Raw genomic sequence first — 56970 nt, forward strand, 5'->3', positions numbered from 1 at the left:
CCGAGGTGCGCGGCGTGGTCAGGCGCGGCACGCGCAGCGCGGGGTCCAGCCCCGTGAGGTAGGCGAAGCCGGGCGCGAACCCCAGCCAGCCCACCACCAGCTCCCTGCCCGTGTGCCTGGCGATCACCTCGGGCACCGTCATCCCCGCCTCGTCGGCGACCGAGGCCAGATCCGCCCCGTCATAGACGACGGGAATCGTCACGAGCTCCTCCGCGAGCGCGGGGGCATCGTCGGCCGCCGACGCCAGATCGGCCAGCGCCGCCAGGTGCGCCCGCAGCCGCGGCCGGTCGCCGCCTCCCGTCACCACCAGCACCGTCTCCGGCCCTGGCACGATCTCCTCGACCCCTGCGGGCCGCTCGGCCCTGAGCAGCGCGTCCAGCCGGTGGGAGGCCGCCAGCGACCCCGTCTCCACCAGCAGTCCGTGCTCTCCCGCGTCCCTGATCACGCTCATGCGAAGGACTGGATGGCCACCCCGGCCTCCAGCAACCCGTCGCGTACGGCGCGGGCCAGCCGTACCGCGTCGGGGGTGTCGCCGTGGACGCACATCGACCTGGCCGCGACGGAGACCCGCGACCCGTCAACCGCGGTCACCGTGCCCTCCACGGCCATGCGCACCGCCCGCGCGGCCACCAGGTCGGGGTCGTGGATGACCGCGCCCTCCTCCCGCCGCGACACCAGCGTCCCCGACGGGGTGTAGGCGCGGTCGGCGAACGCCTCGGTGACCGTGGAGATCCCCGCCTCGGCCGCCGCGGCGTGGACCGCCGAGCCAGGCAGCGTCAGCACGGGCAGCGTGGCGTCGTAGTCGAGCACCGCGTCGATGAGCGCCGCCGCCTGCACGGGGTCGCGCACCACCCGGTTGTACAGGGCGCCGTGCGGCTTGACGTAGGAGACCCTGCCGCCCATCGCCCGCGCGATGCCGTCGACGGCGGCCATCTGGTAGAGCACTTCGGCGCACAGCTCCTCGGGCTCGACGTCCATCTCCCTGCGCCCGAAACCGGCCAGGTCCCTGTAGGACACCTGGGCCCCGATCGTCACGCCCCTGTCGACGGCGGCGGCGCAGGTGCGCCTGATCGTCACGGGGTCGCCCGCGTGGAATCCGCACGCGACGTTGGCGGAGGTGACGATGTCGAGCAGCGCGAGGTCGTCGCCGAGCCGCCAGATCCCGAAGCCTTCTCCGAGGTCAGCGTTGAGGTCGATCACCATAGGTCATGACGCTACAGCCCGTCGGGGATGTCCGCGATGTCATCCAGCGCCGACGCCAGCTCCTCGGGATCGGCGCCGATGCGCTCGACGATCTCGATGAGCACATGGAGCACCTCGTGCCGGTCGTGGCCCAGGTCGAGCAGCCGCTGCGCCGCCTCCCACAGCTGCGGCGGATCGCCCTCCCACAACCTCGTGGCGATCTCCTCGTGCCAGGCCAGGTGCTGCTCGTCGATCTCGCCGACATGGTCGATCTCCAGCAGGATGCGCCGGTCGGCCTCGTCGGCGGGGTTGAGCGTGTCGAGGTCGACGTCGCCGTGCCTGCCCTGCAGGAACGGGAACGCGAACACCCGCCTGGCCAGCGCCGACAGGTCGCCGTCCGGCAGCAGCCGCTCCATCAGCGCCATGTCGAGACCGAAGGAGGCCGGGTCGCGGTAGGCCTCGGGGAAGCGGGCCGTGGCCTCCCACACCCCGTCGAGGGTGGCCGTGATCCCCTGCTCGGGCAACCCGGTACGGCGGGCGGCGAAGCGCACCCACGCCGCCAGCACGTGCGGCATCGCCTCCTGCTCGGCGTGACTCAGCATGACCTTGCGCGGCAGCCACTCGAGCAGGAACGTCTCGCACTTGGTGGGGCTGACCCGCAGCGGCCGGTCGAAGTCCTGCTCGCAGCCGTAGTCGATGATGTGGTCGGCGCACCGCGAGGCCGCCGAGGGATCGGACAGGTGCTCGGCCGCGTCGGAGGAGAGGAACTCGGCGGCCAGCATCGCCCTGCGCTCCCTGCTGTAGGGCGCCTCGCTGTGCAGCGGCGCGGGCCGCTTGCGCCCGGGCGGCAGCGCCTTCAGCCTGGACCTGGCGAAGGCGTGGTAGGCGCTGTAGCTGTCGCTCACGGGCGGCGGGTTCTTCGGCTCGCGGGTGGCCCGCATCGCCGACTCCAGCAGCGCCCTGGCCTGCTGCGGCTCGACCTCCTCGAACAGCAGCATCGGGTTGGCCTCCGCCTCCGCGCGGGCCTCCTCGATCAGCTTGTCGACGTGGGAGGAGACCCAGGCGTCGCGCGCCATGCCCGACATGTTGTAGTCGACCACCATGACCAACGCGTGCCTGTCCTGGGCGCCCGGGGTCGCGGCGTGGGCGCCCTCGGAGCGCTCCTCGCTCCACCGGTAGCCGAAGGTGCAGATCACCGTGTCCTGGTCGCCGTAGGCGTCGCGCGAGACGTAGCAGCCCGTCGGCTTCACCGCGCCGACCCTGTCGGCCCATCCCGGCCTGGCGACGCCCGACTCCATCATCGCCAGCGCCGCGCCCTCCGCCTTGGCGCCCTGGCGGGCGGTGCCCAGATAGGCCAGGCAGATCAGCAGCGTCAGGGAGGCGGGCGTGCCCGCCTTCGCCGCGTAGTCGACCAGCCCCTCGCCCAGGACCTGTTCGACGTCACCGCCTCGCACCCTGCGCCCCCACCAGGCGCCGACCATGTCGGAGACCATCAGCTCGGCGTCGAGGGGACTGCGTACAGCCAGCAGCTCGCGGGCCGCCTGCACCATCTCGGCGAACACGTCGTCCGGCGGAGTGTTCTCCCTTGGGTCTCGTCGGTGTCGGCGCACGCCCTCCACTCTCTCGCATTCCAGGCGGAAACGGTGCGTTTACCAATGAGAAACCGTGCCTGACCGGCCGCCGCCCCGCCAGACGAAGGTGGACCGCTGTCCCGATGTTATCGGGGAGAACGCGGCGGCGGCGCGGAGTTGACGATGGCGAGCAGGTGCTCGCGGGCGATGCGCTCGACGATGTCGGGCGTCGCCTCGATGCCGAGATGCTCGGCGCAGGCGAGGGCGTCGGCCACGCAACGGTCGACGGTCTCGATCGGGATGGTCAGGAATTCGGAGGCCAGGCGTAGGCTCACCGGTTCCCGTATGAGTCGAGTGGCCAGTGCGAGCATAGGAGTGAGATTCCTCTGAAGCCACGGGGCAAAACCCCAAGAACGGTCAAGCTGGGGAGTGCGTTCCCATTCCATCGGTTCTCGGGCAACTGTCAAGCCTCCGAGCCGTCTGTGTTCGCTTCTTGGAAGGGCCATTCGTGCGAAGCTGGTCTCATGCGCATCCAGCTCGCCCAGCGGACGGAGGCCGACGAGCTGCTCGGCCGCAGTCCGCTCGCCCTGCTCGTCGGCATGCTGCTCGATCAGCAGATCCCGATGGAGTGGGCCTTCGCGGGGCCCCAGACCATCTCTGAGAGATTGGGCCATGACCTGACGGCCGAGGAGGTGGCGGCCTATGATCCGGAGGCGTTCGCGGCGTTGCTCGCCGAGAAGCCGGCCGTTCACCGCTACCCCAAGTCCATGGCGGAGCGGGTGCAGCAGCTGGCCGCCTACCTCGTCGAACACCACGACGGCAGGCCCGAGCAGGTGTGGGAGGGCGTCACCGACGGCAGGGAGCTGCTCAGGCGGCTGCAGGACCTGCCTGGGTACGGCAAGCAGAAGGCCCAGATCTTCCTGGCCCTGCTGGGCAAGCAGCTCGGCGTCCAGCCCGATGGATGGCGCGAGGCGGCGGGACCCTACGGTGAGGAGGGGTCGTTCCGCTCCGTGGCCGACGTCGTCGACGCCGAGAGTCTGGAGAAGGTGCGGGCCACCAAACAGGAGGCCAAAAAGGCGGCCAAGGGCAAGTAGCCTGATCTTGCTGCGCACAGTGGAGCGATTTTGACAGGATGCGTTGACCGTATGGCGGCCGGGGCTTCCGTCCGTGCATGCCCATCGCCGATGATGTACAGCAGAATCCGGTCGCCCGGAGCTGCGCTACACCGATACACAGTTATGGAGATGTGCCGCGTGGGAGACCCTGGCACGCGACGGAGGTGCCGACCATGAGCGCCGAGACCTCCGTGCCCCGTCCCCGGGAGTCGGGTGTGGACATCTCAGACTCCGGCCTGTTCAAGGGCCTGATGTCGGAGGCGGAGTTCGCCTTCGCCTTCTTCGACCCCGAGGGTCGCTTCGAGCGGGCCAACGAGGTGTTCAGCGATGTCGTCGGCGTGCCCGCGGACCGGCTGGCCGGCCGTACCCCTGCCGAGACCCTCACCGCGGACCTCAGCCAGCTGATCACGCACGCCGTCCAGGGCGTCGTGGAGAGCGACGGCCCCGTCACCGAGGGCCGCGTGCGGGTGCGCACGACCGAGGGCGACACCAGGCACTGGTCGCTGTCGTTCTCGCCCGTCCACGACGAGCAGGGCGAGCTGTGCGCCGTCGCGCTCGTCGGCGCGGACGTCACCGAGAGCCGTCAGACGGAGGAGGACCTGCGGCGCAGCGAGGAGCGCTACCGCTCGCTCGTCGAGGCGCAGTCGCAGCTGGTGTGGATCACCTCGCCCACGGGCGCGGTCGTCGAGGATGCGCCGCAGTGGCGCGCCATCACCGGCCAGGGCCTGGAGGAGTACCTCGCCCACGGCTGGCTCGAGGCCGTCCACCCCGACGAGCGCCAGCACACCGAGGAGGTGTGGAAGGAGGCGCTGCGCGGGCGCACCATGTTCGAGTGGAACTACCGCGTCCGCACCAGGGCCAGCGGCTTCCGCCACTTCGAGGTGCGGGCAGTGCCGATCATCAGGCACGGGCGCGTGGTCGAGTGGGTCGGCGCCAACACCGACGTCACTCCGCAGCGCGAGGCCGAGGAGATGCGCGGCAGGCTGACCGACCAGCTCGGCGCGGCCGCGCTGCGCACGGCCAGACTCCAGGGCGCCACCGCGATGCTCGCCGAGGCACTGACGGTCGAGCAGGTGGTGCAGGTCATCATCGACGTCGGCCGTACGGCACTGGCCGCCGACCGCTCGGCGGTCGCGCTGCTCGACCTCGACAGGGCCGTGCTCAAGCTGGTCAACGGCGGCGGCGTGCCCGAGGCGCCGGGCGCCACGGGCGAAGAGGTGCCGCTGTCGCACTCCAGCGTCCTCACCATGGCGGTCAACAGCCGCCGCCCCGTCTTCGCCGAGTCGCCCGAGAGCCTCAAGGCCCAGCTGCTCGACGCCGGAGGCGACGAGGACGTGCTGACGGCCTTCCTGGCCCACAGCGACGAGCGGGCCTGGGTGGGGCTGCCCCTGCTGGCCGCTGGGCGCGCGCTCGGCGCGCTGCGCTTCTCCTTCACCAGGCCGCAGAAGATCTCGCAGGAGGACGGCGTCTTCCTGGAGGCACTGGCCGGACAGTGCGCGCTGGCCGTCGAGCGGGCCACCCTCTTCGAGCGCGAGCACCGCACCGCCGAGACGCTCCAGCGCAGCCTGCTGCCCGACCGGCTGCCCGTCGTCAAGGGCCTGGTGCTGGCTCAGCGCTTTCGTTCGGGCAGCCGCCACGTGCAGGTCGGCGGCGACTGGTACGACGCGTTCGTGCTGCAGGACGGCAGGGTCGCCGCGGTCGTCGGCGACGTCATGGGCAAGGGCGTCAAGGCCGCGGCGGGAATGGGCCGCATCCGCAACGCCATGCGCGCCCTCGCGCTGACCAATCCGCCGCCCGCGGCCGTGCTGACGGGACTCGACAGGGTCTTCGACGCCACCGAGGAGGAGGAGCAGGTCACCACGCTGGCGTACATGGTCGTGGAGCCCGGCACCGGCGAGGGCACGCTGGCCCTGGCCGGGCACCCGCCACCCGTGCTCGTCTCGCCGCAGGGCACGGCGATCCTGTGCGACGCCGAGCCCGGCACGCCGCTCGGCTGGCCGACCTCGCGCCGGCAGTTCAGGTTCGTGGTGCCGCCAGGACACACCGCCGTGCTCTACTCCGACGGCATGGTGGAGAACCGCAAGCGGGGGCTGGACGCGGGACTCGCGGAACTTTGCGCGGTTGTGACCGAAGCGCCACCTGAGGTCGTAAACAATCCGCACATGCTCCTAGATTTCCTCGTAGATCGCATGTTGTCCGGTTATGAGCAGGACGATGACGTCACCGCGCTCGCGATTCACGTTCCCGCGGCCACGAAGAGTGACTGAATGAAACAGTCATAAGGGTTGCTTTCGGGTATCAGTGCACCGCTTCCGTACGCACTACTGTTCCGGTCGGCCTAGGGTGGAGGTCAACCGCCGGGAGGTGGCCGTATGGAGTGCCGGGTCGTGCCAGAATGCTGGTTGGTCCGTTTGCGCTCCGCACGGCCGCACAGATCTCCTAGAGAGGCATAGCCCCCCAGCGGGCATCTGGGTCCATTGTCGCCACGCGTTCGTTCGAGAGGTGTTCGTGTCGCCTGCAAGTTCGACTCGCTCGAAGCCATCAGAGCTGAACGAGCCCGTCATTCAGCGACTGCTCGAGCGTGGGCGCTCGCAGGGGTTCCTCGAGTCCGAGGATGTCCGTCAGGCCTTTGAGGAGGCGGACATCCCCATGTCGCAAGCCGCGGGGGTCCTGCGGACGCTCAGCAAAGAGGGCGTCGTCGTCCGGCTGACCGCCGCTGACTCGGCGGCTCCGAAGAAGTCTCGTGGTCCAGCAAAGCGCCGTACCGCTGCCCCCGTCAAGACGAGAACCGCAGCGGCCGCAAAGGAGCAGCAGCCGGAGACCGTAACCGCGGTCGTAGCCGCTGAGGCAGCCTCCGCAGAGGGGCCCGCCGCGAAGAAGGCCGAGCCCGCCAAGAAGGCCGCTCCTGCGGCCAAGAAGGCGGCAGCGCCTGCCAAGAAGGAAGCCAAGCCCGAGTCTCCCGCCAACGGGCCCGCATCGGCCAAGCCGAAGGCGGCCGAGGGCGTCGACGAGGACGACATCGACCTTGAGGGCGATGTCGAGCTCGAGGATCTGGACGACCTGGAAGAGGTCGAGGTCGAGGTCGAGGCGGAAGCCGAGACCGAGACCGAGACCGAGGAGGAGCCCGACGAGGAGCCCAAGCCCGAAGTCGTCGTCACCAGCGACGACGAGGTGCTGATCCTTTCCGACGACGACGATGACGCCCCCGTGGCGCAGGTCGCCGCCGCGGGCGCCACCGCCGACCCGGTCAAGGACTACCTCAAGCAGATCGGCAAGGTCCCCCTGCTCAACGCCGAGCAGGAGGTCGAGCTGGCCAAGCGCATCGAGGCGGGCCTGTTCGCAGAGGAGCAGCTCGGCGGCGGCGAGGTCGACAAGCTGCCCGTCGACGTCAGGGCCGAGCTCGAGTGGATCGCCGAAGACGGGCGCAGGGCCAAGAACCACCTGCTGGAGGCCAACCTCCGACTGGTGGTCTCGCTGGCCAAGCGCTACACCGGGCGCGGCATGCTGTTCCTGGACCTGATCCAGGAGGGCAACCTCGGCCTGATCCGCGCCGTGGAGAAGTTCGACTACACCAAGGGCTACAAGTTCTCCACCTACGCCACGTGGTGGATCCGCCAGGCGATCACCCGCGCCATGGCGGACCAGGCGAGGACCATCCGCATCCCCGTCCACATGGTCGAAGTGATCAACAAGCTGGCCAGGGTTCAGCGGCAGATGCTGCAGGACCTCGGCCGCGAGCCCACGCCCGAGGAGCTGGCCCGCGAGCTGGACATGACGCCCGAGAAGGTCGTCGAGGTCCAGAAGTACGGCCGAGAGCCCATCTCGCTGCACACCCCCCTCGGTGAGGAGGGCGACAGCGAGTTCGGCGACCTCATCGAGGACTCCGAGGCCATCGTTCCGGCCGACGCCGTCAGCTTCACGCTGCTCCAGGAGCAGCTCCACTCCGTTCTCGACACGTTGTCGGAGCGGGAAGCGGGCGTCGTGTCGATGCGGTTCGGCCTCACCGACGGGCAGCCGAAGACGCTGGACGAGATCGGCAAGGTCTACGGGGTGACGCGTGAGCGCATCCGGCAGATCGAGTCGAAGACGATGTCCAAGCTTCGGCACCCGTCACGCTCTCAGGTTCTGCGCGACTACCTCGACTAGGTGTCGCGACGGAACAGGGGTGCGGTCCGCATGGACCGCACCCCTGTTTCTTTGTCCGGGTGACTCTCCGCCGGATCGGACATGGGCAGGCGCTGCTCCCTGCCTCCCTCCGGGGCGTGGGAGGCCTCAGGGGCTCTCAGGTGACGTCCACGTCGATCCGGCCGGGAGCGAGCCGTACGGCGTAGCCCAGGTCGTCCAGGACCTTCACCAGCTCGTCGGGCGTCGCGGGATCGGCGGCGCTCTCCAGCAGCCTTCTGGCGATCTCGCCACGGGTCGCCTTGGCCATGTGGCTGACGACCTTGCCGTCCTTCAGCACCCGCACCGCCACCCCGCGCGCACCCGCCTTCCACGCGCCCGCGTACGTGGACGAGCGCATGTCGACGGCCAGCCCGGGCATCCGGTCCATCTCCTTGGTCACCAGCGGCCGCCAGAACGCCGCCAGACCGCCCAGCGCCGGCAGGTTGACCCCCATGGACAGCCGGTACGGCGGCACGCGGTCGGTGATCCGCAGCACGCCCCACAGCCCCGAGAAGATCACGACGGACTCCTCGGCCCTGGTCCTGGCCTTGTCGTCCAGCGTGGCCAGGCCGAGGTTGTCGTAGAGGACGCCGGTGTAGAGCTCGGCGGCGGGTAGCGTGGCGGCCGTCTTGAGCGCCAGGTTCTTGTCCAGCTCGGCGGACTGGCCCTGGCTGAGGCCGAGCACGTCGAGGGCGTCGCGGCGCTTGGAGGCTCTGACGAGGGCGTTCACCACGCGGGTGCGCGGCCTGGCGAGGGTGGGGAAGGACAGGTCGCCGACGGCCTGACCGGTGCCGTGGGCGGCCTTGCCTTCGGACGGCGGGAGCAGAATGAGCACGGGTACGGGTTTACCACCTGGGCGGCTGACGTGCGACGTTGCGGGGCTCAACCGGAGTCGCGCTGGAATGGCGTGCTTGGACGGGCCGGTGGCGGTGACCACGGGGGGCTCGGCTGTGCGTGCCGTACCGGATGGTCGGAACGCTAGGCTGCACGGATGGATTTCGACCTCCTGGTGGACGAGGCCTGGCCGGCGCTCGAACGCGTCGAGCTGGACGGATGGACGCTTCGCCACGCCGAAGGGGTGACCAAGCGGGCCAACTCGGTGCGGGTCACGGGCGCGCCGGCCGATCTCGGCGGCGCCATCGAGGCAGCGGAGGCGTTCTACGCGGCCAGGGGTCTGCCCGCCGTCTTCTCCCTGGGATCCCGCGCCGCGGCTCTCGACCCCGTGCTGGAGGAGCGCGGCTACCGCCTGGTCGACCCCGTGCTGGCCATGGTGGCGCCCTCGAACCCCGCCCCTGCCGCCCACGAGGTGCGCGTCGAGGACGCGCCCTGGCAGGGCTGGCTGGAGTCGTGGTGGGCGGTCGACGGCCGCTACGGCGACGGCATCGAGGTGGCCGCCAAGATCTGCACCGGCGTGCCCGCCTGGTACGCCGCGGTGGAGGAGGACGGCGTGGCGCTGGCCGTCGGCAGGGGCGTGCCCCAGGGCGACACGCTGGGCATCTACTGCATGGCGACGCTACCGAGGGCGCGCCGCCGCGGCCTGGCGCGCAGCGTCCTGCGAGCGCTGGTCCGGCACGCGGGCCTGGCCTCGGCCTATCTCGTGATGAAGGCCGACGACCCGGCGGCCGCGGAGTTCTACCGCAGTGAGGGGTTCGCCGATGCCGGCGGCTACCACTACCGGGTCGCATGACAACGAAGGCGGCGAACCCGGAACACCGGGCCGCCGCCTGCGCTTCATGCCATATGGGGTTATGTCATCAAGACGAACGCCTCATCAGCGCTCGTCGGTTCGTGCGGTTGAAGGGGTTTCGCTGAGCCGAGCCGACTCGTCCAGGATTTCGGCGCCCTTCTCGCGCAACACGGCCACGTGCTGACGCCCATGGTGGGCGCAGAACAGCAGCTCCCCGCCAACGGGCAGGGTCGCGCGAATGTAGGCCTGGGCGCCGCAACGGTCGCAACGGTCGAGGGCCGTCAGCGGCTTAACGGGGGCGAGAGCTCCAGTCACGTATCGCCTTTCGGGTCACCCCCGCCGAAGCGAGGATCTGGCGTCAGTCACTTGAGACAACATCTAACCGGACCTGGACGTTCCCAATCACCACCTCGCTACGCCCAGAGCGGAATATGGCCGAAGGTAACGCTGGACGCGCCGTTGGTAACGTCAAACGTGACCTGATGGCAAGCTTGTACGCGCGCGGACGGGAAGAACGGTAAGCTACGCACACGTGTTCGATGCTTGACCAGAGGAGCTGGAGTGACGGTAGTGGAGGCGGGTTACACAGCTCGTCACCTGTCGGTGCTTGAGGGCCTCGAGGCGGTCCGCAAGCGCCCCGGGATGTACATCGGGTCCACCGACAGCCGCGGGCTCATGCATTGCCTCTGGGAGATCGTGGACAACGGCGTCGACGAGGCGCTGGCAGGCCACTGCAGCCGCATCGAGGTCGAGCTCCACGCCGACGGCTCGATCGAGGTGCGCGACGACGGCCGTGGCATCCCGGTCGACATCGAGCCCAAGTCCGGCCTGCCGGGCGTGGAGCTCGTCTACACCAAGCTCCACGCGGGCGGAAAGTTCGGCGGCGGCTCCTACGCGGCCTCCGGCGGCCTCCACGGCGTCGGCGCCTCCGTGGTCAACGCGCTGTCCTCCCGCCTCGACGTTGAGGTCGACCGCGACGGCCAGATCCACCTGATCAGCTTCAGGCGCGGCGTGCCCGGCGTGTTCGACGGCGAGGGCCCCACGGCCAAGTTCAAGAAGAAGTCCGGCCTGCGCGACGGCGGCAAGCTGCGCAAGAACGTCACGGGCACCCGCGTCAGGTTCTGGGCCGACAAGCAGATCTTCCTGCCCGACGCCGAGGTCTCGATCGACGAGATCCACGTACGGCTGCGCCAGACGGCCTTCCTCGTGCCTGGGCTGACGCTCGCCCTCATCCACGAGGGCAAGACCGAGGAGTTCCGCTTCGACGGCGGCATCTCCGAGTTCACCGAGTTCCTGGCCCGCGACGAGGCGGTCTGCGAGGTCCTGCGCATGCAGGGCGTCGGCCACTTCCACGAGACCGTGCCCGTCCTCGACGACCAGGGCCACATGACGCCCACGGAGGTGCAGCGCGAGCTCACCGTCGACGTGGCGATCCGCTGGGGCAAGGGCTACGACTCGACCGTCCGCTCCTTCGTCAACGTCATCGCCACCCCCAAGGGCGGCACCCACGTCACGGGGTTCGAGCGCGGCCTGGTCCGCACGCTCAACGAGCTGCTGCGCGAGACCAGGCTGCTGAAGAACGGCGACGATCCCGTCACCAAGGAGGACATCCTCGAGGGCCTGACGGGCGTGGTGACCGTCCGGGTGCCGGAGCCGCAGTTCGAGGGCCAGACCAAGGAGGTCCTCGGCACCTCGGCGGCCACCCGCATCGTCTCCCACGTCGTCTCACGCGAGCTCAGGGAGCTGTTCACCAACCCGCCGCGCGGGTTGAAGCAGCAGCAGCGCGCCGCGCTCGAGAAGATCGTCGCGGCCGCCAAGGCGCGCATCGCGGCCCGCGAGCACCGTGACAACCAGCGGCGCAAGAGCGCGCTGGAGAACTCCGCGCTGCCCGCCAAGCTCGTCGACTGCCGCAGCGACGACGTCGACCGCAGCGAGCTGTTCATCGTCGAGGGAGACTCCGCGCTCGGCACCGCCAAGCTCGCCCGCGACTCGGAGTTCCAGGCGCTGCTGCCGATCAGAGGCAAGATCCTCAACGTACAGAAGGCCTCCGTGGCCGACATGCTGAAGAACGCCGAGTGCGCCGCGATCATCCAGGTGGTGGGCGCGGGCTCGGGGCGCAGCTTCGACATCGACGCGGCCCGCTACGGCAAGATCATCCTGATGGCCGACGCCGACGTCGACGGCGCGCACATCCGCTGCCTGCTGCTGACCCTCTTCCACCGCTACATGCGGCCGATGGTCGAGGCGGGGCGCGTCTTCGCGGCCGTGCCGCCGCTGCACCGCATCGAGCTGACCAACCCCGGGCGGGGGCAGGAGAAGTACATCTACTGCTACTCCGACGCCGAGCTGCACAAGGTGCTGCGGGATCTCGAACGGCGCGGCAAGCGCTGGAAGGACCCGGTGCAGCGCTACAAGGGTCTGGGCGAGATGGACGCCGATCAGCTGGCCGAGACCACGATGGACCCCCGCCACCGCATCCTGCGCCGTGTCCGCATCGAGGACGCCGAGGCGGGCGAGCGCATCTTCGACCTGCTGATGGGCAGCGACGTGGCACCGCGCAGGGAGTTCATCGTGAGCAGCGCGGCCGAGGTCGACCGGGATCACATCGACGCGTAAGGCAGGCTTCCGCCGTAGATGCCCTGACAGAATGAATTCTGTCGTGTACGCGTTGTGAAAAGCGCCCCTGGATCGTTTCGGATGAGCTGTGGGAGCGGGTCGAGCCGTTGATGTCGAAGGGGGATCGCCACTATCGGCACCCCGGGCGCGAGCGGCTCGACGACCGTAGGCTGCTGTGCGGGATACGCATCCGCTGGGAGATCGGCGACGAGATCCATGAAGCCTTCATGGATCTCGCTCTCGCGATCGTCTGCTGGCGACGCCTCCGACCAGCGTGATCCGAGGCGGGCCTCCCTACAGCCGTGCTGCGAGACGTTCCCGGAATGGGGTGTAATCGCAGGCAGGGAACAGTCTGGGGAATACCTCCAGCATGTTACGCAGATTCGTCACGATGTCATGGAAGTAGGGTTTCCCCAGCTCAATGTCGGTGAACAGGAACTCCCAGCCGCGAGTCCCCTTGGTGGCGAGCAGGGCGTCCACGTACTCACCGTAGGTGAGGTCGAGCTTTACGTGGGTGCAGGGGTACGGGTGACTGGGGTACAGCTCGGTGTCGGCATGCTCGTCGTCGAACCAGATCTCGACCGGACTGGCATCTGGCTGCACGCGCAAGTGGGTCAAGTGGCCGTTCCCCGAACCCCGAGAGCCCGCGATGCACCGCAGCTGAGAAAGAAAGCGGCGTTGGAACTCTGTGGTCGGGTAGCGAATGGGTGGACCCTCGCCCTGTTCGACCACGTCCAGTAGGGGAAACACATCGATCTCGCCGTGGACGAGGGGGAGCGGCCCGGTCGTCTTCCATGCGATGAAGAACTCCGAGAACCTGAGCTGGTGAGACACGAGCCCCCCGGCCATGGACACGTTCTCCCATTCGGGGAGGTACTCAGCCAGATCATCACCGATCGCCGGGCGTAGCTGCTCGTCCAGCCCCACGCTGTAGACCTCGAAGTGCTGGCTCCGTCGGATCTCCTCAAAGGAGTCCAAGTGCAATCGCTCGTACGAGGTGAAAGCCTCCATAACCCGCCTCCACTGGTCAAACTGCTGACATGGGCATGATGCCAGCCTGTGGCCCCGAAGATCCCGGATCCACCAGATCAGGAAGAGTTGGCGGGCAGAGGTCATTCTGTTAGGAGCTGTCAAGCGGCTCCGTCCTGCCCGTGGGGGAGCCCTGACTTCCCCACGCTGCGTCGTCGTGCCGGTGGCGCGCAGTCGGCGCGGCTGGACCAACCGCGAGACTCACCGTGGGGTGTCGTGCGTGGAGGGGCTCGGCCTCGGTGAGATGCCACGCGCTACCGGTCCGAGCTAGGCGGGTTCGACTCCCGAGATCCGGTACCTGCTCACCTCGGCGTCGCGGATCTGGGTTGTTCGCTCGCCGGAAGGGCCCTCGCCGCGGAAGCGTTCGAGGTCCTCGTCCGTCTCCCAGCGCTCGTACACGTTGATCCTGTCCGGTTCGAGGAGGTCGGCCGAGAGCGCGAAGTCGAGACAGCCGGTGGCGGCTCTGGCGAGCTTCAGGACCTCCCTGCATCCCGCCAGGTAGGCGTCGCGCGCGTCGGCGTCCACGTAGAGCTTCCCGGAGATGATGATCACACTGGGCTCCTCACCGGATCTGGTGCCTTCCTGGCGGTGGGCGTGGCCTCGATGCTCACCTTGATGCCGTCGCGATCATCACGGGTGGTCGCGACGTGGGCGTTTGCGGAGGATTGGGGGTTGACGGGAGCCGTGGGGGTGCTGTGAGCTCCGCCGTACGGGGGTCAGGGGACTTCGACCGGCATCAGCTTGCCGGTGTGGACGTCGTAGATCGCGCCCCCGATCGGCATGTCGGGCGGCAGGAAGGGGCTCGTCCGAATCCGGGTCAGGTCGTGACGTAGTGCCGCGTCCTGGTCGGGCACCGTGTGGAACTCCAGGCTCCTGGTGTCCACGCCGCGTGCCTGGGTCAGCGCGTGCACGTCGGCGTCGGTGACCTTCGCCATGCCGCAGTCGGTGTGCGGCATGACGAGCACGCGCTCCACGCCCAGCAGGTACACGGCCAGCACGAGTGTCCGCAGGACGTCGTCGGTGACCCTCGCGCCGGCGTTGCGAAGGATCTTGGCGTCACCCGCGCGCAGGCCGAGCAACCCCAGTGGGTCGATACGGGAGTCCATGCACGTCACTACGGCCAGGCCGCGCGCCGCCTTACCGGTGAGGCCGGAGTAGGCGAACGTCCGCGCGTATATCTCGTTGGCGGAGAGCAGGTCGTCGAACGCAGTCATGCCTCGATGATTCCGCATGACCGTTTCATGATGGTTTCCGGGGGCGGGTTGGCGAGCAAGTTTGCGAACGCCCCACCATCCTCGCTCACTTTGCGTGATGATGTTGTAGCCCAACGTGTGTGATCAAAGAGGATGACGTGAGTAGGACCGAATCACTCGGCGCGTACCTGCGCGCTCAGGGGCGCCGCCGGTTGGACCGGGTCGAGGTGTCCGATGACGGGCGCAACGCCCGGTGCGCGCTGGCGTTGCTCGACGCCGCGGCCTACGCCGAGAGCCTCGCCGAGGACGATCCGATCGTCGAGATGCTGGAGCAGGCGGGATGTTTCGGGCCACTCGGGTTCGACGAGTTCTCTCCTGGCGAGGAGGCTGCTCGCTTCATCCGTGAGTGGGTGGGCAGTGAGCCGCACGAGCTCCTTCTCGCCCTTCCCGCCGTCGCGGCGTCCGCCTGACACCCGGGGCTGAGGGTCGCGGTTCACCCCGCACGGGTCGGCACGGGCACCCCTCCTTCACGTCCATGCCGTCCGCCCTCAGCTCCGGGCCTTTCACCGCAGTCCGGAATGCACTCTGCAGCGGGCTGCCCCCGATGGCTCTCCCCTGAGACTGGTCTCGGGAGAGCGGGCGGCCCGCGTGGATGAAGGCCGGTGTTGAGGAAGGGTCTCTGGGCCTTTCCTCGGGCTTGGGTCCGGCTCCGGGTCGTTGGTTGGTCCTGAAAGCCCCTCGCATGACGGTCGTACGCGTGGGAAGGGAAGCGTCATGGCAGGAATCGCGCGGATGCGCTCGACGGTCATTGACTGCGCCGACCCCCAGACCCTGGCCAGGTTCTACGCCGAGCTGGTCGGCTGGGAGATCTCCTCGGACGACGGCGACTGGGTCGTCGTCAGCGACGGCGGACGCTTCCCTCGGCTCGCCTTTCAGCAGGTGGAAGACTACCGGCCGCCGGTATGGCCAAGTGCCGAGATGCCGCAGCAGTTCCATCTCGATGTCACCGTGGACGACATGGACAAGGCCGAGGCCCAGGTCCTCGCACTGGGGGCGACGAAGCACGAGTTCCAGCCGAGCGAGGAGGACGACTTCCGCGTTTTCCTGGACCCGGCCGGGCACACGTTCTGCCTGTGCGTCGGCGAGGACGGCTGACCGACGCCAACCAGGGCCCTGTCATGGCGGGCATTCAGGGCGCTGCTCCCGTTCGAAGCCGGTTGCCGGAGGCACTGGCGCGCGGCTCCATGGACTGACATCTAATCCGCGCGAGCTATCCGATCAAGTCCGCGCATCCAGTGACGTCCCTTCCGCGCTCACAATGTCTCCCGCGAGTGACGGACTGAGGCGTTCCGGCGCCGCACACGGCACGCCAGGAAAGATCCGTCATCGTGCGTCGCGTATCCCGAGAATGTATGTCGCGGTAAGCGCAACGGCACGGTCTTCGTCATGAGACAGATCTGCGAGGGCTCGTGACGCTGTGGTGCCCGGGATGTCCGCGAGCGCCTGTGTCAGCCGTCGACGTGCAGACGATTCAACGGTGCCGTGGGCGAGGCGATCAACGAGCCTGTCAGCGATCTGATCCGCCAACGCGGGACGACTCGCCAGCGCGCTCAGGGCGTCGGCTGCATCGACGTCATTCGTCCCCTCGACGACGATATCGATGAGCGTCGGGATCGCGTCGGCTACTCCACGTGCCCCGAGTGCCAGAGCTGCATACCTGCGGACCACGATGTCGGGGTTCGTGAGGGCGTCCTGCAGCAGTGTGGTCGCCTCACCGTTCGGAATCTCGGCGATGGACTGGACGGCACGTTTGCGCACCTCGGCTACTGGTGAGCCGAGGCCCTCCGCCAGCAGCGCAAATCCGTCATCGCCCGATTGCGCCAAAGCCCATCGAAGGGCTCCGGCGACGTTCGGGTCCGTCTCGCTCAGCGCTGCCTCGACCAGTGCTTCCACTGGCATCGGAGCCTCTTCGACTGAGGACAAGGCCGCGCGCTGGCGCTTATCGGCGCTCTTTGACCCCAACGCCTGCAGGAGTGCGACGATCTGGAGGACGTCCTCCCAGCCGGCGGGTTCCACGGCGTCGATCCGACGCAGTCGCGTGAGCAGCTCCGTCTCAGCCGCAATGCGTTCTCGCGTCTGGCGGATGAGGTCGTCGACGAGCTCTGAGGGCGTGAAGTCGGGATCATCGAGCGCGCGCCTGACTTCACGCAGCGACAGCCCCAATGACCGCAGGCTCTCGATTTGGAAGATCCGCCGGATGTCCTCGCTGGAGTACTCTCGATAGCCTGCGTCGGTACGACCCGTTGGCCGCACCAGGCCGAGCGAGTCGTAATGCCTGAGCATGCGGGCACTGACCCCGGACCGTCGTGCCACATCACCGATCAACACTGCCCATCACTCCTCCTTGCTGGTGCTGCCGAGGGCTACGACGCGCTTGGCCTCCTCGATCGCGAACTCGAATCCGGCATCCGGGTCGCGCAACAGCCGTTCCGTGGCGATCGCGTGGGCGCGCACGCGCGGGTCGAGATCTGTCATCGCAGCGCTCAGCGTGGGCACAATCACCTCACCGAGCGCGATCAGCGCCCGGCTGAGGCTCAGCTGCATCTCACGTTCGCCGCGCCCGAGCTGTGTCGACAACACTGCGGCCAACTCGGGCTCTTCACCTTCGGGCACGAGCACGACCGCTGCCCGCCAAGCGCTCCGCGCCACCTCATCGTCGGCGTCGGACAGAAGCGCCCGTGTGATCGCCGGCCACGCTTGCCGATCCCCGATCTTGGACAGCGTGTGCAGCGCCTGGCTTCGTGCCTGCGCACACTCCGAGCGGAGTTCCTTGAGAAGCTCTGGAACCGTCATGGATGCTGAGTGGCGGGTGAGTGCCCACGTCAGCATATCGCGCACATAGAATTCGGGTTCGATCGCGCATCGTTCGATGAGCTTGTCGATGAACTGCGGGTCAGGGGTCGTACCGACCGCCATCGCCGCCCGCAGCCGCACTGACGAGCGGCTGTCCTCCAGCCCCTGGAAAGCTCGAATCGTATCCACGTCTTGTTTCTGCATGGTCATCGGGACCACCTCCTTGGCAACAGTGAAGACCTTGTCACTGTGTCAAGGTCAAGCGGGATCACGCCGCAAGATCACCAGGCACCCTGGCCCCCACTCGGGTCCACATCACCGAGTGCAAGGTAGCTCTGTGTGGCGGTGATGACGGTGTGTGATTCGCAGAAATGGTCATCGGTCCTGGTAGGCGGACGCGGAAATCCTGGTCGATGGCCACGTATCCTATTGATCTTGCTCGTGTGCCGGAATCGGGTACCAGGATGTCGTCAGAAGGCGCTGAGATCGAGCAGAAGGCGCTGAGATCGAATGGAAGGGTTGGTCGGGAACGGGCAATCACTGGTGTCTACCGTCCCCGGTGAGAGAGACCCCTGCATGACAACGTTCCTCGACGGAGCTGTCGCCGATCCCGAGCGATTCTCCGTCCTCTTCGATGCCCACTACGAGGAGATACGCCGCTATATCGGCCGCCGCCTCGACCTCGACATCGCCGAGGACCTCGCCGCCGAGACCTTCCTGATCGCCTTCCGTCAGCGTGACAACTTCGACGCCGCCAAGGGCGGCATCAGAGCGTGGTTGTACGGCATCGCCACCAACCTCATCGGCAGGCACCGGCGGGCCGAGATGCGGCGATACAGGGCACTGGCCAGATCGGGGCCACCTGCCGACGACGGCCACGACCAGCGGGTGGTGGATCGGGTCGCCGCGCGGGTGACCGTACAGAAACTCTCGGCCGCGCTGGCCGGGCTGTCGCGCGGGGAGCGTGACGTGGTGCTGCTCGTCGCGTACGGCGAGCTGACCTACGACGAGGTGGCCGCGGCGCTCGGCGTCGCCTACGGCACCGTCGCCTCCCGGCTGAGCCGGGCCAGGACCAAGCTGCGTGACGCGTTGGGAGTTGAGGTGTGATGAAGGAGTTCCAGCTCATCGACGAGGTGATGCCGGGTGTGCCGCCCGCCGACCACGCCAGGATGGCGGCGGCCCGCGCCAGGATGCCGGGCGGCGCCCCGCGGCCGCGCCGACCGGCCTGGCCCAAGATGGTGCTCGCAGCGGTGGCGGTCAGCGTGGTGATGGTCGGCGGCTTCGTGGCGGTGCCCCTGCTGCGCGGAACGGGCGTCGAGACGGCCGCGATGCCCGATCCGCGCGCGGTGCTCGACGCGGCGGCCGACCGGCTGGCCGCGCGCCCCCTGGGCACGGGCGCCTGGTGGCGGCGGGAAATGGAGCAGGTGTCGCGGGTCAAAACCCCGGTCTACACCGTCGAGAAGCGGGTCAAGGACGTGCTGTGGGCGAGCCCGGAGCACGGGTACCGGACGCAGCGCGGACCCATCTTCGCCAAACCGCTCACCCCCGCCGACGAGCAGGCATGGAAGAAAGCCGGCTCGCCCGACCTCTGCGATGGCTGCCAGATGGGCAAGACCTACTTCACCCCGCTGAAGCTGACGCACAAGCCCGCGACGGAGCTGCCCACCGATCCCGAGGCGCTCAAGGCCGAGATGCTGCGGGCCAACACCGACGACAACCCGGAGGCGTGGCTCTGGGGCGCGAGCCAATGGCTCCTCCTCGACCTCGAAACCACTCCGGGCACCAGGGCCGCGCTCTACCGCGTGCTCGCCGACCTGCCGGGCGTCCGGGTGGAGGACAACGTCACCGACATCGACGGCCGCACCGGGATCGCACTGACGTACGGCAACGCACCCACACGTCAGGAGATCATCATCGACCGGGCCAGCGGCGAGCTGCTGGCCGTACAAGAGGAGCTGTCTGACAAGGGCAAGGCGTTCGCCGCGTACGTGGTCAAGCGGCTGGGCTGGACCGATGACCCGGCGCCCAAGGAGTCGCGGTTTTCCTAGCGACCCGGCTGGCCCTGGTATTTGGCCGGTTCGCGGGCGAACCGGATGGACACCAGGGCACGATCGACGTCGCGTCCATCAAGATCTGGCTCCGCGATCCCGTCCCATGATCCACGGAACACGGCCTGACGACGAACTACCGGCGCAGGACGCCAGAGGCGTGGGTCTTGGCGGGTGTTTCGTGGCTGGTCCATGCAATGTCGTCAACCGCCAGAAATGGCTCGCCGGCCACGGTCGCGGGGGTGACTCCGGTGAACGCCACGACGTCTCGATGCAGGTGGGACTGGTCGGCGTAGCCGCCGTCGGCCGCGACTCGGGCTGCGTCTTGTCCCGCGACCAGGCGGTGGGCGGCATGGTCGAAGCGGACCAGCTTCACGGCGCGCTTGGGCGGCAGGCCGATCTGCGACCGGAACCGGGACCACAGGCGCTTACGGCTCCATCCGAGTTCGGCCGCCAGTCCGTCGACCCGTACCAGGCCGCGGCTGGCGACGATCCGCTGCCAGGCCCAGGCCACCTCCGGGTCCACCGGCGGCCCCGCCTCATGCCGGCGGGCGAGCAGCGCGTCCGTCAACGCGAAGCGATCCTGCCACGAGGAGACATCGCCCAGTTGCTCACGGATCCGTGACGCCTCCCGGCCCCACAGGTCGCCCAGGGCCACCACGGCGCCGTCGAGGTCGGCGGGGGAGACGCCCAGAACCGCGCGGGCGATCGCCGGGGACAGGCGCACCTGCACGCACTCGACGTTCTCACCCCGCGCCCGGACCGAGCCGCCGGAGCCGAGCCCGAGCCCGGCGACGATACTTCCCCGCTGCTGCCGCCCGGCGGCATAGTCCATGACGGGCGAACCAGCGCCGAACTCCAGGAGCACCGTCACGGCCGGGTGCGGGACCATCCGGAGCGCGTCCAGCTCACGGACCCGGAACCCGGCCATGGTGACACCGGCCACCCGGCTGGGCCGCTGCGGGCATGCCACGCCCCACACAGCCGCGCCGTGCACGAATGTCCGCACCGCCCCATGCTACGCGGGCCGATCGAGGGGAACATTCGTCCAATCCACCGGCGCGCACCGGCGGCGACAGTGGCCTCATGACCATTTCTGACGGCGGACCGCACGTGAACGGCAGCCCCGAGGCCACCGAGAGCTCGACCCTGTCCCTGGACGACGGCACCATCTACGTGTGCCAGGACGGCCCCCGCGACGCTCCCGCACTCCTGCTCATCCACGGGTCCGCCTCCTCGACCCGCTCGTGGGACCCGCTGGTTCCGATGCTGACCAGATCCCATCGCGTCATCCGGATCGACCTGCTCGGGCACGGCCGGTCAGCCAAACCGGCCGACCGCAGCTACGAGATCCCCGACCAGGGAAACCGGGTCGGCGTGGCACTGGACCGGCTCGGCGTCAAGCATGCCATCGTGGTCGGCCATTCCTCCGGCGGCTACAGCGCCACGGCCCTCGCCGAGCAACGACCCGACCTGGTGACCGCGCTCGCGCTCATCAACACCGGACCCAGCCTGGACGCCTTCATCGCATCGGAGTCCGCCGCCATCGGACCCTCGCAGTGGCCGCCGACCGATGAGCAGATCCGCCAGTTCGCGAGCACCGGTTTCAGCCGCGCGGGCTACCAGATCCCCCAAGAGCTCCTGGACGAAGTGCGCAGTATGACCTACCACACGCTCACCATGACCATGAAGGCGTCCCGCGACTACCTGGAGCAGCAGGCGCTCCCGGATCGGCTGACGCCCCTTGGCAAGCCGCTATTGGTGATCTTCGGCGAGGACGACCGCAGATGGCGATCCTCATCCGCCGCCGGCTACCGCACCGTTCCGGGCGCGAAAGTCGAGTTGCTGCCCGGCCTTGGACACTCACCCAACCTCGAGGATCCGCCGCGGACCGCCGCACCTCTCCTGGCCTTCGCCGCGATCCACGCCGCGCAGACGGACTGAACGAGACAACGGGGCCGACCTACCTCGGGGTGCTGGTCAGCGGGTGGCCTGGGTCAGCAGGTCCACCGCCTTCCTGAGGTGCCCCGACGCCAGCTCGTGATCGGCCAGCGCCTGCAGGTCCTTACGGCGGCCGCCGGCCTGAGCCACGTCCCTGGCCACCGACACCACCACGTCGTCCTGCGCGAACGTGTCACTGTTCGACCGTTCGAGCAGCGCCGCCGACACCCCGAGCGCCGTCAGCACCACCCGGGAGTCGCGTACCGTCCCGTCGGCGTTCCAGTTGCGCGAGACCAGCGCCACGCCGAGCGCCGCCGCGGCCGCCCGGGAGACCGGGTCACCCTTGGCCAGCGAGTCACGTGCCGCCTTCAGCCTGGACCTGGACTGCTCGGTGCGCAGTCCCCAGCCGTAGGGGAAGAGCGGGTCGTAGGCGGCGTCACCGACGTTGATCGGCAGCTGCTCCGCCGTACGGAACCAGGTGAAGGGCAGCCTTCCCGTGTACGGCACGGCACCGAAGAGCGGGTCGCTCACGCCCGCCCCCTCGGAGCCCGGCAGCCACGAGGCGACGACCGCGTCCACGCCGGACAGGTCGCCGAGCGAGAGCGGACGTCCCGACACGACGAGCACGACGCACTTGAGCGCCCCGCACACCCTGTCGACGGCCGCGCGGTCGGCGGCTGAGAGGTCGAGCGTGCGGCCCTGGCGGCCGACGTCGCCGAACCCCTCGGCGTATGGGCGCTCGCCCACGACGACCACGCCCACGTCGTGCCCGGCCAGCGGCGCGGACGCGTCGGCGGAGTGGGTGACGGAGGCGGCGCGGGAGCGGATGCCCTGCAGGATCGTGGTGCCCTGGGTGATGGGCCCTGGCGAGCCCTGCCAGCTGATCGTCCAGCCGCCCAGCTGGTTGCCGAGGTCGTCGGCGTTCGAGCCTGCGACGTAGACCTTCGCCGAGGGGCGCAGTGGAAGCAACCCGCCGTCGTTCTTGAGCAGCACCTGCGACTTGGCGGCGGCGGTGCGGGCCACGGCGCGGTGCGCCGCCGAGCCGACGTCGGGCAGGTCGCCCCTGTCGGCGAAGGGGTGCTCGAACAGGCCGAGGGCGAACTTCTGGGTGAGGATGCGCGCGACGGCGTCGTCGATCCGCGACTGCGCCACCCGGCCGGCGCCGACCTCGGCGGTCAGCGCCTCGATGAAGCCCGTGTAGGCGTAGGGCACCATGATCATGTCGAGGCCGGCGTTGATCGAGGTGCGCACGTCGCTCGCGTAGTCGCCGGGGATCTGGTCGATGGCCTGCCAGTCGCTGATCACGAAGCCCTTGAAGCCGAGCCGTTCCTTGAGCACGCCGGTGATCAGCTCCTGGTGGGCGTGCATCTTGGTGTCGCCGACGCTGGAGAAGGACGGCATGACGGTGCCGACGCCGCGCTTGACCGCCTCGACGAACGGCGCGAGGTGGACGGCCTCGAGCTCGGCCCTGTCGCCGGTGAAGACGCCCTGGTCGATGGTGTAGTCGCCGGTGGTCGACGAGCCGTAGGCGGTGCCGCCGTCGGCCACGTAGTGCTTGGCCGTGGCCAGCACGCCGTTCTTCTGCAGGCCGGTCACGATGGTGGCCATGCGCGAGACCAGCGCGGGGTCCTCGCTGAAGGACTCGTAGGCCCTGCCCCAGCGGTCGTCGCGGGAGACGCACAGGCACGGCGCGAAGTCCCATGGGATGCCGGTCGCCTTCACCTCCTTGGCCGTGGTCCTGCCCGCCTGTTCGACGAGCGCGGGGTCACGGGTGGCGCCCAGGCCGACGTTGTGCGGGAAGATCGTCGCGCCGACCACGTTGTTGTGGCCGTGGACGGCGTCGACGCCGTAGATCAGCGGGATCTGCAGCCTGGTCTGCTGGGCGCGCAGTTGGTAGCCGTCGACCATGTCCGCCCAGCCCTTGGGCGTGTTGGCGGCGGGCGCGGAGCCGCCGCCCGACAGCAGCGAGCCGAGCAGGTAGGTGGCGATGTCGTCCTGCTTGGCCAGCGCGCCACGCTCGGCCTGCGTCATCTGGCCGACCTTCTCGGCCGGCGTCATGCGCCCCACCAGGTCGGCGACCCGCTGCTTCACGGGCTTGCCTGCGTCGAGGTACGGCAGGCCGTGCGCGTCGATCACCACGACCGCGTCGTCGGCGGGCGCGGTGACGCCCTCGCCGGACAGCACGATCGGGATGGTCTCGGCGACCTCGGCCTCGGGGTCGCCCTTGGTGGTGACGGTGAAGGTCCTCACCGTCCCGGCGGGCGAGCCGGCGGGAAACACCAGCGTCCCCTCGGCGGGCGTGTAGTCGGAGCCGGCGGTCGCCGTACCCGATCCGGTCGCGTAGTGGACGGTCAGGTCGGCCGGCGGGACGGCGGAGATGGCGACGCCGACCTGGGCGGAGCCCTTCTCCTTGACCGGGTAGACGGGCGCGGTCGTGGTCAGGCGCACGGGCCGGGGTGGCGCGGTGCCGTACACCTGGACATCGTCCCAGAGCAGGGTGCCCGAGGAGCCGGACGGCAGGCGCATCGAGTAGCCCCACATCGTCTCCAGGTCGAGCTGCCCGTCGGTGGGGGCGCCGCCCGGCTGGTAGTCGCCGCGCCTGACGAAGTCGGCGAACTTCACCTCGATCCGCCGCCAGCCCGCCTCGGTGTCGGTGAACGACGACTCGAACAGCTCCGAGCTGCCGGGCCCGCCACCGCCGTCCTTGATCTCGAAGAAGATCTTCTGGCCCGATCCGGTTCCCTTCACCGAGAACGCGAAGCCCTCGTAGGGTGTCCAGTCCTGACCGGCGGGAAGGTCGTGCGACCAGCCGCCCCACTGGCTGACGTTGTAGACCGTCTTCAGCGCGCGGCTGGTGTCGGTCTCGATGGTCAGCGTGGGCGTGGACGCGCCGTCGTTGCCCCAGGCGACGACGCCGGGCGGCAGCGTGTCGCTCTCGAAGTCGGTCACGGTCAGCGGGGCGGCCGCGTGCGCGGCGGGGGCGAGACAGGTGGATAAGAGCAGCGCGATCGCGCTGAGGGCGCCGATGCGTCGGGGGGTCACTGCGCCTCCTGGCCTAAGAGAGCGCTCTCTTGAGCGCACCATCCTGAATTCAAGGGGTGAGGGAACTTCACGTCAAGGCGTTCTTCCGGATCACGTCACGCAACCAGAGCGCGCTCTCCTTCGGGGTACGGCGCTGCGTCGCGTAGTCCACGTGCACGATGCCGAACCTGGGCGCGTAGCCCCACGCCCACTCGAAGTTGTCCAGGAACGACCACACCAGGTAGCCGGTCAGCGGAGCGCCCTGGGCGATCGCCGCGTGCGCGGCGGCCAGGTGGTCGCGCAGGAAGACCAGCCGGTCGGCGTCGTCCTCGAACGCGGCGCCGTTCTCGGTGATCATCAGGGGCGTGCCCGGATAATCGCGGTGCAACCTGACCAGCAGGTCGGTCAGTCCCTCGGGGGCGATCGCCCAGTCCATGGCGGTGCGCGGCAGGTCGGGCTCGGCGAAGCCCACGCCCTCGCTGCCGGGGAAGGCGGGGTTGGGCGGCTGGCCGATCGTGGTGTTCACCCAGGTCGGACGGTAGTAGTTCACGCCGAGCAGGTCGATGGGCGCGGCGATGACGGCGGGGTCGCCCTGCCGTACGTGCTCGAGGCCCGAGAACCTGTCGATCACCGGCAGCAGGTCCTCGGGGTAGGAGCCGCGCAGGATCGGGTCGAGGAACAGCCGGTTGTGCAGGCCGTCGATCCTGCGGGCCGCCTCGCCCTCGCCCACGACGGGCGAGAGGTTGAGCGTGATCGACAGCTCCCTCGCGCCCGCCTCCCGCAGCGCCTGAACGGCGAGGCCGTGCGCCAGCAGCAGGTGGTGCGCGGCCACGAACGCCGCTCCAGGCTCGGTACGGCCGGGCGCGTGCGCGCCGCCGGCGTAGCCGAGGAAGGCCGAGCACCACGGCTCGTTCAGCGTCGTCCACGTCCTGACCCTGTCGCCGAGGCGGGCGTGCACGGCCGAGGCCAGGTCGGCGAAGTGGAAGGCGGTGTCGCGCTGCGTCCAGCCGCCCAGCTCCTCCAGCGTCTGCGGCAGGTCCCAGTGGTAGAGCGTGACCATCGGCTCCACGCCGGAGGCCAGCAGCTCGTCGACGAGCCGGTCGTAGAAGTCCAGGCCGCGCGGGTTGACGGGGCCGCCGCCGTCCGGCTTGATCCGCGGCCACGAGATCGAGAAGCGGTAGGTCGGCAGGCCGAGCTCGGCCATCAGCGCGACGTCCTCGCGGTAGCGGTGGTAGTGGTCGCAGGCGACGTCGCCGGTGTGGCCGAGGCGGACGCGGCCAGGGGTGCGGGCGAAGGCGTCCCAGATGGAGGGGGCGCGGCCGTCCTCCGTGGCGGCTCCCTCGATCTGGTAGGCCGCGGTGGCGGCCCCCCACCGGAAGCCGTCGGGAAAGCGCAGTTCCTGGGTCATCCCTTGAGGGCTCCTTGCATGATTCCTGCGATGATCTGCTTGCCGAACAGCGCCGCCACGATGAGCAGCGGGATCGTGGCGACGGTCGTGGCCGCCAGGGTGAAGGAGTAGTCGACGGAGTAGCCGCTGGAGATCGACGACAGGCTCACCTGGACGGTCGGGTTCTCGGGGGTGAGGACCACCAGGGGCCAGAAGAAGTCGTTCCACGCGTTCATGAAGGTCAACATGCCGAGGACCGCGGCCGCGGGCCGGGCCAGCGGCAGCACGACCCGCCAGAACAGGCCGAACGTCGTGCAGCCGTCCACCCTGCCCGCCTCCAGCAGCTCGGTCGGGATGGCGGCCGACAGGTACTGCGCCATGAAGAACACGCCGAACGCGCTGATCAGGTTGGGCGCGATGACCGCGTACAGGGTGTCGATCCAGCCGACGTTGGCCATGAGCATGTACAGGGGGATGATCCCGAGCTGCGTCGGCACCATCATGGTCGCCACGACCGCCAGGTAGAGCCCGTTGCGTCCGCGGAAGCGCAGCTTGGCGAACGCGAACCCGGCCAGCGTCGACAGCAGCACCACGCTCACCGTGATCGACGAGGCGACGATCGCGGAGTTGAGGAGCGCGGTGGCGAAGGGGACCGTCGTGAAGACCCGCTCGATGTTGGTGATCAGGTTGCCGCCCGGCAGGAACGGCGGAGGCACCTGGCCGAGCGCCGAGTTGTCCAGCGAGCCGACCACCGCGCTGTAGTAGAGCGGGAAGGCGGAGAAGAACGCGATGGCGATCAGCGTCAGATAGGTCAGGCGGCCGGGCCTGGGCAGGCCCCTGCGCTTGACCTGGACGAGGGTCTGGGTGAGTGTCGCCATCAGCTGCTCCGGATCCTGCGGACGAACAGGTAGTTGATCCCGGCCGCGATGACGATCACGATGAACATCAGCCAGGCGGTCGCCGAGGCGTAGCCGAAGTCGAACCTGCCGAACCCCGCCTCGAACAGGTAGAGGGTCAGCGTCTGGAACTGGTGATCGTTGCCGCCTGTCGGCATGCCGCCGCCGAACAGCAACGGCTCGGCAAGCATCTGCATGCCGCCGATCGTCGAGACGATGACGGTGAAGATGATCGTCGACCTGATCGCCGGGATGGTGATCTTCCTGAGGCGCTGCATCGAGGTGGCCCCGTCGATGATCGCCGCCTCGTGCAGCGACTGCGGTACGGCCTGCATCGCCGCCAGGTAGATCAGCGCGTTGTAGCCGGTCCAGCGCCAGATGACCATGGTCGCGATGGCGATGTGCGAGGTCGCGGTCCCGGCGGCCCAGTCGATCTGGCCCACGCCGAACAGGCCGAGGATCCAGTTGACGACGCCGTAGTCACGGCCGAACAGCTGGCCGAAGATGATCGCGACGGCTACCACACTGGTGATGTTGGGCAGCAGCATGCCGACCCGCCAGAACGTCTGGCCGCGCAGCCTGCCGTTCAGCACGTGGGCCAGGACCAGTGCCATGAGCAGCTGCGGCACGGTGGACAGGATGAGGATGGAGACGGTGTTGAACAGCGCGTTCCAGAAGTAGGAGTCGCTGAGGAGGGTGAGGTAGTTCTCGAGGCCGAGGAAGGTGTGCTGGTCCTCCAGCAGGCTCCAGTCGTGCAGCGAGACCCAGCCGGTGTAGAGGATGGGGAAGGCGCCGAGGGCGGCGAAGAGCACGAAGAACGGCAGGATGTAGGCGTAGGGGGACGCCTTGACATCCATCCGGTACAACCACGATCGGATCACGAAATTTCCTCCCAAACTCGGGCGGCCTCACGCGGGCCGCCGTAGTCGGGTGTCTTGCGAGGGGACAGGGCGGAGCCGGGTGTGTCCCCTGACGCGGGACACACCCGTCGGGCGGCGCTAGAGGATCTTCTTGACTTCCACCATCGCCTGGTTCCAGGCGTCGTCGGGCGACTGCTTGCCCTGCTCGACCCGCCCCAGCGCGTTGTTGATCGCCGTGTTGATGTCACCGGCCTTCGGCCCGAGGTACTGCGCCTTCATCGTCGCCACCGACTCGGCGAAGATCTTGCCGACCGGCGCGTTGTTGAAGAACGGGTTCTTGAAGTCGGTGATGACCGGGTCGTTGTAGAGCGCGGTGGTGGAGGGGAAGTTGCCCTTGTTCCTGAAGACCTTCGCCTGCTGCTCGGGCGCGGTCAGCCAGGTCGCCAGCTCGAACGCCTTCTGCTGGTTCTTGCCCTGCTTCGGAAGGGCCAGGAATGACCCGCCCCAGTTGCCGGTGCCGCCGGGGATCTTGGCGATGTCCCACTTGCCCGCGGCGTTCTTGGCCTGCTCCTGGATGAACCCCATCATCCACGACGGGCAGGCGATGGTGGCGAACGAGCCGCGCTGGAAGCCGGCGTTCCAATTGGCCGACCACGCGGCGATCTTCGCGGACAGGCCGGCGTTGATGGCCTCGATCGTCTTGTCGTAGGCGGCCCGCACCGCGGGGTTGGTCTCGACGACCACGGTGTCGTTGGTGTCGTACAGGCCGACGTCGGCCTGGCCGAGGATCGAGCGGTACATCACGACCGGACCGTCGAAGAAGGCGGTCTTGGGCAGCTTGGCCGCGGCGAACTTCTTGCCGGTCTCGATGTAGCCGTCCCATGTCGGCCACAGCGCGGAGACCTCGTCGCGGTCGGTCGGCAGGCCCGCCTGCTTGAACAGGTCGGTGCGGTAGCACATGGCCATGCCGCCCACGTCGGTGCCGAGCCCGATCTGCTTGCCGTCCTTGGAGAGCGAGGTCTGCCACTTCCAGTCGGGCCAGCGGCTCTTGAGCTTGTCGGCGCCCAGGTCGAGGAGGTTGGCGAACTTGTCGGGCTGGGCCTTGAACTGGCCGATCCAGCCCTCCTCGATCGCCTCGATGTCGGCCGCGCCCTTGCCCGTCGCCAGGTTGGTGGCGATGCGCCGGTGGTGGTCCTCGGCCGCGGTGACGCGCTCGACGATGTCGATGTCCGGGTGAAGCTTCTCGTACTCCTGGTACAGGCTCTGGTAGCCGAACTCGCCGAACGTGGCCACCACGAGCTTGGTCTTGGCGGTTCCCTGGCTGGTGGCGGAACCACCACCGCCGCCGCCACAGGCGGCGAGGGTGGCGACGAGCAAGGCGGTGACGGCTGGAGCGATCATTCCACGCATCGCGCAGCACCTCCGAAGTCGGGGGGAAATTGCCCAGACCATACGGCGGCTTAGATCGGACTTCAATATAAGACGTAAAAAAAGTCGAGTAACACTGCTGTAACAACCACCCGGTCGTCAGCGCAGGAAGCTCTCCACCACCAGCGTCGCCGCGCCGAGCGCCACCGCGTCGGGCCCGAGCTCGCCCAGCTCGATCGTGGTCTGCCCGTACGGCAGGGCGAGCGCGTGCCGCCTCGCCGCCTCGCGCAGCGCGGCCAGGTGCCTGCGGCCCAGCAGCAGCCCCGCCCACCCGCCCACGACGATCCGCTCGGGGTTGAACAGGTTGATCAGGTTGCCCAGGCCCGCCCCCAGGAAGGTGACCGTCTCCTCGACCACCCGCCTGGCCGCGGGGGAGTCGTCCTCCAGTAGCGCGGCCAGCGCGGTCTGCTCGTCGTCCGAGGCCACCGTGCCGCCCGCCTCGGCGTAGCGGCCGAGCACGCCCTCGGCGCCGACGTAGGCCTCCAGGCAGCCGAGCGACCCGCACCTGCACCTGCGCCCGCCGACGGCCACGGTCGTGTGGCCCCACTCGCCGGCGCTGCCCGTCGCGCCCCTGTAGGTGTCGGAGTCGGTGACGATGTTGGCGCCCACGCCCGAGCCCACCAGCGCGACGACGGCGTGCCTGGCGCCCCTGCCCGCGCCGAACCACAGCTCGGCCTGGCCCATGGTCTTGGCCCCGTTGTCGATGAACAGCGGCAGGTCCGTGCCCTGTCGCAGGAGCGCTTCCAGCGGGACCGACTCCCAGCCGAAGGTCTGGGCGTGGATGACAGGCCCGGGGCCCTGCTCGACGATGCCCGGCACCCCGATGCCGACGCCGAGCATGCGCTCGCTTCCCACGCCGGCCTCGGCGAGCACGACGTCGATGCCGGCCAGGATGTGCCTGGCCACCAGCTCCGCCTCGTGCCTGGCCGGGCGCAGCGCGTAGTCGGCCTTGGCGCGCTCGGTCATCGCCAGGTCGAACAGCTCGACCCGCACGTGGGTCTCGCCGACGTCCACGCCGATGGCGTAGCCGTGCTCGGGGTTGACCCGCAGCAGCACGCGGGGGCGGCCGCCGTCGGACTCCACCTGGCCCGCCTCCACGATCACGCCCTCGGCCAGCAGGTCGCCCGTCACGTTGCTGACCGTGGCCGCGCTGAGGCCCGTCGAGCCCGTCAGCTCCTGCCGGGAGGCGGGCCCGCCGAAGTAGAGCGCGCGCAGCAGCACCGCCCTGTTGCCCCGCCTGAGGTCTCTGACGGTCCTGCGCTGTGGTCCCGACATCATGGCCGCCATCCTCCCCGATCGCTGCGGCCATCTTAGGTCACGATGTGAATTAAGTCAGACGTAGGGTGTAGCGAGTTACTGTGAGATGTGAAATAAGTGCCGACATGAGCATCGAGGTTCGCGAAGGCGTCGTCATGGTCGACGGCGTGCCCAAAGTGCTGGTGACCGCCGACTACCCCTACTACAGGGACCGGCCCGCTGACTGGGCCGACAGGTTGCGGGCGCTCCGCGACGATCTGGGCGTCGAAGTGATCACCAGCTACATCCCGTGGCGGCACCACCAGCCCGACCCCGATGCGGCTCCCGACTTCACCGACGTGATCGCCTTCTTCGGGCTCTGCCACGAGCTGGGGCTGAAGGTGATCGCCAAGCCAGGCCCCTTCATCCACGCAGAGACCAACTACGGCGGGCTGCCCGACTGGGTCGCCTCCTACGAACCCGTGGTGGACTCCACGGGCGAGCCGTTGCGCTGGGGCGGCCTGCCGCTGCCCGCGCCGCTGGGCGCCGCCTTCTTCGACAGGACCGCGCAGTGGCTGGCGGCGGTCGGCAAGGAGGTGCTGGACGCCGCCACCTACCCCGACGGTCCCGTGATCATGATGCAGATCGCCAACGAGGGTCTCTACACCAACGGCGCCCTGCCCCTGACCTCCTACGACTACAGCGACTCGGGGCTGGCGTTCTTCAGATCCAGGCTCCAGCAGTGGTACGGCACGCCGCAGGAGTACAACCGCCTGCACGACGCCGCCATCACCTCGTGGGAGCAGGTCGCCCCCACCGGCGCCGACTGGGGCCGCTTCCACGCCGACTACCTGGCCGAGGTCTACCGGCGATGGGCCGACGCGGTCGGCTGCCGCGTGCCCGTGGTCGTCAACCTCAACCCGCCGACGGTCGAGCACCTGGACGACTGGCTGGCCAGAGTACGGCCCGCCACCTGGGACGACATCCACTACGGCTTCACCAACTGGATGGGCGTGGTCTCCGCCGACCCGGACGCGCACGCCCGCTACGTGATCGCCGCCAAGCTCGCCCCCGGCCCGAACCTGGAGGAGAACTGGGGCTTCTCCGAGCTCTACGACCGCGCCTACGCCGACGCGACGACGAGTTTCCACCAGACGCTGCTGGCGATGGCGGCCGGGGCCACCGGGTTCAACATCTACACCGGCGTGAACACCTCGTGGTGGACCGAGGCGCTGGACGCCAGGCACGCTCCGCCGTACCCGGACTGCGCCCCCATCGCCGCTGACGGGACGGCGACGGTGAAGGCGCCGGTGGTCAAGGCCCTGGCGGCGTTCTTCGGCCGGCACGGGGCGGAGTTCCTGGAGTGCGCGCCGGTGACGGGCGGCGCCTTCGGGCTCTACCTGCCGTATGCGGGGACCGGCGCGTGCGGGGCCGCGCTGCGCGCCTACCACGACAGGATGCGCGCGGCAGGGCTGGACTACGCGCTGCTCGACCTGCAGCACACGACGGCCGAGCGGCTGGCGGCGCACGCGACGGTGACCGTGCCGGGCGGGCCGCGCATGGACAGGGCCGTCCAGCGGCTGCTGGCAGATCACGTCGCGGGTGGCGGGCGAGTGCTGGTCGACGGCGAGCTCCCCGCGCGAGACGAGGACGCGCGGCCGTGCGCGGTGCTCGCCGACGCGCTGTCCGTCGAGGCTCCGCAGCTGCCCGCTCCGGCCGCACGGGTGGTGCGCGGGCGGGCGGACGCCTACCTCAGGACGCACCCGTCGAGCGACGTCCGCTACCTCACGGTCCTGGCCCACAGTGACAACGACGAGCCGATCGAGGTGGCGGTGGAGGGCGGCACGCTGAAGGTCGTCACCTGCCGCGGCGGCGCGGCCGTGGTCAGGCTGGCCGCAGGACGGCTCGACGATCACCTGGTCAAGGGGGTCAACACCTTCCTCGACTCGGCCGTGCCCGCCGCCGTCGCCTTCGGGGACGCGCGTTCGGCTGCGGCCGAGGCGGGAGACCTCTTCTCGCTCTGACCCCGCATGAAGCCCGTCGCAGCCCCGGTACTTCCGGACCCCACCTCGACGGCGGGGTCCGGGAGAGAGGGTCAGGCGGGCTGGGGCTCCTCGGGCGCGGCCGGTGGCTCCTCTTCCTGGCCCGCCCGCAACGCCCCGCCGATGGCGGCGATCGTGTGGGTCAGGCGCAGCCCCGACCCGTCGCGCCTGCTGATCTCCTCCGGCAACGGCACCGGCTTGCCCACCGCCGACACCGCCTTCGCCGGCCCTGGCCCCGCCCACGCCAGCAACAGCACGTCCTCACCCTTGAGGAAACGCTGCGCCCGTACGCCTCCCGTCGCCCTGCCCTTCGGCGGGAACTCCGCGTAGTCGGACACCTTGCCGCCGCCCACCTGCGTGCCGGGCAGCGCCGTGGCCGATCCCGCGATCGTCACCACCTGCGAGGGCTGGGCGGGATCGACCGCGCCGAACCAGATGACGGTGGCCCCGTCGTCGAGCCTGACGCCCGCCATGCCGCCCGCGGGACGGCCCTGCGGGCGCACCACCGAGGCCTGGTAGCGCAGCAGCTGCGCGTCGGAGGTGATGAACACCAGGTCGTGCTCCTCCGAATCCAGCTCCACCGCGCCGACGACCGTGTCGCCGTCCTTCAACCCGATGACCTCGAAGTCGTCACGGTTGCCCGGATAGTCGGGCACCACCCGCTTCACCACGCCCTGCGCGGTGCCCAGCGCGAGCCCTGGACCGTCGGGATCGAGCGAGCCCAGGCCGACCACGACCTCGTCGGGGTTGAGCGAGACGTACTCGGCGATCGGGTGGCCCCCTGACAGCGAGGGCGGATTCGCCGAGGGCGGCAGCGTCGGCAGGTCGACCACGTTGACGCGGATCATGCGCCCGTGGGAGGTCACCACGCCCACGTCGCCCCTGACGGAACTGCGCACCGCCGAGATCAGCACGTCGTGGGCCGAGCGCTCGTCGCCACCGGCCAGCGGCGAGGCGTCGCTGGTGCGCGCCAGCAGCCCCGTCGACGACAGCAGCACCAGGCACGGGTCGTCGGGAACCTCCAAGGTCACCGCGGCGCTGCGCGCCACGCCCGACGACTCCAGCAGCACGGTACGGCGGGGCGTGCCGTACTTCTTGGCCACGTCGGCCAGCTCGCCCGAGACCACCTGGCGCAGCCGCGCGTCGGAGGACAGGATGTCGCTGAGGTCGGCGATCTCCTCCGACAGCGTCTCCTTCTCCCTGTCGAGCTCCAGCTTGTCGAAGCGGGTCAGGCGGCGCAGCGGCGTGTCGAGGATGTAGGCGGCCTGGATCTCCGACAGCTCGAAGACCTCCATCAGGCGGGCACGCGCCTGCGCGGAGTCGTCGCTGGAACGGATGACCTGGATGACCTCGTCGATGTTGAGCAGCGCGATGATCAGGCCGTCGACCAGGTGCAAGCGCTCCTCGCGCTTGCGCTTGCGATACTCGGAGCGGCGCCGCACGACCTCGAGCCGGTGCTCGACGTAGACCTTCAGCAGCTCGCGCAGGCCCAGCGTGCGGGGCTCGCCGTCGACCAGCGCGACGTTGTTGATGCCGAAGGTCTCCTCCATCGGCGTGAGCCGGTAGAGCTCCTCCAGCACGGCCTCGGGGATGAAGCCGTTCTTGATCTCGATGACCAGGCGCAGGCCCTTGTGCCGGTCAGTGAGGTCCTTCAGGTCGGCGATGCCCTGGAGCTTCTTGGCGTTGACCAGCTCCTTGATCTTGCCGATCACCCGCTCGGGGCCGACGTTGAACGGAAGCTCGGTGACGACGATGCCCTTGCGGCGGGGGGTGGTCTGCTCGACCGCGCACTTGGCGCGCATCCGGAAGGTGCCGCGCCCGCTCTCATAGGCGTCGCGCACCCCCTGCAGCCCGATGATCGAGCCGCCCGTCGGCAGGTCGGGCCCGGGCACGAACTTCATCAGCTCGTCGAGCGTCGCGTCGGGCTTCTTGATCAGGTGGCGGGCGGCCGCGACGACCTCGACGAGGTTGTGCGGCGCCATGTTGGTCGCCATGCCGACCGCGATGCCGGTCGTGCCGTTGACCAGCAGGTTGGGGAAAGCCGACGGCAGAACCGTCGGCTCGGTCTCCTGGCCGTCGTAGTTGGGCTTGAAGTCGACGGTGTCCTCGTCGATCGACTGCACCATCAGCATGGCCGCGGGGGTCAGCCTGGCCTCGGTGTAACGCATGGCGGCCGGCAGGTCGTCGGGCGAGCCGAAGTTGCCGTGGCCGTCGACCAGCGGGATGCGCATCGAGAACGGCTGGGCGCAGCGCACCAGCGCGTCGTAGATGGCGCTGTCGCCATGGGGATGGAGCTTGCCCATGACGTCGCCGACGACGCGTGAGGACTTCACGTGCCCGCGGTCGGGGCGCAGGCCCATCTCGCTCATCGAGTAGAGGATGCGCCGCTGGACGGGCTTGAGCCCGTCGCGCGCGTCGGGCAGCGCGCGCTGGTAGATCACCGAGTAGGCGTACTCGAGGAAACTCGTGCGCATCTCAGCGGAAACGTCGATGTCGACGATCCGCTCCTCGAAGTCCTCGTCAGGTGGGGGTGTGGTCGTCCGTCGGGCCATGTCGAACATTGTGCCGAAGAATCTCGGGTGCCCGCGACTCAGCCACGTGTTTGCCCGGCATGAAGGGGGAAGTCGCCCCGGCGGTTCCCGGTTTGTCCGGGCTCCTCAGGACGGGCGGCGGGCGCCGGGCCACGGTCCAGGGGTCTCGCCCTCGTCCACGTCACCGGGCTCGTTCAGCCGCTCGTCGTACACCTGGAAGCCCCGAGCCAGGTAGTTCGCCAGCGCGGCGGGCCCGTCGAGCGAGCAGGTGTGCAGCCACACGCGTTCGGTGGCGGGCAGGCCCGGCCAGCGCGAGGCCAGGTCCCACGCGCGTGCCGTACCGACCGAGAGCAGGTGGCCGCCCACGCCCCCGCCCATCGCGAACGGCAGCAGCCCGAAGTAGGCGATCTCCACCTGCGCCCCTGGCTGCGGCTCCAACTCGACGTAACCGGCTGGGGTGCCCCTGTGCCAGGCGACCCAGGTCTCGATGCCGGGCCTGGTCAGGTACTCCATCCACTCGTCGTAGGTCCAGGTGAGCCGCCCCGTCCACTGCCAGTCGCCGCCGACCGCCGTGTAGAGGAACCGGCTGAACTCGGGCGAGGCGACCTCCGCCCGCACCACCTCGACCGGCAGCCGAGGCGGTTTGGCGGGGATCAGCGCGTCGGGCGAGCGCTGTTCGAGATACGAGGTGATGACATCCACGCCCGATATTTCAGCACGTGGTCCCCTTGGCGGGGACGACCAGGTCCGTCAGGTAGCGGTCGAGGTGGCCCCTGGCGCACGCGTTGGTCAGGTAGAGCGTGTGGCCCGGCCCCTCGTGCCGTACAAGGCCGCTGCCCGGCACCTGGGCGAGCACCCGTGCCACGGCGTCCGACTCGCCCCACGCGCCCGCGCCGACCAGCGGCGGCAGGCCCTTCGGCAGCGGGCTCGGCGGATTGGTCACCTTGACCGGCCATCCCACGCACGTGAGCGTCGCCGTCGCCAGCGTGTTCGCGGTGCCGGTGTCCGGCGCGATCCGGTTCAGCCTGGCCACCGTCGCGGCCATCTCCTCGCGAGTGCCGAACCGCGGCCAGTCCACGCACTCGGTGACGCCCGTCGCGACGTCCGGGTAGCGCAGGCCGCGTGGGGGCACGAAACCTGACGCGTCGCCGCGCGCGGCCTTCCCGATCGCCGCCGCGAGCCTCTTCCAGCCCTCCGGCCCCTGCCGGACGAACCCCATGGCGAGACCCTGCAGGTCACGGCCGTCGTAGGCGACGCCGGTCCCGGCCGGGACGGGGGAGCGATCAGCCCTGGCGACCAGCCTTCGCCAGAAGGACGGCTTGCACTCCTGCGCCTCGCACGAGGCGAAGTAGCGGCCCATGGCCTGCTCGTTCTGCCGCGCGGTGTCCTCCAGTTCCTTGACCCAGTCGGCGGTGCTGTGGTTCCACGTGCCGTCCAGGACCATCGCCCGCACCTTGCCGGGGAACAATCCGGCGTAGGCCTGGCCGTAGAAGCCGGCGTAGGAGGCGCCGTAGAAGGTGAGCTTGGGTTCGCCGAGCGCCTTCCTGATCGCCTCCATGTCCCTGGCGTGGTCGGCCGAGCTCATGTTCGCGAACAGCTCGGGGTCGCGGTTACGGCAGGCCTCCGCGATGCCGCGGTTGGTGTCGGACATCCTGGCGAACTCGGCGTCGTCGCGCGGGAAGGCGGGGACGGGGACGCGCGTCCATACGCACGGCAGTCCCGTGCTGGTGCCCTGGAACTGCTCGCCGTAGCCGCGGGTGTCCCAGGTGACGATGTCCATCCGCTTGCGCAGGTCGCTCCACAGCTGTGGCATGGACTCGGTCAGCTTGATCCCCGGCGCGCCGGGCCCGCCGTACGCGATGAGGACCGACCCTGCCGACTCTCCCGTGGCGCGCAGCCTGCCGACCTTGAGGGTGAGCTTGCGCCCTTCGGGCTTGGACCAGTCGACGGGGACGGTGACCTCCAGGCTCTCCATCCGCTCGGCGGGGGCGGTGGGCGCAGGGGCAGGATCGAGGGCGGCGGGGGCAGCGGGGGCCAGCAACGCGAGGGTCAGAACGGCACGTGTGATCATGGCGGACACGCTGCCGAATCCCGGGGTTCCCACACATCAGACCACGGTCTGATATCCCTCACCCGTCGTCGTCTTGACCAAGCAATTGCTTGGCAAGTACGGTCCCGAAGAGGAGATCCCCTGGAGGCGTCATGATCGAGTTCCGTCCGGTGACCAAGCACATCGGCGCCGAGGTGACCGGCGTCGACCTGCGCAAACCGCTCTCGCCTGAGGAGGTCGCCACCATCAGGCAAGGCTGGCTCGACCACCTCGTGCTCTTCTTCCGCGACCAGCACATCGACGACGAGCAGCACCTGCAGTTCGCGCTGAACTTCGGCACCCTCAACCACCCCGCCTTCAAGAAGGACGGCGCCAGCCCCATCCACGTGCTCGACCAGACCGACCCCAAGGGCGAGGGCGGCGACGAGTGGCACAGCGACAACACCTTCGAGCCGACCCCGCCGATGGGCTCCCTGCTGCGCTGCGTCCAACTGCCGAGCGTCGGCGGCGACACGCTCTGGGCCAACACCTACCTCGCCTACGAGACCCTCTCGCCGCCCTTGCAGCGCCTGTGCGACGAGTTGGAGGCCGTGCACGACATCACGGCCTCCATGAAGAAGGCCATCTCCAAGGGGCACCCCTTCGACCTGGCCGAAGTCCAGGCCAAGTGGCCGCCGCTGGTGCGTCCCGTGGTCCGTACCCACGCAGAGACGGGACGCAAGGCGCTGTTCGTCAACCGCGCGTCCACGACCCGCCTGGTCGGCCTCACCGACAGGGAGAACGAGGCGCTGCTGCCCCTGCTGATCGACCACATCCGCTCGGCCGAGTACCAGGTGCGGCTGAACTGGCGTCCGGGCACGCTCGCCTTCTGGGACAACCGCTCCACCCAGCACTACGCCGTCGCCGACTACACCGAGCGGCGTCGCATGCACCGCGTCACCGTCAACGCCTTCCCCGAGCACGCCGACCCCGCCTGATCCGCCTCGCCGGGCCGTGGGCGGGCGCGGCCCGGAGGGCAACAGTCTCATCCAAGAGCACCGCACGCGGGAGAATTCGTCGGCGGGACCTGGTAACAAGGAGCACATGACTGAAGCGGTCGCGATGATGCGGGAAGAAGCCGAAGCCCACCTGCGGGCTCTTGCGGGCGAGCACGCGCGGCTGCGTGACGACCAGTGGTCGGCGATCGAGGCGCTCGTCGTCGACCGGCGCAGGGTCCTGGTCGTGCAGCGCACCGGCTGGGGCAAGTCGGCCGTCTACTTCGTCGCCACCGCCCTGCTGAGGGAGCTGGGCGAGGGCCCGACCGTCATCGTCTCCCCGCTGCTGGCGCTGATGCGCAACCAGATCGCCGCCGCCGAGCGCGCCGGCATCCGCGCCGTCACCATCAACTCCGCCAACCCCGAGGAGTGGGAGGAGATCTACGGGCGCGTCGCCGAGGGCATGGTCGACGTGCTGCTGGTCAGCCCCGAGCGGCTCAACAACCCCGACTTCCGCGACAACGTCCTGCCCGAGCTGGCCGAGAGCGCGGGGCTCGTGGTCGTCGACGAGGCCCACTGCATCTCCGACTGGGGCCACGACTTCCGCCCCGACTACCGCAGGCTGGCGACCCTGTTCGAGGAGCTGCCGCCCGGCATCCCCGTGCTGGCCACGACCGCCACCGCCAACGCGCGCGTCACCCGCGACGTGGCCGAGCAGCTGGGCGGTGACGACGCCCTGGTCCTGCGCGGGCCGCTCGAGCGCGACAGCCTCCACCTGTCCGTCGTACGGCTGGCGACCGCCGAGCAGCGTCTCGCCTGGCTCGCCCAGACGCTCAACGAGCTGCCCGGCTCCGGCATCGTCTACACGCTCACGGTCGCCGCGGCCCACGAGATCGCCGGCTACCTGCGGGAACAGGGTCACGAGGTGGCCGCCTACTCGGGTCAGACCGAGCCCGCCGAGCGCCTGGCCGCAGAGGAGGCCCTGCTCAACAACAAGATCAAGGCGCTGGTGGCGACCAGCGCGCTCGGGATGGGCTTCGACAAGCCCGACCTGGGCTTCGTCATCCACGTCGGCGCGCCGCAGTCACCCGTCGCCTACTACCAGCAGGTCGGCCGCGCCGGCCGCGGGGTGGAGCGGGCCGAGGTCATCCTGCTGCCCGGCACGGAGGACCGCGACATCTGGGCGTACTTCACCTCGCTCGCCTTCCCGCCCGAGCCGGTCGTGCGGACCACGCTCCAGGCGCTGGAGCAGGGCGGCGTGATGTCCACCCAGGCCCTCGAGACGGTCGTCGACCTGAGCCGCAGCCGCCTGGAGATGATGCTCAAGGTCCTCGACGTCGACGGCGCGGTCCGCAGGGTCAAGGGCGGCTGGACGGCGACCGGCGAGGAGTGGGCCTACGACGCCGAGCGCTACGCCCGTATCGCCGCCGAACGCAGGTCCGAGCAGGAGTCCATGCTCGGCTACCTGACCACGACCGCGTGCAGGGAGGAATACCTGCGCAAGCGGCTCGACGACGAGGCGGCGGCGCCGTGCGGGCGGTGCGACAACTGCACGGGCACGCACCGTTCGCCGGAGATCGCGGCGGTCGCGGTGGAGAGTGCCAGGCAGATGCTGACCAGGCCGGGCGTCGAGGTGGACGCGCGCAGGCAGTGGCCGACCGGCTTGGCCGACCTGTCCGGGCGGATCAAGCCCGAGCTGGGCGCCGAACCGGGCAGGGCGCTCGGCAGGCTGACCGACATCGGGTGGGGCAACCGGCTGCGAGAGCTGTTCAACGCTCCAGACGCGCCGATGGCCGACGACATGTTCAAGGCGGTCATTCAGGTGCTGGCCGCCTGGGAGTGGAAGCAGCGGCCCGTCGCCGTGGTCAACGTGCCGTCGGGGTCGCGTCCCTTGCTCGTCAGGGGGTTCGCCGAACGGCTGGCCCAGGTGGGCAGGCTGACCTACCTCGGCGAGCTGGGCTATCGGGCGGGCTCGCCGGGGCAGCAGTTCAACAGCGCCAAGCGGGTGCAGGCGATCAGGGGGACGCTGGCGATGCCCAAGGAGCTGGGAGCGGCGATCGCGCAGTGCGGCGGCCCCGTGCTGCTCATCGACGACCGGGTCGACACCGGGTGGACGATGACGCTGGCCGCGGCCCTGATCCGGCACGCGGGCGCGCCCGCCGTCCTGCCGCTCGCCCTGGCCACCACCTCCTGACCGGCGGGCGGCGCCGGCCGTCTGCGGGTCGCCTGGCCGTAACGGACGCACGCGGGGCCTTCACTCCCATGTCACGACATCGGGGAGTATCAACCGTAAAGTGCGCTAGAGGCGGGGGCGAGCCCCGAGGTGAGAGATCGCCTTCGAGGCCAGGCGGCAGCCTGCCGCCAGCGCCTCGGCGGGCGGCTTTCCCGCCAGCCACTCGGGCAGGAAGCCCGCGGCGAACGCGTCGCCCGCGCCGGTGCCGTCGACCACCCGGTCCACGGGCTCGGCGGCGACCCTGACGGGCTCCGGCCTGCCGTTGGTGTACCAGAGGGCGCCGTCGACGTTCATCTTGATGACGACCTGCGGGAACCACGCGGTCAGCACCTTGACAGCGGCCTCGGGGTCGTCGCGCCCGGTCAGCACCTTGGCCTGGTCGGCGTTGGCGAACAGCAGCTTGGCGCCGTTGGTCCACTCGAGGAACGGCTCGGCGCCCGTGCGCTCCAGCGGCGCGGAGGAGGAGCAGTCGACCGAGATCGACATGCCGGACCTGCGGGCCATCTCGAGAGCGGCGAGCCCCGCCTCGCGGGAACCCTCGTTGATCAGCGTGTAGCCGGACAGGTGGAGATGACCGCCCGAGTTGAACAGGTCACGTGGCAGGTCCTCGGGGGACAGCGCGGCGTTGGCGCCGGGATCGGACAGCATCGTGCGCTCGCCCTTGTGCGTGACGAGCACCACGCAGGTGCCCGTGGGACGCTCGGGGTCCATCACGAGCCTGGCGTCCACGCCATAGCCCATGAGCTCCATGTCGCGGTTACGCCCAGTGATGTCGGCGCCACGGCGGCCGATGAACGCGACCTCCGCACCCTCGACGGCAAGCCACGAGGCGATGTTGGCCCCGGAACCGCCACCGTGCATGGTGACGATCGCCGGAGTGTCGCTCGCCCTGGCCAGCGCGTAGCGAGCGCGCGCGACCGCATCGGTCATGAGATCGCCCACCACCACGACCCGCGTCATGATGTCACCGCCTTGCTGCAATCCTTCGCGCCTGACGCCGAAAAACTTAACAGCTTCAGGCCTGCTCGTGGGGCATACACCGGACACGCGTTCATAGTCGATGCACAAGCGTTGCCCAACGGGCACCGCACGTGAGGCGCAGGTCTACGCTCGGGACTGTGGAGGCAACCCAGTATCCCGCCCATTGGGAGGCGGACGTCGTCCTGGCCGACGGGGGTACCGCGCACGTGCGCCCGATCAGGCCCGCCGACGCCGACCGGCTCCGCGCGTTCTACTCCAGGCTGTCGGCCGAGTCGATCTACTTCCGCTACTTCGGGCCGCGGCCCAAGCTGTCGGACAGGGAAGTGGCCTTCTTCACCAACGTCGACTACGTCGACAGGGTCGCCCTCATCGCCACCATCGGCACCGAGATGGTGGCCGTCGTCCGCTACGACAGGGTCGACCCGGCCGAGGCGGAGGTCGCCTTCCTCGTCGAGGACGCCCACCAGGGCAGGGGTGTGGCCTCCGTCATGCTGGAACACCTGGCCGCCACCGCCCGCGAGCGCGGCATCGAGACCTTCATCGCCGACGTGCTGCCCGCCAACATGCGGATGATGGGCGTCCTGCGCCAGGTCGGCTACACCGCGCAGAGCCGCTTCGCCGACGGCGTGGTCCGCATGACCCTCGACCTCACCCCCACCGAGACCTCGGCCGAGGTCACCGCCTCGCGCGAGCACCGCGCGGAGGCCCGCTCGATCGCCAGGCTGCTGACGCCCGGCTCGGTCGCGGTCATCGGCGCCTCACGCGAGCCGGGCGGCGTCGGCCAGACCGTGCTGCGCAACCTGCTGGCCGCCGACTTCACAGGACCGGTCTACCCCGTCCACCGCGAGGTGCGGGCGGTGGCGGGCGTGCGGGCCTACCCGAGCGTCAAGGACATCGACGGCGAGGTCGATCTCGCGGTGCTCGCCGTACCGGCGGACAGCGTCATCGACGTCGTCAAGGAGTGCGCGGAGAAGGGCGTGCGCGGGCTGGTCGTGGTCTCGTCGGGGTTCGGCGAGACGGGGCAGGAGGGGCGGGCGCGCCAGGACGAGCTGGCCCGCATCGCCCGCGCCTACGGGCTGCGCGTGGTCGGGCCCAACTGCCTCGGCATCGCCAACACCGATCCTTCCGTACGGCTGAACGCCACGCTCGCGGCGACCGTCCCCGGCAGGGGCAGGGTCGGCTTCTTCAGCCAGTCGGGCGCGCTCGGCACCGCCCTGCTCCAGCGGGTGGCCCAGCGCGGCATCGGCATCTCCAGCTTCGTCTCCGCGGGCAACAGGGCCGACGTGTCGGGCAACGACCTGCTGCAGTACTGGGAGGAGGACGAGGCGACCGAGGTCATCCTGCTGTACCTGGAGTCGCTGGGTAACCCGCGCAAGTTCACCCGCCTGGCCAGGCGCATCTCCCGCCGCAAGCCGATCGTGGTGGTCAAGAGCGGTGGCACCACCCAGGGCGTGCCCATCGGCCACTCGGCCTCCGCGCTGCGCCTGCAGGACAGCGCGCTCAGCTCGCTGTTCGAGCAGGCGGGGGTGATCAGGGTCGACGACCTCATCCAGCTGTTCGACGTCGGCCAGCTCCTGGCCTGCCAGCCGCTGCCCGCGGGGCCGCGCGTCGGGCTGGTCAGCAACTCCGACGCGCTCGGGCTGCTGGCCGTCGACGCCTGCGTCAGCGCCGAACTGGAGCCGCGGCCGCCGGTGAACCTGGGCGCGACGGCGGGGGCCGCCGAGTTCGGCACGGCTCTGGCGGGCGTCCTGGCCGACCCCGACGTGGACGCGGCCGTCGTGATCTACATGCCGCCCATCCCGGGTGACAGCAGGTCGGTGGCGGCCGAACTGGTGCGCGTGTCCCGAGAGGCGGGCAAGCCCGTGCTCGCGACGTTCGAGGGGCAGCTCGGGATGCCGCCCGAGCTGCGCACCGACCCAGGCGCGCTGCCCGCGCGGGGGTCCGTCCCGTCGTACGCGGCGCCGGAGGAGGCGGTAAGGGCGCTGGCCCACGTGGTCAGGTACGCCGTCTGGAGGAAGCAGCCTCCGGGGGCGCCGCCCGAGCTCGACCACCTCGACACCGAAGCCGCCCGCGCCATCGTCGAGACCGCCCTCGCCGTCGACCCCGCCACCCGGGAGCCCCAGGCCGAAGGCGAAGAGCCGGCCGGGCTGCGGACCGGTCCGCCCGAAAGGACCGGCGCCGGGCCCGTCGAGATCGACGCGACCGAGCTGCTCGCCTGCTACGGCCTCACCGTCTGGCCCTCCGAGGTCGTCGCCACCCCCGACGAAGCCGTCGCCGCCGCCGAACGTCTCGGCTGGCCCGTCGTGCTCAAGGCCGCCGACCCCGAGGCCGCCAAGCGCGCGGGCACCGTACGCCTGGGGCTCACCTCGGCCGCCGCCGTCCGCCACGCCTACGCCGACCTCGCGGGCCAGCTGGGCGCCGACGTGGTGCTCGCCGTGCAGCGGATGGCGCCGCAACCCGCGGTCCCGACCGTGGTGAACGTGCTGGAGGACCCCGCGTTCGGCCCCGTCGTCTCCTTCGGGCTCGGCGAGGTGACCGCCAGGCTGCTGCGCGACCGCGGTTTCCGGCTCGCCCCGCTGACCGGCGAGGACGCCGCGGGCCTGGTGCGCTCGGTGCGGGCGGCGCCGCTGCTGTTCGGCGAGTACGGCTACCCGCCCGTCGCGGTCGGCGCGCTGGAGGAACTCCTCGTCAGGGTCGGCCGCCTGGCCAACGACCTGCCGGAGGTCTCCAGGCTCGACCTGGATCCCGTGCTGGTGGGGGAGTCGGAGGTGCTCGTCCTGGGTGCGCGTGCCGTACTCAGGAGTCCCGAAGGCCCGCGGCGCGACGGCGGTCCCCGTCGCCTGGCCTGAACGAAACACATTGCCGCCGAATCAATAGCGGCAATTGCATTCCCTTTTCTCCCTCAAAACATCCCCTCAAATCGCATGAAAAGTAATTATCCAGATATGTCGTGGTTTGTCCTACGAGTGTGAGCGGTGCCCGGGGGCTGGCAGGATGGATGCATGAGGGAAACCCGAGTCTCAGCCGCGGGCCTGCGTGAAGCGATCGAGCGCAGCGGCTACTACCCCGACCTCGTCACCGATGCGGTCGAATCCGCGCTGGGCAAGGACGCGGTGACCGCCTACGTGGTGCACCACGAGGCCACGTTCGACCCGGCCATGGAGGTGCGCAGGCACGTCACCGTCCTGGTCCTGACGGGCACCCGGCTGCTGGTCTGCCACACCGACGAGCACCCGCCCGCCGAGGGCGTCTCGGCCTCGCACGCCTCCACCACCACCGAGGCGGTACGGCTGGCCCGCGTCCAGTCGGTCGCGGTGACCAGGGTCGTGCCCGATCCCGCGTCCTACGTTCCCGGCGTGCCGCCGACCGAGGTGACGCTCACCATCGGGTGGGGCGCCATCTCCCACGTCGACCTCGAACCCGCCACCTGCGGCGACGAGAACTGCGAGGCCGACCACGGCTACACCGGCGCGATCACGGCCGACGACCTGTCGCTGCGCGTCAGCGAGGCCGCCGACGGTCCCGAGGCGGTGGGGCACGTGCTCGCCTTCGCCAAGGCCCTCTCCGAGGCCACGGCCCGCGCCGCCACCTGACCGCACCCGCGCCCCTTGCCCCTCGCCCCCTCGACCTCCCCTCGACCCAGGCCCCCGAACCCCGCCCCCTCCACGATCCGGCGGACCCGACGTGCCGTTGCCCGCCTCCGGAGGCCCACGGACGGCCACCGGGAAGTCCGGCGCGAGGGCGAGCCGTTCAGGATCGGGAAGCCCGCCCCCTACCGCGGGGCGGGCGGGGCCGCTAGAACGGTTCCAGACATCCACGCGAGGCGAGCGAGGTGCTTGATGGACAGCGACAGGGCCACGCCGTACGACCACGCGCCCGTGGTCCCCGCCTACGGCGGCGCCTCCCTCGCCGACCTGCCTGGCTCCCTCCTGGCCGCCCTGGGCGCGGCCCCCGACGACGACAACGTGCTGGGGCTCGACCCCGCCGACCGGGTGTGCGTGTTCGTGGTCGACGGGCTCGGCGCCAGGCTCCTGGACGCGCACGCCGACCGCGCCCCCTTCCTCGCCTCCACCAGGGCGCGAGCCCTCACCGCCGGCTTCCCGGCCACCACGGTGACCAGCCTGTGCACGCTCGGCACAGGCCTGCCGCCTGGCGAGCACGGCATGCTGGGCCTGACACTGGCCGTTCCTGGACGGAACCACCTGTTCAACTGCCTGCGTTGGAGCCTGCCCAAGGGCATGCCGCCCATGGACCCGCACACCTGGCAACCGGCCGAGACCGTCTACCAGCGCGCGGCCAGGGCAGGCATCGAGGCCAGCTACGTGGCTCCCGCCGCGTTCGAGGGGACGGGCCTGACCGACGCCGTCTACCGCGGCGTCCGCTACGTGCCCGCCGACTCCGTCGACGAGCGGGTGGCGGGAGTGCGGGCCGCGCTGAACGGCTCCGCGCGAGCCCACGTCACCGTCTACTACGGCGACCTCGACGCCACGGGCCACCTGGTGGGCTGGGGCACACCGCAGTGGCTCGACCAACTGGAGATCGTCGACAGGATGGCGGAGCGGCTGGCCGAGGGGCTGCCGTCGGGCTCGGCCCTGTACGTCACGGCCGACCACGGCATGGTCAACGCCGAGGAGAAGATCGACGCCCAGGCCACGCCGGAGCTGAGCGCGGGCGTGGCCATGTTCGGAGGGGAGGCGAGGGCAAGGCACCTCTACACCGAGCCTGGCGCCGCCCCCGCCGTGCTGGAGACCTGGCGCGAGCTGCTGCAGGGCAAGGCGTGGGTCGTGTCCAGGCAGGAGGCGATCGAGTCGGGCTGGTTCGGCCCCGGTGTGCGAAGCGAATGGCTGGGCAGGATCGGCGACGTCGTCGCCGTGCCGTACGCCGACTGTGCCATCCTCGCCTCTGAGACCCATCCGGTCGAGGCGGCCTTCACCGGCTACCACGGTTCGCTCACAGCCGCCGAGCAGCACATCCCACTACTGGAGGTATCCACCCGATGACCCTGATCAACCCGGCGGAGCTGGCCGCGATGGAGGGAGCCAGCGTGCTCGACGTGCGCTACCGGCGGGGCGGCCCCTCAGGGCGCGAGTCGTACGCCGAGGGGCACGTGCCAGGCGCCGTCTACTGCGACCTCGACGCGGACCTCGCCGCGCCGCCGAACGGCGGCGGCCGTCATCCGCTGCCTTCGGCGGAGGCGTTCACGGCCTCGATGCGCAGGCTCGGCGTGAGCGGCTCCCGTCCCGTGGTCGTCTACGACGACGCCGACTCCATGGCCGCGGCCAGGGCGTGGTGGACGCTGCGCTACTTCGGGCACGAGGACGTCAGGGTCCTGGACGGCGGGTTCCGCGCGTGGATCGAGGCGGGGCAGCCGGTCTCCAAGGAGGAGCCGAGCGTGTCGGGCGACTTCACCGCCAGGCCGGGCGGCATGCTCACGCTGAGCGCCGGGCAGGCGGGCGAGCTCGCGGGTCACGGCGTGCTGATGGACGCCCGCGCGGCCGAGCGCTACCGCGGCGAGGTGGAGCCGATCGACCCGGTGGCGGGGCACGTCCCCGGCGCGGTCAGCGCGCCCACCGACCAGAACGTCGGACCCGACGGCCGCTTCCTCGACCCCGCCACGCTGCGCGCCCGCTTCGCCGCCCTCGGCGCGGTGGAGGGGGCCGAGGTGGGCGCCTACTGCGGGTCGGGCGTCACTGCCGCGCACGAGGTGCTGGCGCTTGAGCTGGCGGGCGTTCACGCGGCGCTCTACGTCGGCTCGTGGTCCCACTGGATCAGCGACCCCGCCCGCCCCATCGCCACCGGCTGACCCTCACCGCCGGGCGTCCACGGCGGCATCGCGGACGACGACGGGGTGTTCGCCCGCGCCGAAGCAGGCGAAGCCGAGCACCCCCGTCTTGCTCGCGGCCTCCGCCAGCGCGGCCGAAGGAGCTCCGCCCGCGGCCAGCAGGTCGTGGAAGACCGTCATCAGCGCCAGCGCCTCCTCGTCGGGCACCGGGATCAGCCCCGCGACCACGCAGGAGGCGCCCTGCGAGAGGAACGTCCCGGCGAGACCGAGCGGCGCCCCCTCGGCGGGCACCCGCGCCATTCCCGAGTCGCACGCCGACAGCACCACCAGGCCCGGCCGCATGCTCAGGGGCAGCAGGTCGTAGGCCATCAGCGGCCCGTCCTCCAGCTCGATGCTCGACAGCAGCGGGCTGGAGGAGTGGAAGGTGCCGTGGGCGGCCAGGTGGAGCACCTCGGCCCTGCCGAGCGCGGCGGCCACCTCGGCCGTGCGGGCGGGCACCCGCTCGGCCCGCCGGTGCGCGGCCAGCACCCGCCGCACCTCCTCCTCGGCATGCTCCAGCCCCGGCCCGGCCGCGCCCACCACGAGCGGCTCTCGGTGGGCGGGTGGAGCGGTGCGGCGGGCGAGGGCCGCCAGCCAGGCGGCGGCGCTCGGGACGACGCTCAGCGGGCGGCCGCGCAGGAGCGGCAGCGCCGACCACGGCAGCGTGTGCAGCGGCCCGGCGGGGACGATCACCAGCGGACGGCACTCGACCAGGTCGGCGATCGGCCCGAAAAGGACCCGCTCCAGCGAGGACGCCTCGGCCGCGACCGGCGCCTGATGATCGCCCGCGCCGTCGCCGAAGCTCGCGCGGCGCAGGCCGTAGCGCAGCCTGATGACCGCCTCGGCCACGTACGTGGCGCCGGCGACGCGGCGCAGCTCGCACCCCGACGGGGTGATCACCACGGCCAGCAGCGCGCCCTCGTGGCAAAGGAACTCCACCAGCGCCGCCCCGTCGAGCGCCGCCGTGACCGCGCCGATCGCCGGTGCGGAGGGCCGGCCGCCGGAGACGGCCCGCCAGCGTTCGGCCCACCCGAACACCGCCTCGGGACCGCCCCCCGAGATCGCCAGGCCGAGCCCGTAGGAGGCCAGGCGCAGGCCCGCCCGCACTCTGTGCGCCCTGAGCGAGGGATCGTCGAACCGTTCGGCGTCGGCGCCGAGGTCGGACAGGCCGCGCAGCACCGCCCCGAAGGCGCCCGCGTGGTCGCCGTTGACCCCGGCCAGCAGCGCCGCCGCGTGCCAGCGCACCAGCGGGGGCACCTCGTCGAGGTCGTCGTCATCGGCCAGGTGCTCGGCCTGCTGCGCGGAGGCCAGCCTGGTGAGCCGCCGCATGGCAAGCGTGGGCGCGTCGAGGAGGGGCGCGAGGCGGCGCGGCTCCCGCGCGGCGGCCTCGGCCGCGGCGGCGGAGTGGGGGTCGAGGAGGGCCAGCTGGGACGTGGCCGTCGCCGTGTCGCCTCTGGCCAGCGCCAGCTCGGCCGCCGCCAGCCGCAGCGCGGCCGCGCCCGCCGCGTAGGAGCAGGCGGCCAGCTCGTGCGCGCAGGCCAGCAGCTCGGCCGGCAGGCCGGGGGAGTCAGGTTCGAGCACGAGCCTGGCGCGCAGGGCGACCTCGGCGGCCAGCGGCGCGGCGCTCTCGCGGCCGTGGGCGCACAGCTCGGACTGCGCCCTGCGGGCCACGGCCAGCGCCTGCCGGGCGTCGCCGGTCAGCAGCTCCACCTGGGCCAGCAGCAGCCTGGCATCGGCCAGCGCCGCCTGCGCGCCCGCCGCTTCGAGTTCGGGCACGGCGAGGCTCAGCATCGCCCTCGCCTCGCCCGGCAGCTGGGCGGCCAGCAGCGCCCCGGCGAAGTCGGCGCGCATCGTGGCCAGCCGCTCGGGAAAGCCGAACAACGTGTCCTCGCAGGCCCGGTAGTGGGCGAACGCCGCAGGGATGTCGCCCTGCCGTACGGCGAGAAAGGGCAGGTTGGCGGCGGCGAGGCGGGTCAGGTGAGCCAGCCCCGCGCTCTGGGACAGCCGCAGGCACGCGGCGATGTCGGCGGTGGCCTGCGCCCACCGGCTCTGGTAGGCGTGCACCAGGCCCCTGTTGAGTAGCCCGCCGGCCAGGAAGCGCTGGTCGTCGATGGTGCCCGGCGCCTCGGCCAGGACGGCGACAGCGCGGTCGCACGAGGCCACGGCCTCCTGGTAGCGGCCCAGATGAGCCAGCGCCACCGCCCGCTGCGTGTCGAGCTTGGCGCGGTCGAGAGGGGACAGGTAGGCCCAGGCCATCGCGGCGATGCGGAGCGCCTGCAGCGGGTGACCGCGCTGGGTGCGGACGGTCACCAGGGACAACCTGGCCTGCGCCAGGCGATCAGCGGGTGCGCCTCCCGTGGCGATCGCCTGGCGAAGGTGTCGTTCGCTGGCCTCCAGGTCGCCGAGCTCCCTGGAGGCCAGCGCCATGGCGCGCAGAGCGACGACGGCTGGTTCGACGGCGCCCATCCCCTTGGCGGCGGCGTGAACGGCGCGGGCGTTGGCGAGTGCCCGCGCAGGGTCGACGCCGGACTGGAGGATCGCGTCCTCCGCCATCGCGACCAGCCTGTTCGTCACGGGCGGATCCGCACCCAACCGGTGGCCACTGGGGTGAACCCCGGCCGGTGGCAGACCACGCTGAACCAGCCCGGCGGCAATCCCGTCGCCGCGAACTGGCCGGTCTCCCGCAGATCGCGAGAGACAGTGAGATGTGGTGTGCGGATGTCTATCGTGGCCCCGTCACCAGGATGAGGTGACACCCGCCCCGCCACATCGATGAGACCGTCCCCGATGGTCACCTCCAGATCGAAGGAGAGGTCCGCCGTGGCGAACCTGACCATGCGCGGCCCGTCCGCGTCACGAGTGCCCCTCGTGGCCACGCACTCCACGGGCCCGGCGGTGACCACCTGGGCCAGCCGGAGGGAGTACGCGTCACGGGCGGCGGCCGAGACGTGGGCGGGAATCGGGTCGTGCCCCGCGGCGATGCGGAGCGCGGCCAGGAGATACTCGTCGCCACTCATGGCACCGCTTCCTCTAGTGAGATTCGGGTGCGCAACTTCTGCAGGCAGCGAAGGCGGGTCGGGCCCACGCTGCCGACCGGCACGCCCAGCCGAACCGCCATCTGGTGCGTTCCCGCCTCGGGAACGGTGGCCATCAGGCGGAGCAGGGTCCGGCATGGTTCGTGCAGATCAGACACCGCCTGCCAGAGCAGACGTCCCGCATCGGCCTCGAGGACGGCCGACGCCGGGTCGGGATCGATGGGACCGCCTTCGGGAAGGCAGAGGTGAGGGTGATTCCCCATCCCTTTCCTCATGATCTGGAGCGCCTCACGCCTGGCGGCCGTGGCCAGCCAGGCGCCGACGCTCGCCGGATCCCTGATCGAGTGAAGGTGCTCAAGAAGCCGCAACCATGCGCCCTGCACGGCGTCGGCGGTGTCGGCTTCGTTCAACCCACACGCGCGAGCGACCGACCACATCCGCTGCCCGAACCGGTCCTCGAGGCCGGTCCATGCGGAGTGGTCGCCGTCGGCAGCCGCTTCCAGCAGCTCCTCCGGGAGACGGGCGTCGCTCACGATACCTCCTCGTAATGAGACGAGGACTGAGCGTAAACTCTACAGACCCGCGGGGACGGCAACTCCCAGATGAGGAATTTCCCGTGAACCAGGGAGGTCGGCCGGCTCTCGCGTCGATGGCGACGCGGCGAAGGCGCCCGACACCAGCGCGGCGGCGAACGACGTGCCGCTCCAGTGCGCGTATCCGCCGAACTCGCCCCACTCGAGGAACGCGCTGGTGAGCCAGTCGGCTCTGGCCCACGCGTCCACCCACGGGCCGAAGCCGGAGAACGGCGCCCTGCGTTCCTCGGCGGCGTCGAGCCCGCCCACCCCGACGATCCCGGGCAGCGCGGCGGGCCAGAAGGGCCGGTCGGAGGCGGTGTTGCCGGCGCAGGCCACCGTCACCGTGCCGGGCAGCGAGGCCAGCGCGTCCGCCACCAGGTGGGAGGGCTGGTCGTCGAAGGTGTGGCAGCCGAGCGAGAGGTTGAGGACCTGCGGAGGGTCGGCGCGCATCCGGTTCAGCGCGCGCAGCAGGCCCGCCTCGTCGCCCACGCCGTCCGCGCCCAGCACCCTGCCCACCCGCAGCACGCTGGTGGGAGCGCGGCGCTGGATCAGCCCGGTGATGAACGTGCCGTGACCGGCCTGCCTGTCGAGCCCGCCGGTGCCGTTGCCTTCGTCGTTGGGCCGGTCGACGGCCTCGGGGCCGAGCGTGCGGTACCAGTCGCTCTCGGCCCACCAGGGGTGTGCGGCCACGCCTGTGTCGAGGACTCCGACCGTCACGGGCGAGCCCTTGCCGGAGGGCGCGTCCACCGGCGCGGCGGGGAAGGGCCTGGAGGCGGGGCCGCCGAACCACAGCGGCTGCCCGACCAGCACGTGGTTCGGCGAGGCGCGGTAGCCCTCCTCCCGCAGCCGCATCACGATCTCGCACGGATCGACGCCCGGCGTCAACCTGATGCGGAAGACGCCCTCGGCCTCGGCCACCGCCTGCGTCCACTGCTCGGCCGCGGACATGGCGCCGCGCTCGGTGAGGATTTGACCTGGCCGGATGAGCGCCGCGCCGACGGCTTGGATGTCCATGGCCCGTTATCTTTCCCTGCCGGGCCAAGCGTCACATGCCTCAGTCGCAACATCTTGGTATAGCCCCCCTCTAGCACCCGGCGGCGACCGACGGTAGTCTCTCCCTAGTCACTTGTGATCATCCCAGGACGAGGCCGTTGGGGAAGGCGCACCTCGTACCGAAACGGGAGGTCCGGTGTCTGCTCGTGGCGTGCTGTACGTCCACTCGGCTCAGCCCGCGCTGTGCCCTCATATCGAATGGGCAGTCGCGGGTGTCCTTGGCGTGCCCGTAGACCTGACGTGGACGCCCCAACCGGCCGCGCCGAACGTCGTGCGCGCGCAGGCCGAGTGGGAAGGACGCCCTGGCATCGCCGCGGCCATCACCTCCTCGCTCATGGGCTGGCAGCGCATCCGCTTCGAGATCACCGAGGACGGCTCGCCCGGCGTCGACGGGTCGAGGCACGCCTACACGCCGACCCTCGGCGCCTTCACCGCGGTGGTCGGGGCGGCGGGCGACATCATGATCCCCGAGGACCGCCTGCGCGCCGTCATGCTCATGGCCTCCCAGGGGCGGTGCGTCCTGGAGGACGAGCTCGACAAGATGCTCGGCAAGCCGTGGGACGAGGAGCTCGAGCCCTTCCGCTACGCGGGCGACGGCGCCCCCGTCCGCTGGCTGCACGCCGCCGTCTGACCTCCCACCTCTCCCGCCTGCCCGTGAGCCGCTCCCAGGCTCACGGGCTGTTTTGCGTGCCTGATCGCGTCAGGCCGGACCGGAGCCGAAGGGCGTGGAGATGTCGCCTCCCTGCATCAGGCGCTCCATCGTCTTCTTGATCGCCTCGGAGTCGTTGAGGTGCGGGAAGGGCTCGCCGGCCGGAACGGCGACGTCCAGGAACCGGCACAACGGCTCCCAGCCCTCGCGCACGTCGAAGACGAGGAGCCGGTCCGCGGGCAGGCTCTCCTTGACGGCGGCCACATGGCGGTGGAAGGCCGCCACGGCGACCTCCTCCTCGTGCCCTTTCTGAGGCTGCACCCTTCGCCGAAGGTGGCGCCGACGATCCGCTCCATCACGGGGTCGAGCCGCGCCATCGACCTGAACACCGCGGAGGCGGCCTCGGGCAGGTCGGCGGGCAGCTGCCTGCCCGGCCCGTTGGCGATCAGCTGCTGCATGCTGAGATACCAGCGATGCGGATCCCGCACGGTCAGGATGACCTTCGCGTCAGGATAGCCCGCCGCCTGCTGGCGCCAGAAGTGGCTGGCCGGCCAGTCCTGGGTGGACCGGTAGCCGTCGAGGACCTTTTCCCAGTTCACGGGTTCGCCGGAGATGACGGGCAGCCACCTGTCGACATGGTCGGGCTTGGAGAGGATCTCGAACATGTGGTAGCAGGGGCCGAAACCCAGCCGGTCCAGCGCGGCCTTCATCGAGCTCGTCCCGGTGCGCGGCAACCCCGCGCCGATCACGTGCAACACGTCGTACCTCCGGTTGGGGTGTGGCCGGATACCCGCGCGCCGGGCTCCCACGCCGGTTCGTGCCCATCCTGGAAGCCATGGCGAGCGGCGCGGTGTGACATCGCCGGTCAAGGAATGTCACACCGAGACGTTCCTATCGATCTCAGGATGCACGGGCAGATCGCAGGAGCCAAGCCCCGAAGGGCCGCACGACGAAGCCCCTCCACCCCGGAGTGCAAGTTCTAGAGGGTGGAGGGGCACAGGTCGTCGAGCGGCTACAGCGGGATGTTGCCGTGGGCGCCCCTTGCGGGCGTCGCCGTGGCCAGCACCTTGGCGATGGCGCCGCGGGTGCTCGCGGGGTCGATGACCTCGTCGATCACGCCGAGCTCCTGGGCCCTCTGCAGCCCGCCGGCGAGCTTCTCGTGCTCCTCGGCCAGGCGCTGCTCCAGCTCGGCCCGCTCCTCCTCGGGAGCGGCCGCGAGCTCGCGCCGCTTGAGGATGCGGACGGCCGCGACGGCGCCCATGACGGCGACCTCGGTCGTCGGCCACGCGAAGACCTTGGTCGCGCCGAGCGAGCGGGAGTTCATCGCGATGTACGCCCCGCCGTACGCCTTCCTCGTCACGAGCGTGACGCGCGGCACGGAGGCCTCGGCGAAGGCGTGCAGGAGCTTGGCGCCGCGGCGGACCACGCCGTCGTGCTCCTGGCCGACGCCCGGCAGGTAACCGGGAACGTCCACGAGGACAACCAGCGGGACGCCGAACGCGTCACACATACGAACGAAGCGAGCGGCCTTCTCGGCGGACGTGGCGTCGAGGCAGCCGCCCAGCCGCATCGGGTTGTTGGCGATGACGCCGACGGTCCTGCCGCCCAGGCGGCCGAGCGTGGTGACGATGTTGGGCGCCCACTTGGGGTGAAGCTCGATGCCCTTCTCGTCGAGCAGGCCGTTGACGAGCGGCTTGACGTCGTAGGCGCGCCTGGCCGACTCGGGAAGGAGCGTGGAGAAGTCCATCTCCTCGACCGAGGAGGTGCGCACCCTGCCCTGGTGGCCGAGCAGTACGGCCAGCTGGCGCGCCTTGAGCAGCGCCTCGGCCTCGGTCTTGGTGACGACGTGGACCACGCCGCTGCGCTTGCTGTGCGGCTCGGGGCCGCCGAGGGCGGCGCTGGTGACGTCTTCGCCGGTGACGCTGCGCACCACGTCGGGGCCCGTCACGAAGATGCGGCCCTGGTCGGCGAGGATCACGATGTCGGTGAGGGCGGGGCCGTAGGCGGCGCCGCCCGCGGCGGAGCCGACGACCACGGACAGCTGCGGCACGATGCCGGACGCCTTGGTCATCGCGGCGAAGACCCGGCCGACGGCGTGCAGCGACTCGACGCCTTCGGCGAGTCGCGCACCACCGGAGTGCCAGACGCCGATGACCGGCACCCGCTCACGGACGGCCACGTCGTAGGCGTGCACGATGTGCTCGCAGCCTTCGCCGCCCATCGCGCCGCCCTGGAAGCGGGCGTCACTGCAGAACGCGACGACGGGAACACCCTCGACGCGGCCCATGGCGGCGAGGACGCCGCTCTTGTCCTGGGGAGTGATCAGCCGCAGCGAGCCCTCGTCGAGCAGCGCGGTCAGGCGGACGAACGGATCGCGGGGATCGGCGGGCGTCTCATCAGAGGCGCCGGTCACCACCCCGTTGTCGAGCACGGTCATCTGTGGCTCCCTCAGTGCGTGGTGAAGACGACGGTCACGTTGTGACCGCCGAACCCGAACGAGTTGTTCACCGCGGCGATGTCGCCCTGCGGCAGCTTGCGGGACTCGCCGTGGACGAGATCCACCTCGATGCCGTCGTCAGGGTTGGCCAGGTTGATGGTCGCGGGCACGATGCGGTCCTCGAGAGCCTTGATCGTGAAGACCGACTCGATGCCGCCGGCGCCACCCAGCAGGTGGCCCGTCATGGACTTGGTGGAGGTGACCAGCGGATGGGTGCCGATGGCCTTGGCCACCGACTGCACCTCGATGACGTCACCGGCCGGGGTGGAGGTACCGTGCGCGTTGATGTGCTTGATGTCCTGACCCGTCACGCCCGCGTCGGTGAGCGCCTGGGTCATCGCCATGATGATGCCCCTGCCCTCGGGCTCGGGCTGCGTGATGTGGTGGGAGTCGGCGGAGTAGCCGACGCCGGAGGCGTAGGCGTAGATCTTCGCGCCGCGCGCCCTGGCGTGCTCCTCCGACTCCAGCACGACGATGCCCGCGCCCTCGCCGAGCACGAACCCGTCGCGGTCGCGGTCCCACGGACGCGAGGCGCCCTGCGGGTCGTCGTTGCGGGTCGACATGGCCCGCGCGGCCGCGAACGCGGCGATGTTGAGCGGGTGGATGGCCGCTTCGGTTCCGCCTGCCACGACGACGTCGGCGCGGCCTGACCTGATCATGTCCATCGCGTAGCCGATCGCCTCCGCGCCGGAGGCGCAGGCGGAGACGGTCGCGTGGACACCTGCCATCGCGCCCAGGTCGAGCCCGATCCACGCGGCGGGACCGTTGGGCATGAGCATCGGGACGGTGAAGGGCGAAAGGCGGCTCCAGCCCTTCTCCTTGAACGTGTCGTAGGCCGACAGCGTCGTGGTGATGCCGCCGATGCCGCTGGAGACGACCACGCCGAGCCGCTCGGACGCCACCTGCGGCGCACCCGCGTGCTGCCAGGCCTCACGCGCCGCGACCAGGGCCAGCTGCTCGCTGCGGTCGAGACGACGCGCCTCCGGCCGTGGCAGCACCTCGGACGGGTCGACGGCCGCGACGCCCGCGAACTTCACGGGGACGCTGTCGACCCAGTCCTCGGTGAGAGGCCGCACACCAGACTGACCGGCGAGGAGCGCCGACCAGGTCGAGGTGACGTCTCCACCGAGGGGCGTCGTCGCGCCGTACCCGGTGACGACGACTCGTGCCCGGTTCGCACTCACGTGGTTACGCTCCTTGCTGATCAGAAGGGAAGGGTTCAGGCCTGGATGAAGTTGAGGACGTCCTTGACCGTCTTCAGGTTCTTGAGCTGGTCGTCGGGGATCTCGACGCCGAACTCGTCCTGCGCGGCCACGGCGATCTCGACCATGGACAGGGAGTCGATGTCGAGGTCGTCCACGAAGCTCTTCTCCGGGGTGACCTCGGTGGCCGGGATCCCGGTGATCTCGTTAACGATCTTGCCGAGGCCCTCGAGGATCTCCTGCTCGCTGACTGCCATGTCGGTAGTTCTCCTTTGAGTTTCTTCTTGGGTTTTGTACGGCGGCCGCATCGGCGGCGGCCATGCCGTACAAGCTATGGGATCTCGACGACCTGGCCGGCGTAGGTCAGACCGGCGCCGAAGCCGAGAAGGAGGGCCAGCTGGCCCGACTGCACCTCGCCCCGCTCGATCATGCGAGACAGGGCCAGTGGAATGGACGCCGCGGAGGTGTTGCCCGCCAGCACGATGTCGCGCGCGATGACGGCGTTGTCGGCGCCGAGCTTGCGGGCGATGGCCTCGATGATGCGCAGGTTGGCCTGGTGGGGCACGAACGCCGCCAGGTCGGCGGGGTCCACCCCCGCACGCTCGCAGGCCTCCTTGGCCACGGGGTGAAGCGCCGTGGTGGCCCAGCGGAACACGGTCTGACCTTCCTGGTGCAGGAAGGAGTCGCGGTCCTTGATGATGATCGCGTCGTACTTGTCACCCGCGCTGCCCCACACCACGGGGCCGATGCCGGGCGTGTCGGAGGCCGTGACCACGGCCGCGCCCGCGCCGTCGGCGAAGATGACCGCCGTCGCCCTGTCGGTCCAGTCGACCCACTGCGACAGCTTCTCCGTGCCGACGACCAGCACGTTGGTGGCCTGCCCCGACCGTACGGCGGCGCTGGCGGTGCCGAGCGCGTAGCAGAAGCCCGCGCACGCGGCGTTGACGTCGAAGGCGCCGGGGGCCTCGATGCCCAGGCGGTTGGCCACCCGCGCGGCGGCGTTGGGGATCTGCGACTCGAGCGTGCAGGAGGCCACGATCACCAGGTCGATGTCGGAGGCGCCGAGACCGGAGCCCGCCAGGGCCTTGCCGCCCGCCTGG

49 protein-coding genes and 1 pseudogene (2 of these 50 running past the window's edge) are annotated in these 56970 nt (G+C 70.4%); 18 read left to right on the forward strand and 32 right to left on the reverse strand.

Features of this window, described 5'->3' with window-relative positions; genetic code table 11:
• From AB0B45_RS04795 to AB0B45_RS04810, 4 genes are all read right to left on the reverse strand, one after another.
• Nucleotides 1-451: the 5' portion of an allophanate hydrolase subunit 1 gene (locus AB0B45_RS04795; protein ID WP_358125325.1), read on the reverse strand. It extends 170 nt beyond the left edge of the window; 451 of the gene's 621 nt are visible here — the first part of the coding sequence; it begins with the start codon at nt 449-451; its stop codon lies off the left edge, out of view.
• A complete protein-coding gene (locus AB0B45_RS04800; protein ID WP_358125327.1) occupies nt 448-1203 on the reverse strand; it encodes a 5-oxoprolinase subunit PxpA in 756 nt (251 codons plus the stop codon). Before AB0B45_RS04800 ends, AB0B45_RS04795 begins: the two co-directional genes overlap by 4 nt.
• Nucleotides 1204-1214: 11 nt before the next feature.
• Entirely contained in the window at nt 1215-2732 is a 1518-nt protein-coding gene (locus AB0B45_RS04805) for a hypothetical protein (protein ID WP_358126254.1), read from the reverse strand.
• 167 nt (nt 2733-2899) lie between these two features.
• On the reverse strand, nt 2900-3088 hold the full coding sequence (locus tag AB0B45_RS04810) for a hypothetical protein (RefSeq protein ID WP_358125330.1): 189 nt from the start codon (nt 3086-3088) through the stop codon (nt 2900-2902).
• A 189-nt stretch (nt 3089-3277) separates the two neighbouring features.
• Here AB0B45_RS04810 and AB0B45_RS04815 point away from each other — a divergent pair, with 189 nt between their 5' ends.
• The 3 genes from AB0B45_RS04815 to AB0B45_RS04825 all read left to right on the forward strand — a co-directional run bounded on the left by AB0B45_RS04815 (nt 3278) and on the right by AB0B45_RS04825 (nt 8014).
• Nucleotides 3278-3847, forward strand: coding sequence for an HhH-GPD-type base excision DNA repair protein (locus AB0B45_RS04815; protein WP_358125333.1), 570 nt, complete (start codon nt 3278-3280; stop codon nt 3845-3847).
• A gap of 194 nt (nt 3848-4041) precedes the next feature.
• Entirely contained in the window at nt 4042-6135 is a 2094-nt protein-coding gene (locus AB0B45_RS04820; RefSeq protein ID WP_358125337.1) for a SpoIIE family protein phosphatase, read from the forward strand.
• Nucleotides 6136-6376: 241 nt separating this feature from the next.
• Nucleotides 6377-8014, forward strand: coding sequence for an RNA polymerase sigma factor (locus AB0B45_RS04825; RefSeq protein WP_358125341.1), 1638 nt, complete (start codon nt 6377-6379; stop codon nt 8012-8014).
• A 136-nt stretch (nt 8015-8150) separates the two neighbouring features.
• Here AB0B45_RS04825 and AB0B45_RS04830 read toward each other — a convergent pair whose 3' ends face one another.
• The gene (locus AB0B45_RS04830; protein WP_358125343.1) at nt 8151-8867 is read right to left on the reverse strand and encodes a peroxide stress protein YaaA; all 717 of its coding nucleotides are present in this window, start codon (nt 8865-8867) and stop codon (nt 8151-8153) included.
• 156 nt (nt 8868-9023) lie between these two features.
• Between AB0B45_RS04830 and AB0B45_RS04835 the strand changes: the two genes are divergently transcribed.
• Nucleotides 9024-9719: a GNAT family N-acetyltransferase gene (locus AB0B45_RS04835; RefSeq protein WP_358125345.1), complete on the forward strand. Its 696-nt coding sequence runs from the start codon at nt 9024-9026 to the stop codon at nt 9717-9719.
• 84 nt (nt 9720-9803) lie between these two features.
• Here AB0B45_RS04835 and AB0B45_RS04840 read toward each other — a convergent pair whose 3' ends face one another.
• Nucleotides 9804-10034: a hypothetical protein gene (locus AB0B45_RS04840; RefSeq protein WP_358125347.1), complete on the reverse strand. Its 231-nt coding sequence runs from the start codon at nt 10032-10034 to the stop codon at nt 9804-9806.
• Between the two features lie 246 nt (nt 10035-10280).
• Here AB0B45_RS04840 and AB0B45_RS04845 point away from each other — a divergent pair, with 246 nt between their 5' ends.
• Nucleotides 10281-12335: a DNA topoisomerase IV subunit B gene (locus AB0B45_RS04845; RefSeq protein WP_358125349.1), complete on the forward strand. Its 2055-nt coding sequence runs from the start codon at nt 10281-10283 to the stop codon at nt 12333-12335.
• Nucleotides 12336-12629: 294 nt separating this feature from the next.
• Here the strand turns inward: AB0B45_RS04845 and AB0B45_RS04850 are convergent, their stop codons facing one another.
• From AB0B45_RS04850 to AB0B45_RS04860, 3 genes are all read right to left on the reverse strand, one after another.
• On the reverse strand, nt 12630-13346 hold the full coding sequence (locus AB0B45_RS04850) for a hypothetical protein (RefSeq protein ID WP_358125352.1): 717 nt from the start codon (nt 13344-13346) through the stop codon (nt 12630-12632).
• 285 nt (nt 13347-13631) lie between these two features.
• Nucleotides 13632-13916 (reverse strand): antibiotic biosynthesis monooxygenase family protein, encoded by a 285-nt coding sequence (locus AB0B45_RS04855; RefSeq protein WP_358125354.1) that lies wholly within the window; start codon nt 13914-13916, stop codon nt 13632-13634.
• A gap of 164 nt (nt 13917-14080) precedes the next feature.
• A complete protein-coding gene (locus AB0B45_RS04860; RefSeq protein WP_358125357.1) occupies nt 14081-14578 on the reverse strand; it encodes a carbonic anhydrase in 498 nt (165 codons plus the stop codon).
• A gap of 137 nt (nt 14579-14715) precedes the next feature.
• On the opposite strand from AB0B45_RS04860, the gene AB0B45_RS04865 reads away from it, so the two are divergent.
• Nucleotides 14716-15027, forward strand: a complete 312-nt coding sequence (locus AB0B45_RS04865) for a hypothetical protein (protein ID WP_358125359.1) — start codon at nt 14716-14718, stop codon at nt 15025-15027.
• Nucleotides 15028-15331: 304 nt separating this feature from the next.
• Nucleotides 15332-15712 (forward strand): VOC family protein, encoded by a 381-nt coding sequence (locus tag AB0B45_RS04870; RefSeq protein WP_358125363.1) that lies wholly within the window; start codon nt 15332-15334, stop codon nt 15710-15712.
• Between the two features lie 228 nt (nt 15713-15940).
• Here the strand turns inward: AB0B45_RS04870 and AB0B45_RS04875 are convergent, their stop codons facing one another.
• Both AB0B45_RS04875 and AB0B45_RS04880 read right to left on the reverse strand, forming a co-directional pair.
• On the reverse strand, nt 15941-16945 hold the full coding sequence (locus tag AB0B45_RS04875) for a HEAT repeat domain-containing protein (RefSeq protein ID WP_358125365.1): 1005 nt from the start codon (nt 16943-16945) through the stop codon (nt 15941-15943).
• A 6-nt stretch (nt 16946-16951) separates the two neighbouring features.
• Nucleotides 16952-17614 carry a HEAT repeat domain-containing protein gene (locus AB0B45_RS04880; protein ID WP_358126257.1) on the reverse strand — a complete coding sequence of 221 codons (663 nt, stop codon included), beginning with the start codon at nt 17612-17614 and terminating at the stop codon, nt 16952-16954.
• Nucleotides 17615-17986: 372 nt separating this feature from the next.
• Here AB0B45_RS04880 and AB0B45_RS04885 point away from each other — a divergent pair, with 372 nt between their 5' ends.
• Nucleotides 17987-18517 carry an RNA polymerase sigma factor gene (locus tag AB0B45_RS04885; RefSeq protein WP_358125368.1) on the forward strand — a complete coding sequence of 177 codons (531 nt, stop codon included), beginning with the start codon at nt 17987-17989 and terminating at the stop codon, nt 18515-18517.
• Nucleotides 18517-19458 (forward strand): CU044_5270 family protein, encoded by a 942-nt coding sequence (locus AB0B45_RS04890; RefSeq protein WP_358125371.1) that lies wholly within the window; start codon nt 18517-18519, stop codon nt 19456-19458. The genes AB0B45_RS04885 and AB0B45_RS04890 overlap by 1 nt, the downstream gene beginning before the upstream one ends.
• A 136-nt stretch (nt 19459-19594) precedes the next feature.
• On the opposite strand, the gene AB0B45_RS04895 is transcribed toward AB0B45_RS04890, so the two are convergent.
• Nucleotides 19595-20467, reverse strand: coding sequence for a helix-turn-helix domain-containing protein (locus tag AB0B45_RS04895; protein WP_358125373.1), 873 nt, complete (start codon nt 20465-20467; stop codon nt 19595-19597).
• A gap of 77 nt (nt 20468-20544) precedes the next feature.
• Between AB0B45_RS04895 and AB0B45_RS04900 the strand changes: the two genes are divergently transcribed.
• Nucleotides 20545-21402 carry an alpha/beta hydrolase gene (locus tag AB0B45_RS04900; RefSeq protein WP_358125377.1) on the forward strand — a complete coding sequence of 286 codons (858 nt, stop codon included), beginning with the start codon at nt 20545-20547 and terminating at the stop codon, nt 21400-21402.
• A 36-nt stretch (nt 21403-21438) separates the two neighbouring features.
• On the opposite strand, the gene AB0B45_RS04905 is transcribed toward AB0B45_RS04900, so the two are convergent.
• The 6 genes from AB0B45_RS04905 to AB0B45_RS04930 all read right to left on the reverse strand — a co-directional run bounded on the left by AB0B45_RS04905 (nt 21439) and on the right by AB0B45_RS04930 (nt 30269).
• Entirely contained in the window at nt 21439-24441 is a 3003-nt protein-coding gene (locus AB0B45_RS04905; protein WP_358125380.1) for a glycoside hydrolase family 3 N-terminal domain-containing protein, read from the reverse strand.
• A 67-nt stretch (nt 24442-24508) separates the two neighbouring features.
• Nucleotides 24509-25828: a GH1 family beta-glucosidase gene (locus tag AB0B45_RS04910; protein ID WP_358125383.1), complete on the reverse strand. Its 1320-nt coding sequence runs from the start codon at nt 25826-25828 to the stop codon at nt 24509-24511.
• Nucleotides 25825-26685 (reverse strand): carbohydrate ABC transporter permease, encoded by an 861-nt coding sequence (locus AB0B45_RS04915; protein WP_358125386.1) that lies wholly within the window; start codon nt 26683-26685, stop codon nt 25825-25827. The genes AB0B45_RS04910 and AB0B45_RS04915 overlap by 4 nt, the downstream gene beginning before the upstream one ends.
• Nucleotides 26685-27560 (reverse strand): sugar ABC transporter permease, encoded by an 876-nt coding sequence (locus AB0B45_RS04920; protein WP_358125389.1) that lies wholly within the window; start codon nt 27558-27560, stop codon nt 26685-26687. Before AB0B45_RS04920 ends, AB0B45_RS04915 begins: the two co-directional genes overlap by 1 nt.
• A gap of 141 nt (nt 27561-27701) precedes the next feature.
• A complete protein-coding gene (locus AB0B45_RS04925; RefSeq protein WP_358125392.1) occupies nt 27702-28973 on the reverse strand; it encodes an extracellular solute-binding protein in 1272 nt (423 codons plus the stop codon).
• 117 nt (nt 28974-29090) lie between these two features.
• Complete coding sequence (locus AB0B45_RS04930) at nt 29091-30269, reverse strand: ROK family protein (protein ID WP_358125395.1); 1179 nt, start codon at nt 30267-30269, stop codon at nt 29091-29093.
• A gap of 104 nt (nt 30270-30373) precedes the next feature.
• On the opposite strand from AB0B45_RS04930, the gene AB0B45_RS04935 reads away from it, so the two are divergent.
• Nucleotides 30374-32251, forward strand: coding sequence for an alpha-amylase family protein (locus AB0B45_RS04935; protein ID WP_358125398.1), 1878 nt, complete (start codon nt 30374-30376; stop codon nt 32249-32251).
• A 71-nt stretch (nt 32252-32322) separates the two neighbouring features.
• On the opposite strand, the gene AB0B45_RS04940 is transcribed toward AB0B45_RS04935, so the two are convergent.
• From AB0B45_RS04940 to AB0B45_RS04950, 3 genes are all read right to left on the reverse strand, one after another.
• On the reverse strand, nt 32323-34821 hold the full coding sequence (locus AB0B45_RS04940; protein WP_358125401.1) for a DNA topoisomerase IV subunit A: 2499 nt from the start codon (nt 34819-34821) through the stop codon (nt 32323-32325).
• A gap of 105 nt (nt 34822-34926) precedes the next feature.
• Complete coding sequence (locus AB0B45_RS04945) at nt 34927-35502, reverse strand: GNAT family N-acetyltransferase (protein ID WP_358125405.1); 576 nt, start codon at nt 35500-35502, stop codon at nt 34927-34929.
• 10 nt (nt 35503-35512) lie between these two features.
• Nucleotides 35513-36871 carry an alpha/beta fold hydrolase gene (locus AB0B45_RS04950; RefSeq protein ID WP_358125408.1) on the reverse strand — a complete coding sequence of 453 codons (1359 nt, stop codon included), beginning with the start codon at nt 36869-36871 and terminating at the stop codon, nt 35513-35515.
• A 131-nt stretch (nt 36872-37002) separates the two neighbouring features.
• On the opposite strand from AB0B45_RS04950, the gene AB0B45_RS04955 reads away from it, so the two are divergent.
• Both AB0B45_RS04955 and AB0B45_RS04960 read left to right on the forward strand, forming a co-directional pair.
• Nucleotides 37003-37827, forward strand: a complete 825-nt coding sequence (locus AB0B45_RS04955) for a TauD/TfdA family dioxygenase (RefSeq protein WP_358125411.1) — start codon at nt 37003-37005, stop codon at nt 37825-37827.
• A gap of 106 nt (nt 37828-37933) precedes the next feature.
• Nucleotides 37934-40018: a RecQ family ATP-dependent DNA helicase gene (locus AB0B45_RS04960; RefSeq protein WP_358125414.1), complete on the forward strand. Its 2085-nt coding sequence runs from the start codon at nt 37934-37936 to the stop codon at nt 40016-40018.
• 105 nt (nt 40019-40123) lie between these two features.
• Here the strand turns inward: AB0B45_RS04960 and AB0B45_RS04965 are convergent, their stop codons facing one another.
• Entirely contained in the window at nt 40124-41017 is an 894-nt protein-coding gene (locus AB0B45_RS04965; protein ID WP_358125417.1) for a sugar kinase, read from the reverse strand.
• A 158-nt stretch (nt 41018-41175) separates the two neighbouring features.
• Here AB0B45_RS04965 and AB0B45_RS04970 point away from each other — a divergent pair, with 158 nt between their 5' ends.
• From AB0B45_RS04970 to AB0B45_RS04985, 4 genes are all read left to right on the forward strand, one after another.
• Complete coding sequence (locus AB0B45_RS04970) at nt 41176-43887, forward strand: GNAT family N-acetyltransferase (protein ID WP_358125420.1); 2712 nt, start codon at nt 41176-41178, stop codon at nt 43885-43887.
• A 153-nt stretch (nt 43888-44040) separates the two neighbouring features.
• Nucleotides 44041-44631 carry a DUF5998 family protein gene (locus AB0B45_RS04975; protein ID WP_358125423.1) on the forward strand — a complete coding sequence of 197 codons (591 nt, stop codon included), beginning with the start codon at nt 44041-44043 and terminating at the stop codon, nt 44629-44631.
• Nucleotides 44632-44877: 246 nt separating this feature from the next.
• Nucleotides 44878-46038, forward strand: a complete 1161-nt coding sequence (locus tag AB0B45_RS04980) for a nucleotide pyrophosphatase/phosphodiesterase family protein (RefSeq protein ID WP_358125426.1) — start codon at nt 44878-44880, stop codon at nt 46036-46038.
• On the forward strand, nt 46035-46841 hold the full coding sequence (locus tag AB0B45_RS04985) for a sulfurtransferase (protein ID WP_358125429.1): 807 nt from the start codon (nt 46035-46037) through the stop codon (nt 46839-46841). Before AB0B45_RS04980 ends, AB0B45_RS04985 begins: the two co-directional genes overlap by 4 nt.
• 3 nt (nt 46842-46844) lie before the next feature.
• Here AB0B45_RS04985 and AB0B45_RS04990 read toward each other — a convergent pair whose 3' ends face one another.
• The 4 genes from AB0B45_RS04990 to AB0B45_RS05005 are packed head-to-tail and all read right to left on the reverse strand — an operon-like array spanning nt 46845 to nt 51483.
• A complete protein-coding gene (locus tag AB0B45_RS04990; RefSeq protein ID WP_358125432.1) occupies nt 46845-49433 on the reverse strand; it encodes a CHAT domain-containing protein in 2589 nt (862 codons plus the stop codon).
• Nucleotides 49430-49876, reverse strand: coding sequence for a hypothetical protein (locus AB0B45_RS04995; RefSeq protein WP_358125435.1), 447 nt, complete (start codon nt 49874-49876; stop codon nt 49430-49432). The genes AB0B45_RS04990 and AB0B45_RS04995 overlap by 4 nt, the downstream gene beginning before the upstream one ends.
• Nucleotides 49873-50427, reverse strand: a complete 555-nt coding sequence (locus AB0B45_RS05000; protein WP_358125438.1) for a sigma-70 family RNA polymerase sigma factor — start codon at nt 50425-50427, stop codon at nt 49873-49875. Before AB0B45_RS05000 ends, AB0B45_RS04995 begins: the two co-directional genes overlap by 4 nt.
• A gap of 39 nt (nt 50428-50466) precedes the next feature.
• Nucleotides 50467-51483 (reverse strand): S8/S53 family peptidase, encoded by a 1017-nt coding sequence (locus tag AB0B45_RS05005; protein ID WP_358125440.1) that lies wholly within the window; start codon nt 51481-51483, stop codon nt 50467-50469.
• Nucleotides 51484-51658: 175 nt separating this feature from the next.
• Between AB0B45_RS05005 and AB0B45_RS05010 the strand changes: the two genes are divergently transcribed.
• Nucleotides 51659-52153: a DUF3145 domain-containing protein gene (locus tag AB0B45_RS05010; protein WP_358125443.1), complete on the forward strand. Its 495-nt coding sequence runs from the start codon at nt 51659-51661 to the stop codon at nt 52151-52153.
• Between the two features lie 69 nt (nt 52154-52222).
• On the opposite strand, the gene AB0B45_RS05015 is transcribed toward AB0B45_RS05010, so the two are convergent.
• From AB0B45_RS05015 to AB0B45_RS05040, 6 genes and pseudogenes are all read right to left on the reverse strand, one after another.
• Nucleotides 52223-52492: a sulfotransferase gene (locus AB0B45_RS05015; RefSeq protein ID WP_358125447.1), complete on the reverse strand. Its 270-nt coding sequence runs from the start codon at nt 52490-52492 to the stop codon at nt 52223-52225.
• A 59-nt stretch (nt 52493-52551) separates the two neighbouring features.
• Nucleotides 52552-52881: pseudogene (locus AB0B45_RS05020) on the reverse strand (sulfotransferase family protein); the annotation flags it as partial.
• 302 nt (nt 52882-53183) lie between these two features.
• Nucleotides 53184-54608 (reverse strand): carboxyl transferase domain-containing protein, encoded by a 1425-nt coding sequence (locus AB0B45_RS05025; RefSeq protein ID WP_358125450.1) that lies wholly within the window; start codon nt 54606-54608, stop codon nt 53184-53186.
• 11 nt (nt 54609-54619) lie between these two features.
• Nucleotides 54620-55852 carry a beta-ketoacyl-ACP synthase II gene (gene fabF / locus AB0B45_RS05030; protein ID WP_358125453.1) on the reverse strand — a complete coding sequence of 411 codons (1233 nt, stop codon included), beginning with the start codon at nt 55850-55852 and terminating at the stop codon, nt 54620-54622.
• Nucleotides 55853-55887: 35 nt separating this feature from the next.
• Nucleotides 55888-56127 carry an acyl carrier protein gene (locus AB0B45_RS05035; RefSeq protein ID WP_358125456.1) on the reverse strand — a complete coding sequence of 80 codons (240 nt, stop codon included), beginning with the start codon at nt 56125-56127 and terminating at the stop codon, nt 55888-55890.
• A gap of 74 nt (nt 56128-56201) precedes the next feature.
• Nucleotides 56202-56970, reverse strand: partial view of a beta-ketoacyl-ACP synthase III gene (locus AB0B45_RS05040; protein WP_358125458.1) — the 3' portion only. The gene runs 188 nt beyond the window's last position; 769 of the gene's 957 nt are visible here — the last part of the coding sequence; its start codon lies beyond the right edge, outside the window; its stop codon occupies nt 56202-56204.

Origin of the sequence: Nonomuraea sp. NPDC049152 (assembly GCF_040648355.1) — a bacterium.
Lineage (GTDB): Bacteria > Actinomycetota > Actinomycetes > Streptosporangiales > Streptosporangiaceae > Nonomuraea.

What these genes read in the sequence shown, in the direction of transcription:
- AB0B45_RS04800 (WP_358125327.1), bottom strand. Translation starts at nt 1,203, where the DNA reads ATGGTGATCGACCTCAACGCTGACCTCGGAGAAGGCTTCGGGATCTGG.
- AB0B45_RS04805 (WP_358126254.1), bottom strand. Translation starts at nt 2,732, where the DNA reads ATGGTGCAGGCGGCCCGCGAGCTGCTGGCTGTACGCAGTCCCCTCGAC.
- AB0B45_RS04815 (WP_358125333.1), top strand. Translation starts at nt 3,278, where the DNA reads ATGCGCATCCAGCTCGCCCAGCGGACGGAGGCCGACGAGCTGCTCGGC.
- AB0B45_RS04820 (WP_358125337.1), top strand. Translation starts at nt 4,042, where the DNA reads ATGAGCGCCGAGACCTCCGTGCCCCGTCCCCGGGAGTCGGGTGTGGAC.
- AB0B45_RS04835 (WP_358125345.1), top strand. Translation starts at nt 9,024, where the DNA reads ATGGATTTCGACCTCCTGGTGGACGAGGCCTGGCCGGCGCTCGAACGC.
- AB0B45_RS04850 (WP_358125352.1), bottom strand. Translation starts at nt 13,346, where the DNA reads ATGGAGGCTTTCACCTCGTACGAGCGATTGCACTTGGACTCCTTTGAG.
- AB0B45_RS04860 (WP_358125357.1), bottom strand. Translation starts at nt 14,578, where the DNA reads ATGACTGCGTTCGACGACCTGCTCTCCGCCAACGAGATATACGCGCGG.
- AB0B45_RS04870 (WP_358125363.1), top strand. Translation starts at nt 15,332, where the DNA reads ATGGCAGGAATCGCGCGGATGCGCTCGACGGTCATTGACTGCGCCGAC.
- AB0B45_RS04880 (WP_358126257.1), bottom strand. Translation starts at nt 17,614, where the DNA reads ATGCAGAAACAAGACGTGGATACGATTCGAGCTTTCCAGGGGCTGGAG.
- AB0B45_RS04885 (WP_358125368.1), top strand. Translation starts at nt 17,987, where the DNA reads ATGACAACGTTCCTCGACGGAGCTGTCGCCGATCCCGAGCGATTCTCC.
- AB0B45_RS04890 (WP_358125371.1), top strand. Translation starts at nt 18,517, where the DNA reads ATGAAGGAGTTCCAGCTCATCGACGAGGTGATGCCGGGTGTGCCGCCC.
- AB0B45_RS04900 (WP_358125377.1), top strand. Translation starts at nt 20,545, where the DNA reads ATGACCATTTCTGACGGCGGACCGCACGTGAACGGCAGCCCCGAGGCC.
- AB0B45_RS04910 (WP_358125383.1), bottom strand. Translation starts at nt 25,828, where the DNA reads ATGACCCAGGAACTGCGCTTTCCCGACGGCTTCCGGTGGGGGGCCGCC.
- AB0B45_RS04915 (WP_358125386.1), bottom strand. Translation starts at nt 26,685, where the DNA reads ATGGCGACACTCACCCAGACCCTCGTCCAGGTCAAGCGCAGGGGCCTG.
- AB0B45_RS04920 (WP_358125389.1), bottom strand. Translation starts at nt 27,560, where the DNA reads ATGGATGTCAAGGCGTCCCCCTACGCCTACATCCTGCCGTTCTTCGTG.
- AB0B45_RS04925 (WP_358125392.1), bottom strand. Translation starts at nt 28,973, where the DNA reads ATGCGTGGAATGATCGCTCCAGCCGTCACCGCCTTGCTCGTCGCCACC.
- AB0B45_RS04930 (WP_358125395.1), bottom strand. Translation starts at nt 30,269, where the DNA reads ATGATGTCGGGACCACAGCGCAGGACCGTCAGAGACCTCAGGCGGGGC.
- AB0B45_RS04935 (WP_358125398.1), top strand. Translation starts at nt 30,374, where the DNA reads ATGAGCATCGAGGTTCGCGAAGGCGTCGTCATGGTCGACGGCGTGCCC.
- AB0B45_RS04940 (WP_358125401.1), bottom strand. Translation starts at nt 34,821, where the DNA reads ATGGCCCGACGGACGACCACACCCCCACCTGACGAGGACTTCGAGGAG.
- AB0B45_RS04950 (WP_358125408.1), bottom strand. Translation starts at nt 36,871, where the DNA reads ATGATCACACGTGCCGTTCTGACCCTCGCGTTGCTGGCCCCCGCTGCC.
- AB0B45_RS04955 (WP_358125411.1), top strand. Translation starts at nt 37,003, where the DNA reads ATGATCGAGTTCCGTCCGGTGACCAAGCACATCGGCGCCGAGGTGACC.
- AB0B45_RS04960 (WP_358125414.1), top strand. Translation starts at nt 37,934, where the DNA reads ATGACTGAAGCGGTCGCGATGATGCGGGAAGAAGCCGAAGCCCACCTG.
- AB0B45_RS04965 (WP_358125417.1), bottom strand. Translation starts at nt 41,017, where the DNA reads ATGACGCGGGTCGTGGTGGTGGGCGATCTCATGACCGATGCGGTCGCG.
- AB0B45_RS04975 (WP_358125423.1), top strand. Translation starts at nt 44,041, where the DNA reads ATGAGGGAAACCCGAGTCTCAGCCGCGGGCCTGCGTGAAGCGATCGAG.
- AB0B45_RS04980 (WP_358125426.1), top strand. Translation starts at nt 44,878, where the DNA reads ATGGACAGCGACAGGGCCACGCCGTACGACCACGCGCCCGTGGTCCCC.
- AB0B45_RS04985 (WP_358125429.1), top strand. Translation starts at nt 46,035, where the DNA reads ATGACCCTGATCAACCCGGCGGAGCTGGCCGCGATGGAGGGAGCCAGC.
- AB0B45_RS04995 (WP_358125435.1), bottom strand. Translation starts at nt 49,876, where the DNA reads ATGAGTGGCGACGAGTATCTCCTGGCCGCGCTCCGCATCGCCGCGGGG.
- AB0B45_RS05005 (WP_358125440.1), bottom strand. Translation starts at nt 51,483, where the DNA reads ATGGACATCCAAGCCGTCGGCGCGGCGCTCATCCGGCCAGGTCAAATC.
- AB0B45_RS05025 (WP_358125450.1), bottom strand. Translation starts at nt 54,608, where the DNA reads ATGACCGTGCTCGACAACGGGGTGGTGACCGGCGCCTCTGATGAGACG.
- AB0B45_RS05035 (WP_358125456.1), bottom strand. Translation starts at nt 56,127, where the DNA reads ATGGCAGTCAGCGAGCAGGAGATCCTCGAGGGCCTCGGCAAGATCGTT.